At 62.5% G+C, this 57,671-nt stretch carries 48 protein-coding genes, 3 tRNA genes and 2 rRNA genes; 24 read left to right on the top strand and 29 right to left on the bottom strand.

The features are described from left to right. Positions 1-218 precede the first annotated feature (218 nt). Positions 219-293, bottom strand: a tRNA-Gln gene (locus tag ACQ5ID_RS05545). Positions 294-450: 157 nt separating this feature from the next. Between ACQ5ID_RS05545 and ACQ5ID_RS05540 the strand changes: the two genes are divergently transcribed. Together ACQ5ID_RS05540 and sppA are read left to right on the top strand one after the other, a co-directional pair. Then, positions 451-527 (top strand) — tRNA-Pro (locus tag ACQ5ID_RS05540). A gap of 139 nt (positions 528-666) precedes the next feature. Beyond that, positions 667-2,463: a signal peptide peptidase SppA gene (sppA, locus tag ACQ5ID_RS05535; RefSeq protein WP_429911468.1), complete on the top strand. Its 1,797-nt coding sequence runs from the start codon at positions 667-669 to the stop codon at positions 2,461-2,463. A gap of 75 nt (positions 2,464-2,538) precedes the next feature. Here sppA and ACQ5ID_RS05530 read toward each other — a convergent pair whose 3' ends face one another. Both ACQ5ID_RS05530 and ACQ5ID_RS05525 read right to left on the bottom strand, forming a co-directional pair. Further along, positions 2,539-3,624, bottom strand: a complete 1,086-nt coding sequence (locus tag ACQ5ID_RS05530; protein WP_429911467.1) for a DUF3667 domain-containing protein — start codon at positions 3,622-3,624, stop codon at positions 2,539-2,541. Positions 3,625-3,629: 5 nt separating this feature from the next. Continuing rightward, positions 3,630-5,261, bottom strand: a complete 1,632-nt coding sequence (locus ACQ5ID_RS05525; RefSeq protein ID WP_429911466.1) for a peptide ABC transporter substrate-binding protein — start codon at positions 5,259-5,261, stop codon at positions 3,630-3,632. Between the two features lie 257 nt (positions 5,262-5,518). On the opposite strand from ACQ5ID_RS05525, the gene ACQ5ID_RS05520 reads away from it, so the two are divergent. Continuing rightward, the gene (locus tag ACQ5ID_RS05520; protein WP_429911465.1) at positions 5,519-6,133 is read left to right on the top strand and encodes a hypothetical protein; all 615 of its coding nucleotides are present in this window, start codon (positions 5,519-5,521) and stop codon (positions 6,131-6,133) included. On the opposite strand, the gene ACQ5ID_RS05515 is transcribed toward ACQ5ID_RS05520, so the two are convergent. From ACQ5ID_RS05515 to ACQ5ID_RS05505, 3 genes are all read right to left on the bottom strand, one after another. Beyond that, a complete protein-coding gene (locus tag ACQ5ID_RS05515) occupies positions 6,130-7,035 on the bottom strand; it encodes an ABC transporter permease (RefSeq protein ID WP_429911464.1) in 906 nt (301 codons plus the stop codon). The genes ACQ5ID_RS05520 and ACQ5ID_RS05515 overlap by 4 nt on opposite strands. Further along, positions 7,035-7,967 carry an ABC transporter permease gene (locus ACQ5ID_RS05510; RefSeq protein WP_429911463.1) on the bottom strand — a complete coding sequence of 311 codons (933 nt, stop codon included), beginning with the start codon at positions 7,965-7,967 and terminating at the stop codon, positions 7,035-7,037. Before ACQ5ID_RS05510 ends, ACQ5ID_RS05515 begins: the two co-directional genes overlap by 1 nt. Before the next feature lie 92 nt (positions 7,968-8,059). Continuing rightward, positions 8,060-8,236: a hypothetical protein gene (locus ACQ5ID_RS05505; protein WP_429911462.1), complete on the bottom strand. Its 177-nt coding sequence runs from the start codon at positions 8,234-8,236 to the stop codon at positions 8,060-8,062. A 151-nt stretch (positions 8,237-8,387) separates the two neighbouring features. Between ACQ5ID_RS05505 and ACQ5ID_RS05500 the strand changes: the two genes are divergently transcribed. Then, positions 8,388-9,332 carry a hypothetical protein gene (locus tag ACQ5ID_RS05500; protein ID WP_429911461.1) on the top strand — a complete coding sequence of 315 codons (945 nt, stop codon included), beginning with the start codon at positions 8,388-8,390 and terminating at the stop codon, positions 9,330-9,332. Beyond that, positions 9,329-10,255: an MBL fold metallo-hydrolase gene (locus ACQ5ID_RS05495; RefSeq protein WP_429911460.1), complete on the top strand. Its 927-nt coding sequence runs from the start codon at positions 9,329-9,331 to the stop codon at positions 10,253-10,255. Before ACQ5ID_RS05500 ends, ACQ5ID_RS05495 begins: the two co-directional genes overlap by 4 nt. Here ACQ5ID_RS05495 and ACQ5ID_RS05490 read toward each other — a convergent pair. After that, a complete protein-coding gene (locus ACQ5ID_RS05490; protein ID WP_429911459.1) occupies positions 10,252-11,064 on the bottom strand; it encodes a DUF1499 domain-containing protein in 813 nt (270 codons plus the stop codon). The genes ACQ5ID_RS05495 and ACQ5ID_RS05490 overlap by 4 nt on opposite strands. 27 nt (positions 11,065-11,091) lie before the next feature. Further along, positions 11,092-11,760 (bottom strand): pyridoxamine 5'-phosphate oxidase, encoded by a 669-nt coding sequence (pdxH, locus tag ACQ5ID_RS05485; RefSeq protein ID WP_429911458.1) that lies wholly within the window; start codon positions 11,758-11,760, stop codon positions 11,092-11,094. A gap of 100 nt (positions 11,761-11,860) precedes the next feature. On the opposite strand from pdxH, the gene ACQ5ID_RS05480 reads away from it, so the two are divergent. From ACQ5ID_RS05480 to ACQ5ID_RS05465, 4 genes are all read left to right on the top strand, one after another. After that, positions 11,861-12,430 carry a J domain-containing protein gene (locus ACQ5ID_RS05480; protein ID WP_429911457.1) on the top strand — a complete coding sequence of 190 codons (570 nt, stop codon included), beginning with the start codon at positions 11,861-11,863 and terminating at the stop codon, positions 12,428-12,430. Positions 12,431-12,494: 64 nt separating this feature from the next. Continuing rightward, positions 12,495-13,589, top strand: coding sequence for a chorismate synthase (gene aroC, locus ACQ5ID_RS05475; RefSeq protein ID WP_429911456.1), 1,095 nt, complete (start codon positions 12,495-12,497; stop codon positions 13,587-13,589). A 5-nt stretch (positions 13,590-13,594) separates the two neighbouring features. Next, complete coding sequence (locus tag ACQ5ID_RS05470; RefSeq protein ID WP_429911455.1) at positions 13,595-13,993, top strand: NUDIX hydrolase; 399 nt, start codon at positions 13,595-13,597, stop codon at positions 13,991-13,993. A 32-nt stretch (positions 13,994-14,025) separates the two neighbouring features. Beyond that, positions 14,026-14,436, top strand: a complete 411-nt coding sequence (locus ACQ5ID_RS05465) for a TIGR02301 family protein (RefSeq protein WP_429911454.1) — start codon at positions 14,026-14,028, stop codon at positions 14,434-14,436. A 458-nt stretch (positions 14,437-14,894) separates the two neighbouring features. Here ACQ5ID_RS05465 and ACQ5ID_RS05460 read toward each other — a convergent pair whose 3' ends face one another. Both ACQ5ID_RS05460 and ACQ5ID_RS05455 read right to left on the bottom strand, forming a co-directional pair. Continuing rightward, positions 14,895-15,683, bottom strand: coding sequence for a DUF4145 domain-containing protein (locus ACQ5ID_RS05460; protein WP_429911453.1), 789 nt, complete (start codon positions 15,681-15,683; stop codon positions 14,895-14,897). 9 nt (positions 15,684-15,692) lie between these two features. Further along, complete coding sequence (locus ACQ5ID_RS05455) at positions 15,693-17,225, bottom strand: acyl-CoA carboxylase subunit beta (RefSeq protein WP_429911452.1); 1,533 nt, start codon at positions 17,223-17,225, stop codon at positions 15,693-15,695. Between the two features lie 146 nt (positions 17,226-17,371). On the opposite strand from ACQ5ID_RS05455, the gene ACQ5ID_RS05450 reads away from it, so the two are divergent. The 3 genes from ACQ5ID_RS05450 to ACQ5ID_RS05440 are packed head-to-tail and all read left to right on the top strand — an operon-like array spanning position 17,372 to position 21,050. Then, on the top strand, positions 17,372-18,301 hold the full coding sequence (locus tag ACQ5ID_RS05450; RefSeq protein ID WP_429911451.1) for an FkbM family methyltransferase: 930 nt from the start codon (positions 17,372-17,374) through the stop codon (positions 18,299-18,301). Between the two features lie 27 nt (positions 18,302-18,328). Then, positions 18,329-19,777 carry an MBOAT family O-acyltransferase gene (locus tag ACQ5ID_RS05445; protein WP_429911450.1) on the top strand — a complete coding sequence of 483 codons (1,449 nt, stop codon included), beginning with the start codon at positions 18,329-18,331 and terminating at the stop codon, positions 19,775-19,777. A 4-nt stretch (positions 19,778-19,781) separates the two neighbouring features. After that, complete coding sequence (locus ACQ5ID_RS05440; protein WP_429911449.1) at positions 19,782-21,050, top strand: hypothetical protein; 1,269 nt, start codon at positions 19,782-19,784, stop codon at positions 21,048-21,050. On the opposite strand, the gene ACQ5ID_RS05435 is transcribed toward ACQ5ID_RS05440, so the two are convergent. Beyond that, complete coding sequence (locus tag ACQ5ID_RS05435) at positions 21,047-21,685, bottom strand: 2OG-Fe(II) oxygenase (protein WP_429911448.1); 639 nt, start codon at positions 21,683-21,685, stop codon at positions 21,047-21,049. The genes ACQ5ID_RS05440 and ACQ5ID_RS05435 overlap by 4 nt on opposite strands. Before the next feature lie 111 nt (positions 21,686-21,796). Between ACQ5ID_RS05435 and ACQ5ID_RS05430 the strand changes: the two genes are divergently transcribed. Further along, positions 21,797-22,729, top strand: coding sequence for a pirin family protein (locus ACQ5ID_RS05430; protein WP_429911447.1), 933 nt, complete (start codon positions 21,797-21,799; stop codon positions 22,727-22,729). Between the two features lie 265 nt (positions 22,730-22,994). Here the strand turns inward: ACQ5ID_RS05430 and ACQ5ID_RS05425 are convergent, their stop codons facing one another. Beyond that, complete coding sequence (locus ACQ5ID_RS05425; RefSeq protein WP_429911446.1) at positions 22,995-24,122, bottom strand: DUF2891 domain-containing protein; 1,128 nt, start codon at positions 24,120-24,122, stop codon at positions 22,995-22,997. A gap of 156 nt (positions 24,123-24,278) precedes the next feature. Here ACQ5ID_RS05425 and ACQ5ID_RS05420 point away from each other — a divergent pair, with 156 nt between their 5' ends. Together ACQ5ID_RS05420 and ACQ5ID_RS05415 are read left to right on the top strand one after the other, a co-directional pair. Beyond that, positions 24,279-25,907, top strand: a complete 1,629-nt coding sequence (locus ACQ5ID_RS05420) for a phosphoenolpyruvate carboxykinase (protein WP_429911445.1) — start codon at positions 24,279-24,281, stop codon at positions 25,905-25,907. Between the two features lie 14 nt (positions 25,908-25,921). After that, the gene (locus ACQ5ID_RS05415; RefSeq protein ID WP_429911444.1) at positions 25,922-26,377 is read left to right on the top strand and encodes an AAC(3)-I family aminoglycoside N-acetyltransferase; all 456 of its coding nucleotides are present in this window, start codon (positions 25,922-25,924) and stop codon (positions 26,375-26,377) included. A gap of 298 nt (positions 26,378-26,675) precedes the next feature. Here the strand turns inward: ACQ5ID_RS05415 and ACQ5ID_RS05410 are convergent, their stop codons facing one another. From ACQ5ID_RS05410 to ACQ5ID_RS05400, 3 genes are all read right to left on the bottom strand, one after another. Beyond that, on the bottom strand, positions 26,676-27,989 hold the full coding sequence (locus tag ACQ5ID_RS05410; RefSeq protein ID WP_429911443.1) for a DEAD/DEAH box helicase: 1,314 nt from the start codon (positions 27,987-27,989) through the stop codon (positions 26,676-26,678). Positions 27,990-28,267: 278 nt separating this feature from the next. Further along, positions 28,268-28,879 carry a methyltransferase gene (locus tag ACQ5ID_RS05405; RefSeq protein ID WP_429911442.1) on the bottom strand — a complete coding sequence of 204 codons (612 nt, stop codon included), beginning with the start codon at positions 28,877-28,879 and terminating at the stop codon, positions 28,268-28,270. Further along, positions 28,876-29,517 carry a class I SAM-dependent methyltransferase gene (locus ACQ5ID_RS05400; RefSeq protein WP_429911441.1) on the bottom strand — a complete coding sequence of 214 codons (642 nt, stop codon included), beginning with the start codon at positions 29,515-29,517 and terminating at the stop codon, positions 28,876-28,878. The genes ACQ5ID_RS05405 and ACQ5ID_RS05400 overlap by 4 nt, the downstream gene beginning before the upstream one ends. Positions 29,518-29,755: 238 nt before the next feature. Here ACQ5ID_RS05400 and ACQ5ID_RS05395 point away from each other — a divergent pair, with 238 nt between their 5' ends. The 3 genes from ACQ5ID_RS05395 (at position 29,756) to cysN (ending at position 34,653) form a co-directional block, all read left to right on the top strand. Further along, a complete protein-coding gene (locus tag ACQ5ID_RS05395; RefSeq protein WP_429911440.1) occupies positions 29,756-31,681 on the top strand; it encodes a polysaccharide biosynthesis protein in 1,926 nt (641 codons plus the stop codon). Positions 31,682-31,898: 217 nt separating this feature from the next. Then, a complete protein-coding gene (gene cysD, locus ACQ5ID_RS05390; protein ID WP_429911675.1) occupies positions 31,899-32,750 on the top strand; it encodes a sulfate adenylyltransferase subunit CysD in 852 nt (283 codons plus the stop codon). Between the two features lies 1 nt (position 32,751). After that, entirely contained in the window at positions 32,752-34,653 is a 1,902-nt protein-coding gene (gene cysN, locus ACQ5ID_RS05385; RefSeq protein ID WP_429911439.1) for a sulfate adenylyltransferase subunit CysN, read from the top strand. A gap of 10 nt (positions 34,654-34,663) precedes the next feature. On the opposite strand, the gene ACQ5ID_RS05380 is transcribed toward cysN, so the two are convergent. The 5 genes from ACQ5ID_RS05380 to neuB all read right to left on the bottom strand — a co-directional run bounded on the left by ACQ5ID_RS05380 (position 34,664) and on the right by neuB (position 40,124). Next, positions 34,664-36,001, bottom strand: coding sequence for a nucleotide sugar dehydrogenase (locus tag ACQ5ID_RS05380; RefSeq protein WP_429911438.1), 1,338 nt, complete (start codon positions 35,999-36,001; stop codon positions 34,664-34,666). A 39-nt stretch (positions 36,002-36,040) separates the two neighbouring features. After that, the gene (gene wecB / locus ACQ5ID_RS05375; protein ID WP_429911437.1) at positions 36,041-37,144 is read right to left on the bottom strand and encodes a non-hydrolyzing UDP-N-acetylglucosamine 2-epimerase; all 1,104 of its coding nucleotides are present in this window, start codon (positions 37,142-37,144) and stop codon (positions 36,041-36,043) included. Positions 37,145-37,285: 141 nt separating this feature from the next. Next, positions 37,286-37,924 (bottom strand): NeuD/PglB/VioB family sugar acetyltransferase, encoded by a 639-nt coding sequence (locus tag ACQ5ID_RS05370; RefSeq protein WP_429911436.1) that lies wholly within the window; start codon positions 37,922-37,924, stop codon positions 37,286-37,288. Further along, positions 37,921-39,087 carry a UDP-N-acetylglucosamine 2-epimerase gene (gene neuC / locus ACQ5ID_RS05365; RefSeq protein ID WP_429911435.1) on the bottom strand — a complete coding sequence of 389 codons (1,167 nt, stop codon included), beginning with the start codon at positions 39,085-39,087 and terminating at the stop codon, positions 37,921-37,923. The genes ACQ5ID_RS05370 and neuC overlap by 4 nt, the downstream gene beginning before the upstream one ends. Next, positions 39,084-40,124 (bottom strand): N-acetylneuraminate synthase, encoded by a 1,041-nt coding sequence (neuB, locus tag ACQ5ID_RS05360; RefSeq protein ID WP_429911434.1) that lies wholly within the window; start codon positions 40,122-40,124, stop codon positions 39,084-39,086. The genes neuC and neuB overlap by 4 nt, the downstream gene beginning before the upstream one ends. Positions 40,125-40,210: 86 nt before the next feature. On the opposite strand from neuB, the gene ACQ5ID_RS05355 reads away from it, so the two are divergent. The 5 genes from ACQ5ID_RS05355 (at position 40,211) to ACQ5ID_RS05335 (ending at position 45,730) form a co-directional block, all read left to right on the top strand. Further along, positions 40,211-41,080, top strand: coding sequence for a glycosyltransferase (locus ACQ5ID_RS05355; protein ID WP_429911433.1), 870 nt, complete (start codon positions 40,211-40,213; stop codon positions 41,078-41,080). A gap of 130 nt (positions 41,081-41,210) precedes the next feature. Beyond that, complete coding sequence (locus ACQ5ID_RS05350; RefSeq protein ID WP_429911432.1) at positions 41,211-42,398, top strand: polysaccharide biosynthesis protein; 1,188 nt, start codon at positions 41,211-41,213, stop codon at positions 42,396-42,398. Between the two features lie 20 nt (positions 42,399-42,418). Then, on the top strand, positions 42,419-43,579 hold the full coding sequence (locus tag ACQ5ID_RS05345; RefSeq protein ID WP_429911431.1) for an aminotransferase class I/II-fold pyridoxal phosphate-dependent enzyme: 1,161 nt from the start codon (positions 42,419-42,421) through the stop codon (positions 43,577-43,579). Beyond that, the gene (locus ACQ5ID_RS05340) at positions 43,576-44,265 is read left to right on the top strand and encodes a cytidylyltransferase domain-containing protein (protein ID WP_429911430.1); all 690 of its coding nucleotides are present in this window, start codon (positions 43,576-43,578) and stop codon (positions 44,263-44,265) included. The genes ACQ5ID_RS05345 and ACQ5ID_RS05340 overlap by 4 nt, the downstream gene beginning before the upstream one ends. Before the next feature lie 10 nt (positions 44,266-44,275). Further along, the gene (locus ACQ5ID_RS05335; protein WP_429911429.1) at positions 44,276-45,730 is read left to right on the top strand and encodes a hypothetical protein; all 1,455 of its coding nucleotides are present in this window, start codon (positions 44,276-44,278) and stop codon (positions 45,728-45,730) included. Here ACQ5ID_RS05335 and ACQ5ID_RS05330 read toward each other — a convergent pair. The 7 genes from ACQ5ID_RS05330 to ACQ5ID_RS05300 all read right to left on the bottom strand — a co-directional run bounded on the left by ACQ5ID_RS05330 (position 45,723) and on the right by ACQ5ID_RS05300 (position 55,732). Next, positions 45,723-46,715 (bottom strand): class I SAM-dependent methyltransferase, encoded by a 993-nt coding sequence (locus ACQ5ID_RS05330; protein ID WP_429911428.1) that lies wholly within the window; start codon positions 46,713-46,715, stop codon positions 45,723-45,725. The two genes, ACQ5ID_RS05335 and ACQ5ID_RS05330, sit on opposite strands and share 8 nt — an antisense overlap. A 39-nt stretch (positions 46,716-46,754) precedes the next feature. Beyond that, complete coding sequence (locus ACQ5ID_RS05325) at positions 46,755-47,798, bottom strand: nucleotidyltransferase family protein (RefSeq protein ID WP_429911427.1); 1,044 nt, start codon at positions 47,796-47,798, stop codon at positions 46,755-46,757. A gap of 46 nt (positions 47,799-47,844) precedes the next feature. Beyond that, the gene (locus tag ACQ5ID_RS05320; RefSeq protein ID WP_429911426.1) at positions 47,845-49,311 is read right to left on the bottom strand and encodes a hypothetical protein; all 1,467 of its coding nucleotides are present in this window, start codon (positions 49,309-49,311) and stop codon (positions 47,845-47,847) included. Continuing rightward, positions 49,308-50,261 (bottom strand): Gfo/Idh/MocA family oxidoreductase, encoded by a 954-nt coding sequence (locus ACQ5ID_RS05315; RefSeq protein ID WP_429911425.1) that lies wholly within the window; start codon positions 50,259-50,261, stop codon positions 49,308-49,310. Before ACQ5ID_RS05315 ends, ACQ5ID_RS05320 begins: the two co-directional genes overlap by 4 nt. 173 nt (positions 50,262-50,434) lie before the next feature. Further along, positions 50,435-53,575, bottom strand: a complete 3,141-nt coding sequence (locus ACQ5ID_RS05310; protein WP_429911424.1) for a hypothetical protein — start codon at positions 53,573-53,575, stop codon at positions 50,435-50,437. Then, entirely contained in the window at positions 53,576-55,252 is a 1,677-nt protein-coding gene (locus ACQ5ID_RS05305) for a hypothetical protein (RefSeq protein ID WP_429911423.1), read from the bottom strand. A 403-nt stretch (positions 55,253-55,655) separates the two neighbouring features. Then, positions 55,656-55,732, bottom strand: a tRNA-Met gene (locus ACQ5ID_RS05300). A 192-nt stretch (positions 55,733-55,924) separates the two neighbouring features. Between ACQ5ID_RS05300 and ACQ5ID_RS05295 the strand changes: the two genes are divergently transcribed. After that, positions 55,925-57,127 carry a 2OG-Fe(II) oxygenase gene (locus ACQ5ID_RS05295; protein WP_429911422.1) on the top strand — a complete coding sequence of 401 codons (1,203 nt, stop codon included), beginning with the start codon at positions 55,925-55,927 and terminating at the stop codon, positions 57,125-57,127. A gap of 138 nt (positions 57,128-57,265) precedes the next feature. Here ACQ5ID_RS05295 and rrf read toward each other — a convergent pair. Next, positions 57,266-57,380: ribosomal RNA gene (gene rrf / locus ACQ5ID_RS05290) — 5S ribosomal RNA — on the bottom strand. 92 nt (positions 57,381-57,472) lie between these two features. Further along, positions 57,473-57,671 (bottom strand): 23S ribosomal RNA (locus tag ACQ5ID_RS05285); the annotation flags it as partial.

Raw genomic sequence — 57,671 nt, 5'->3', positions numbered from 1 at the left:
CATATTGCAGACGCTAGCGTCCAATCGGCCTTCGATCAACCGTGCAAGCGCTGCAAAAGCTGCGCCGCTCGCAGTTAACGTTTCCTAGTGCGAAACGGTTTCGAAATTGCGACAGATTATTTTTGCTGCGCCGCAACGCCGTCCTCGTTTGCCGGGGGCTGCAGGATGGCTGCAGGCTCAACATGCCCGGTGAAAATGGCATGGCCATGACGGAAAAATGGCTGGGGTGCCAGGATTCGAACCTGGGAATGGCGGTACCAAAAACCGCTGCCTTACCACTTGGCCACACCCCAGCAGAGCACCCGGAGGTGCTTGCGGACCGGCTAGATAGCCCGCACCGGAACGGGATGCAACGCCCTCCTGCAACTGTCTGACACAATCTTCTGCACAAAAGCCGGTCCAGCGCGATTGCCATGCTGGCAGGGACTGGATATACACCCCGCCTCGGTTCGGAGTATAGCTCAGCCTGGTAGAGCACCGTCTTCGGGAGGCGGGGGTCGCAAGTTCGAATCTTGCTACTCCGACCATTTCAATCCCGCCCCCCTCAACAGACATTGCAGATAATACATCCGCGACGGCCTCGACCCGGCGCAGACTGCTCTATATCGTCACCCTTTGAGGGGCCCAGTATTGCGGCCAGGCCTGCGGACAATCGGGAGGGCGGCGATGCGCCAGTTCTGGATAACTTTTTTCGGGTCGGTTGCCGGCGTGATCGTCGGCGCAGTGCTGACCATGCTGCTGATCGGCTTCATGCTGGCTGCGCTGATTGCCTCTGCCGCACAGCAAGCCAGTGATGGCCGCAGCGCGCGCGCATCAAGCGGCGACCTGGTACTCCAGCTTGATCTGCGCCGCGACCGGCTCGACCAGCCATCGCGTTCGCCCTTTGCCTTCGCCGAACCGCTGTCTGTCGTGGAGATCATCACGACGCTTCAGCGCGCCCAGGCCGACGAACGGGTGCGCGGTGTTTTTGTCCGCGCCAATGAGTACGGCATGTCCCCGGCCCAGGCCGAGGAGGTGCGCAGCGCCCTGGCCCGCTTCTCGCAGAGTGGCCGCTTCGTCATCGCCCACGCCCAGGGCTTCGAAGGCACGGGCATCACCAATTATTTTGCGGTCAGCGGTGCCGAAGAAATCTGGATGCAGGACACCTCGTCATTCTCTGCAGTCGGGCTTGCGGGCGAATCGCTCTTCCTCGGCGGCCTGTTTGACCAGTTCGGCGTTCAGGCCGAGTTCCTGCAGTTCCACGAGTACAAGAACGCGGCCAACACCTTCACCGAGGACGGCTTCACCGAAGCCCATCTGGAAGCGACCAGCTCCTATCTGAACGCCATTCTGGATTCGGCGCTTGCAGCCGCCGCTCAGGATCGCGGCATGGACGCGGCCAGCTTCCGCCAGCGCATCATATCGGGTCCCCACAGCGCCGAAGCCGCCCTGCAGGCCGGTCTGGTGGATCAGCTGGGCCATCCGTCAACGGCGCGCGAAGCGGCGCTGGGACGCGCTGGCACGAATGCGTCGATACAGGATATCGAAACCTATGCCCGCAATCTGGCGGCGGCGCCGGGGGCCACACGCGGCCCCGTCATCGCGCTCGTCAGCGGACAGGGCACCATCATGACAGGGTCCGGCGAAACGGGATTTGGCGGCGGCAGCGCGATTGGCGGCGACGCCATGGCCGACGCCATTGATGCGGCCGCAGATGCGGACGATGTGCGGGCGATCATCGTGCGCGTCGACAGCGGCGGCGGCTCGGCGATTGCTTCCGACCAGATATGGAATGCGGTGGTACGCGCGCGGCAGGCCGGCAAGCCGGTTATCGTCTCCATGGCCTCGCTTGCGGCATCGGGCGGCTATTATCTGGCGGCACCGGCCGACGTCATCATCGCCAACGCCACCACGCTGACAGGCTCTATCGGTGTGGTTTTCGGCAAGCTTGTCGTCGATGACGCGCTGGACCGGGTCGGCATCAATATCGAACCGGTGTCGGTCGGCGGCGAGTTCGCGACCGCCTATTCGGCCCAGACCCCGTTCAGCGAGAGCCAGCTGGCCGCTATCGAGGCGATGGCCTCCGGCATTTATGATGACTTCACCGGCCGGGTTGCCGAAGGGCGTGACCTGCCGATCACCCGGGTGCGAGAGATTGCCCGTGGACGGGTCTGGACAGGCGCACAGGCGCTGGAGCTGGGCCTGGTTGACCGTATTGGCGGCCTGCACGAGGCACTGGAAGCCGCACGCGAGCTGGCCGGCATTGATGCCAACGAGACGGTGCGTCTGCGCAGCTATCCGCGCCAACCGACACCGTTTGAAGCCCTGCAGCAGCTTTTCGGCCTGTCGGCCGAGGGCGCGCAATCGGTCTCGCGCCTGCAGGCCCTGATGGAGCTGCCAGAAGTGCGCGCGGCGCTGGAGGCGCGTGAACGGGCCGGGGTGCGCGGCGTGCAGATGCGCTCTGACGAGACGGTGCCGCGCTAGCAGGCTTTTTAGCCAACCCGGACAAAAAAGCCCGCCGGAATGTCTCCGGCGGGCTTTTTCCTGATGGGCTACGCTTCAATTGGCCAGCGACATGGCCCCGAAAATGACGGCCATCAGCAGGCCCGTCATCAGGAAGAAGAAATACAGCGTGTCCAGTACAAGGGTGCGCACCACCGAGCTGAACCGGCCCCTGCCATAGACCACCCGGTTGATCCGGTAGAGATAGGCGTTGGCATAAATCAGCAGGCCCAACGTCGCCCAGCCCCAGCCGATCACCATCGATGCCAGCACCGTCACGGTCATGGCCAGGAACAGCGCGGCATGGAAATGCAGCGACACGATCAGGTGATCGAAATAGAGAAAGCGCCGCCGCCACAGATACACCAGGGCCAGCAGGGCTGCATAAACCGGCAGCAGAACGAACATGATGCGCGGCACCCACCGGCGGGTCTCGGCCCAGAGGTTCGACGCATTGTCCCGCACGAACCCAAGTCCCGTCGCGTCCAGATTCCCTGTCCGGCCCGCCTGCCGCAAGGCTTCAACGGCCTCTGGTGGCATGCCCGTCGTCGCAGGCGCGCTGCCGTTACGGTCCGGCGCGTCCTGCGAAGGCGCTTGCGGCACACCTCCGCGCAATATGCTCTCCGCCAGTCCGAGACCTTCAACCGCGTCCTGATATTCCTCCTCGCTCATCTCGCCGCGGTCGCGCGCCTGCTCCAGCTGTTCACGGGCGGTATCGATGCCGCCCATGGACGGATCAAAACCGATCCCCTGCCCCAGCGTCAGGGGTAGCAGAACGAAGAAAATCAGGGATGCAAAAACATAAAGACGGAAGGGCGGAATGAACCGGGCGCGGCGGCCATCAAGATAGTCGCGTGATACTCGGCCCGGATACACCATCAACGCCGGCAGGGTTTGCGCCAGCCGGCCGTCCATGACGAACAGAGTCTCGACGCTTTCCTTTACCAGCGTCCAGAAGGGACGCCGCAGGCTGCGGGCGCTCTGCCCGCAGCTGTGGCAAAACTCGCCGGTCAGCTCGGCGCCGCAATTGCGGCAGATACCGTCGCTGCCGCCATCCCCGCGGTCGGCACCGAGCCCGCCCAGCGCGTCGGCCTGGGCGTGCTCGATTGCCGTATCTGCTGCCTCCCCCAGGGTTTCACTCAACGTGGTCAGCCTTCAGCTTGCCCGTCTGCGAGATCGGAGAAGCACATCCAGCGTGTGCGGTGAATGTGGACGATATTGTCCTCCCATCCCGTCACGCGCGGGTTCACCAGCGACTTGTTCACATAGTAAACAATCGGGATGTAGGGCATCTCATTGAGCATGATCTGCTCTGCCTCGGCCAGCAGGCTCCCGCGCTCGTCTGCATCAAGCGTGCGGTTGGCCTGCGCCACCAGCGTGTCATACGTCTCGTTCGACCAGCGTGAATAGTTCATTGGCACGGAATCGGTCTCGGCGAGGAACAGGAAGTTGTAGGCGTCGTTATAGTCACCGATCCAGCCGCCATCGCCGAGCTCGTAATCGGTCGAGCGCAGGTTGGAATAGTGAATCTGCGTCTCGACGACCTGGATATCGACCTGCACCCAGTCAGCAATCAGCTGCCAGTCCTGCTGCACGACAGGCGCGATACGCGGATTATCGCCCGTCGCGCGGAAGGTGTAGGTGAAGCGCAGCGGATTGTCCGGCCCGTAGCCAGCTTCCTCCAGAAGCTCGCGCGCCAGCCGGCGGCGTTCCTCGACCGGCGCATCGAACCAACCGATGCGCGCCGTTCCGGGATAGTTGTCAACGCCGGGTGGAATGAAGGAGTGTGCCGGAATCTGGCCGGCGCGCAGAATGTTCTCGGCAATGAATTCACGATCGATGGCCATGCCCAGCGCATTGCGCACGCGCGGATCGGAGAATTTCTCAAGGGTCGTGTTGAACGAGAAATAGACAAGGCCGAGATAGGGGTGAACGCGCACATAGTCCGGCACCTGCTGACGCAGGAAGGGCAGGCTCTGACCCGCAAAGTCGATGATCAGGTCCAGCTCGCCATTGCGCACACGGCGCTCGGCCGCCGCGTTATCGACCGTGGGATAGTAATATACCTCGTCGATGCAGACATTCTCATTGTCCCAGAAGCGCTCATTGCGAGTGAGGTGAATGTAGTTGTTCGCGCGCCAGGCCACGAGCCGGTAGGCGCCATTGGTCTGGATATTCTGCGGCTGCACCCACGCATCACCATACCGTTCGACGACATGACGGGGCACCGGGAAGGTCGTGTAATGCGTCAGCAGGCCACGCAGATACGGCGCAGGAAACTCCAGCTCGATAACCAGCGTCCGGTCATCTATCGCACGCACGCCAACCTCGGACGGGTCCAGCTCGCCGGTATTGACCCCGCGCGCATTGCGGATCGGGTAAAGGAGCGACGCATATTGAGCCAGCGTGGCCGGATCGAGAATGCGCTGGAAGGCAAACTCGAAATCGTGCGCAGTGACCGGCTCGCCGTCACTCCACTCCGTTTCGCGCAAGGTAAAGGTCCAGCTCAGCCCGTCCTCGGCAACTTCATAGCTTTCGGTCAGCCCGAAAATGGGTTCACCCGCAGCATTCTCGGTGAACAGGCCGATGAACATGTCACCGATAATGTTGTTCTCCCAGGTGCCGGACGACTTATGGGGATCAAGCGACAAGGGTTCGGCCATGTTGCCCCGGTGAAGCACTACCGAGTCGCCGTCCACATTGCTGCGGCCACACGCATTGAGCGCAAGAGCGGCGGCACCGGCCAGCGCCAAGGCGCCCGCCTGTCTGAAAATCCCCATGAATTATCTCCCTTGTTGCTGACAGCGCGGCGCGTTTCCCCTCGCAGCCACGCGAACATCCGGTTTCCCGGCTGAACCAGATCATATCCCTTGCTGATTGGCGAGACTATGGCAACCGCAATCGGTTCGCTGCCAACCGGCAGCAGAACGTCTTGATCCAGACCACCAATATCCCGTCTGAGATGTTACCGTTGCATTGACAGGCGCGGGTACAAGGCACTCATATCGCGGTTCGCTCTGTCTGGAGGAAACCCGCCATGTTCGACACTCGTGTGCGCAGCCTGCCACGCCTTGCCCTAGCTGTCAGCGCGTTGGCGCTCGCAGGCGCTGCTGGCGCATCTGCACAGGAGCAGCAAAGCTCTGCACTGGTAGACGAGCTTCTGGCCTGCCGCGCCATAGCCTCCGACACTGACCGTCTGGCTTGCATGGATCGCACGTCAGCAGCGCTCGACACTGCAATGGGTGCCGGGGAGCTGACCGTTCTTGAGCGCGCCCGTGCAGCAGCGGCAGAACGCAGCACGTTCGGAACCGCCGTGGCCGGTGCCGGCCGCATGTTCGGCTCGCTATTTGCCGGCAGCGGTGCCTTGCCGGCGGAGCAGGCATATGAAGACGGTGCGGTGGCGGTTCGTACCGAGTCCGGCGACATCCAAGCGTTGCTTGGCGTTCCGGTACGCGCGATTCGCGCTGACCACCAAGGCAGGGCCGTAGTTACACTCGCTGACGGACAGGTCTGGCGTCAGACCGATGCGCGCCGGATCCCCATTCCGCGCAATGTCGAAGGGCTGACCGTCGAGATTGAGCGCGGTGCCATGAGTTCGCACTTCATGCGGCTCAGCACGCACCCGGTGCGCTTCCGGGCTGCGCGCGACTAACGATCCTTCGGATCGATAGCGTCGCGCAGGCCATCCCCGATAAAGTTGAAGCAGAACAGCGTCAGCATCATCGTCAGAGCCGGCACGATCAGCGTCCACGGCGCGACTTCCATGTCGCGCGCACCGTTGGAGATCAGATTGCCCAGCGAGGTCAGCGGCTCCTGCACGCCCAGCCCCAGGAAGCTCAGGAAACTTTCGGCCAGGATCACCGCCGGGATGGTCAGCGTCACATAGACCACCACCGGTCCCAGCACGTTGGGCACGATATGGCGGCGGATAATGGCGAACTGGCTGACACCGGCCGCCCTGGCCGCCTCAACGAACTCCATGCTCTTCAGGGCTATCGTCTGGCCGCGTACGATGCGCGCCATTGTCAGCCATTCCACCGCACCAATAGCTACGAAGATCAGGATGATATTCCGCCCGAAGACGACCATCAGGATGATGACGAAGAAGATGAAGGGCAGCGAGTAGAGCACGTCGACAATGCGCATCATCAGCTGGTCCACACGTCCGCCGATAAAGCCGGCCGTCGCGCCCCAGAGGACGCCGATCACCAGCGACACGGCGGTTGCCACCACGCCCACCATGAGGGACATGCGAAGGCCGACAAGCGTGCGCGCCAGCAGGTCGCGCCCCTGCGCGTCGGTGCCAAACAGGTGAAAGTTTTCCCAGCCCGGCGGGATCTGCACGCGGTCACGATAGATGAAGCTGGAATCGTGAACCCACAAAAGCGGGCCAATGAAGGCCAGAAATGTGAGAATCCCCAGCAGCACCAGGCTCACCACTGCCGCCTTGTTGCGCAATAGCCGCGCGCGCGCATCGTCCCATAGGGACCGGCCGCGCACGGCGGCGCGTTCCATCATCTCGGTCTTTTCTGACGGTGTCGCGGTGAAACTCATCAGTCGTACTTCACTTTCGGGTTAAGCGCCGCATAGAGCAGATCCGCGATCAGGTTCAGCACGATAATCAGGCTGGCGTAGAGAATGACCACACCCATCACGACCGTGTAGTCGCGCTGCAGGGCGGCCTGAACGAACTGGCGGCCAATGCCGGGCAGCTGGAAGACCTGCTCGATGACAATTGAGCCGGTCAGCAGCGCGGCGGCAGCCGGGCCAAGATAGCTGACCAGCGGCAGGACCGCACTGCGCAGGGCGTGGCGCACGACCACGCTGGCAGCAGGCAGTCCCTTGGCCTTGGCGGTGCGGACATAGTTGGAGCGCAGAACCTCGATCATGGAAGCGCGCATCAGGCGCGAGATGATGGCGATCTGCGGCAGGGCGAGCGTCACCACCGGCAGCACCAGCCGGTCAAACGTCATGCCGTAGCGTGGATCGAGGCCGCCGGTTGGCAGCAATCCCCAGTGCAGGCCGACGAGGAGGGCCAGTATCGGCCCCATCACAAAGGGCGGGATAACAATACCGATCGTTGATATGCCAACCACGGTGTAATCAGCCGCGCTGTTCTGCCTCAGCGCGGCTATGGAGCCCATTATCGTGCCCACGAACACGGCAAGCGATATGGATAGCGCGCCGATGACGGCAGAGACTGGAAAGCCTTCGGCAATGATGTCGGCGACCGACTTGTCCCGGAATTTCAGGGACGGGCCGAGGTCAAACCGGGCGATCCCGGCCATATAGTCGACATACTGCTTCCAGACAGGCTGATCCATGCCATAGGCCGCCAACACGTTCTGGCGGATTTCCTCTGGCATAGGACGCTCAAGGTCGAACGGCCCGCCAGGCGCGGCGCGCATCATGAAGAATGCAACGGTGATAATCACCAGTATCGTCGGGATGGCGACGAGCAGGCGCCGGGCGAGGTAACTGAGCATGAAGCCTTGCGCTGTGACTAATCGGAGCCGCGAAGTCTTGGCCGGTTAGTGCCTGCCGATCAAGGCATGCCCGCAGTCATATCTGCGGTCGATTACAGGACAGACCGGTCCAGCGAAATACGGGCACCAGTGTCCGCGCCGGCAGCTGCGCCATCGCCGGACGACGCCAGATTACCCCCCAGCTTCATCGCCGCCACCGCCAGCATTGCCATCAAAACAACACGAATGCGCGCCGATATACCCAGCCAGAGCTTTTTTCCCGGACCCATCACCTGTACCAGCCTGTTCCAGTCTGCCAATCCGTTGCAGAGCGCAGCAAAAACCGCGCCGCACCGGCTATTGTGCAAAGCATACTGGGTGCGTTGCCAAGCCTCACCGACGCGCTAGAGTGCGCCGGAATCTGTCCAGGAGCCCTGCCTGATGGCCTCTTCTGCCTGGTGGAATGATTTCCGCTACGCCAAAGGCACAATGCATGTGAAGAAAACCGGCGCAGCGGTTCGCGTCGAACCGGGTACGGTGCGCGATTTTCTCAACTGGTGCGTGTTTCACGGCTGGGTGGAGTGTGCCCGCCATACCGTGAGCTGCGATGGTCCGCGCATCTGGTTCACGCCGGACCGGGTACGGCCCTGGTATCTGATCTGGCCGGTGATGGCGTTAAGCCATGCGCGGTTCGCGCGAAGCGCCGCTGACGCCGACATCATCTTTGTTTTTGACGATTGCACCTGGGTGGCGGAGCGGCCGCTCCCCGCCCATATTCCCGCTATCAATGCAGGCTGCGCCGATATCTCGAAAACGCATGTGGCAAGGGTGTTCGAGCAGGTTACCGGCCGCGCCCTGCTCTGTGATCCGGCCAATCCGTTCGGCGCCTATGTTGAGAAGCCCGAAGTGAACGCCGCGCATAATGGCCGGATACTGCGCGAGCCGCAGCCCCCGCGCGAGGGCCATACCTATCAGCGCCTCATCAACAATCTGGACGATGACGGCAATGTGCTGGACCTGCGCTGCTCGGTCATTGGCGGCGAAGTCATCCAGGTCTACCTCAAGCGCCGCCCGGTGGAGCGCCGCTTTGCCAATTTCAACACGCGGGCAACGCTGGCCAATCCGGCCGATGTCTTTACCGCCGCGGAACAGGCGATGATTTCCCGCTTCTGCGCCGCCATGGCCCTTGACTGGGGCGGCATTGACGTCTTGCGTGACCGCGATACGGGCGAATTATGGATTGTGGACGTGAACAAGACCGATATGGGGCCGACCGTTGCACTCGGCCTGAAGGACAAGATTACCGCCGTGCGCAAGCTCGCTGCGCAATTTGACATCTATCTGGACGCGCGCCTTCGCCGCGGGCAATCGGCGATAGCCGCATGACCCGGCAACCGGTCGCCCCTGCGCCCATTCCGTTCGTACGGGATATGGCGTTCGAACCGGGACGGGCCGATCAGGTCTCCCCTGCCATCCGGCGCGTGGTGGCGGGCAATTCGGGTGCCTTCACCTATACCGGCACAGGCACCTATCTGATCGGGCGGGGCAAGGTTGCCGTGATCGATCCCGGACCGGCAGAAGACGCGCATTTTGAGGCGCTGAACCGCGCCCTTGAAGGCGAAACGGTCAGCCATGTCATCGTGACCCACCACCATCTCGACCACTCGGCGCTGGCGCGCCGGTTTGCCGATCATCACGGCGCGAAAATCTATGGCCGGCCAGCCTCTGGCGGACGGCCCATGGACCCGGACGCGCCGGTAATGGAAGAAGGCGCCGATTTCAGCTTCGTGCCTGACCATACGCTTGAAGATGGCGATGCCATTGCCGGTCCGGGCTGGACGCTGGACGTGCTGCACACGCCCGGCCACACGGCCAACCATATCTGCCTTGGCCTGATGGAGGAGAACGCTCTTTTGTGCGGGGATCACATCATGGGCTGGGCGACCTCGGTCGTGCTGCCGCCTGATGGCGATATGGGCGATTATCTCCAGCAGCTGGAGCGCGTGCGCCAGCGCGGCTTTGCGACGCTCTGGCCGAGCCATGGCCCGCCGGTTACCGATCCTGAGCCCTTTATCAGCGCCTATATCGCCCACCGCCATTACCGCGAGGCGCAGATACTCCACGCGCTGGAGGCCGGACCGTCCACGATCACGGCCCTGCTGCCTGCCATGTATGCCGGGCTGGATGAGCGGCTCTACCCGGCGGCGGCCATGTCAGTCTGGTCGCACATGGTGGATCTGCACCGGCGCGGGCGCGTGACGGCAGGGGGCGAACCGGCGCTGGACAGCATTTACGCGCTCAGCCGCTAGTCCTCGCCCAGACGGTCACGCAAGCGGGCCGAGAAGGTGCGCAGACGCGCCGCATTGGCACCCAGATCAGACACGCCGACGCGCGATACGGACCGGGCATCAACCACGGCCCCGCCATCGGTGAGAGCCGTAACGCGCACCACAATATCGTCGCGGAAGCCGTACCAGAATGTCGTCGCGGTCGCCTCGAACATCAGGTCCCGCTCGGATTTTGTGGAGACCGTCCATCCCAGCTCGCGCGCCACCCGCAAGGCGGCCTGATAGGCGGCCAGAGGTTCGGCGGAAACGGCAATCGGCTGGATATCGGGATATGCCTCGGCCTGCACCTCGGGCAGAGGGCGGCCTGAACGCGGATCGGTCTTGGATTCATAATCCACCGAATTGGCGTCCGCCCCGCGCCGCGTGATCAGCGAGGCGGTGAATTGCGGCGGGCTGGCGGTGTCGGTCGTGATGTCGTGAATAGGCGGAATGTCGGCGGCGCGCGCGGCCACGGACGCCGCATACCAAAGCCCCGCCGCCCCGACGGCAATCGCCACCACAGACGCCACCCAGGCACCAACGCCCGCGCGCCTCTCCTTCACGACGATCGCCGTGACGATCAGCAGGACGAGCGCCAGAGCGCCCAGCCCCACAGCGGCAAACAGCAGGTTGGGCCCGATCTCGCGCGTCATTGTGCCAAGACCGAAACGCCAGTCCCATAGGCCGATGCGTGATCCCAGCCCTGCCGCCGCAAACCAGAGCGGCGCGATGATCGCGGCCAGCGCGGCCAGCCAGACGGCGAATGTCCTGATTGTCAGCAAAATGCCCATACTCGTCCCCACCCCTGTTTGAAGGGCCTAAGGATAGAGCCTTGTCTGCGTAAAGGGCGAGTCCAAATCGGCCCTTTTGAATACCAACCGGTCATGCAGGCGGAAGGGCCGGTCGCGCCAGAACTCGATGCGCAAGGGTTTCACCCGGTATCCGCTCCAGAATTCCGGGCGGGGAATTTCGCCAATGCCAAACTTCGCGGCGAATTTCGCGACGCTCTTTTCGAGCGCATGACGGCTTTCCAGCGGGCGCGACTGGGCCGAGGCCCAGGCCCCGATACGGCTGTCGCGCGCGCGGCTGGCGAAATAGGCGTCGGCTTCGGCCTCGCTGACCGGCTCCACCAGCCCCCTCACCCGCACCTGCCGGCGCAGTGATTTCCAGTGGAAGCACAGGGCGGCCTTCGGCGCGCCGGAAAGCTGGTTGCCCTTGGCGCTCTCCAGATTGGTATAGAAGACAAAGCCGCGCGGGTCGGCGTCTTTGAGAAGCACCATGCGCACATCGGGAAGCCCGGCCTCATCGACGGTTGCCAGCGCCACGGCATTGGGATCATTGGGTTCTTTCTCCCGCGCCAGCGTGAGCCATTCGGCAAACAGCACGAAGGGATCATTGCCGTGGGTCAGCGGCGTATCACCCGCCCCGCCCTCGCGCTTGTAGTCAGCCTCGCTGGGGCTGGGTGGAATAAAATCGCGCGACGCCATTGGGCGGCTCCTTAAAGAAAAGGCAGGTATACGCCCAGAAATGCCACGGCGCGCCAATTCGTCAACCTTTCGCCAACCTGCGAGCGGCTAGATTGGCGCGATGAGCAGTGCCAGCGAAGCCATAAATGCCGCATACCGCGTGTTGGGCCTGGAGCCCGGCAGCGATTATGCATCGGTGAAATCCGCCTTCCGGGCGAAGGTGAAGGTGGTCCATCCCGATCATGTGGAACCGACCGCCGATACGCTGTCGCGCCTGCAAATACTGCTGAAGGCGCATGAAATCCTGAAAATGTGCGCCCCGCGCCAGGTCGAGATTGTGATGACGCCGGAAGAAGCCCGCGTGGGCGGGCTGCGTACGGTCGATCTTGATGGCCGCAGCGCGATGATGCGCGTCCTGCCTTTCACCAAGACAGGCGCGGTGGTCGTACCCATCGGCGAACCGGCCTGGCAGGTGCGCATTCTGGTACGTGATCCGATGGCAGACTGCACGGCGGACGAAGGCCCTGCCGAACGCGCCGCCCGCGAGGAAAAGGCCAGAAGGCTCGCTGAAGCCGAGGCCCGCGCGAAGGCCAATGAAAATGCGGGCCTGTTGACCACCTTCTACGAACGCTTCGTCAAGTCCTCTCCCGCTGCCCGCTTTGCCCGCTGGGTGCGCAAGAACGCGGCATAGATGACGCGGGCGCGAACGCGCTCTAGGATACCGCCAAACTCCTGACCCTGCGGCGGCTTACCTTATGTCTCACAACAGTTTCGGCCATCTTTTCCGCTTCACCACATGGGGTGAGAGCCACGGGCCAGCCCTTGGCTGCGTGGTGGATGGCTGCCCGCCGGGCATCGCGCTCACCGAGGCGGACATCCAGCCCTTCATGGACAGGCGCAAGCCCGGCCAGTCGCGCCACGTCACCCAGCGCCGCGAGGATGACATCGTACGCATCCTCTCCGGTGTGTTTGAGGACGAGCGCACAGGCGGGCCGGTGACAACCGGCGCGCCGGTCAGCCTGATGATCGAGAACACCGACCAGCGCTCGAAGGATTATGGCGATATCCGTGATAGCTGGCGGCCCGGTCATGCCGACTATGCCTATGACGCCAAGTATGGCGTGCGCGACTATCGCGGCGGCGGCCGCTCCAGTGCGCGCGAGACCGCCGCGCGCGTCGCCGCCGGAGCGATTGCCCGTAAGGTGCTGGGAGACGCCATCACGATACGCGGCGCGCTGGTCCAGATCGGTCCGCGCGCCATTGACCGCTCCCGCTGGGACTGGAACGAGGTTCACCGCAACGATTTCTTCTGCCCGGATGCGCAGACAGCAAAGCTGTGGGAGGCGGACATGGACGCCATCCGCAAGGACGGCTCCTCGCTCGGCGCACTGGTGGAGGTGGTGGCTTCCGGTGTACCCGCAGGCTGGGGTGCGCCGGTCTATGGCAAGCTCGATGCTGATCTTGCCAGCGCGATGATGAGCATCAATGCCGCCAAATCGGTCGAGATAGGCGCAGGACTGGAAGCGGCTTCGCTTCGCGGTGAGGACGCTGCCGACGAGATGTATCTCGATGACAACGGCCAGCCAGCCTTTCGCGCCAACCATAATGGCGGCGTGCTGGGCGGCATCTCCACGGGGCAGGACATTGTTGTGCGCTTTGCCATCAAGCCCACCTCCTCCATCCGCATTGCGCGCCAGAGCCTCAATCGCGATCTGGAACCGGTAGAAGTGGTCACAAAAGGCCGCCACGATCCGTGTGTCGGCATCCGCGCCGTGCCTGTCGGCGAGGCGATGATGGCGCTGGTATTGGCCGATCACATGCTGCGCCACCGCGCGCAGACCGGCCGGTGAAGCCGGTGCAGACCCCCACCCTCGCCGTCGGCGGCGTGGTCTGGCGCGGCGGCGATGTCCTGCTGATCCGCCGCGGCAAGGAACCCTGGATGGGCCACTGGTCCATTCCCGGCGGCAAGGTGGATTTCGGTGAGACGCTGGAAACCGCCCTGGCACGTGAAATCCGCGAGGAGACGGGCGTCGAGGCTGCGCTGAAAGGCTTTGTCGGCGCGTTTGAATCCATCACCGCCCATGGGCATTATGTGATGATCGACTATGCTTGCCACTGGCTCGCGGGCGAGCCGAAGGCCGCCGACGATGCGCTGGACGCGGCCTTCTTCCCCTTCGCCGAGGCGATGGAGAAGGTGAGCTGGGACGAGACGCGCAATGTCATCTCGCTCTCAAAATCACTAATCACGCCTTGAACATGCCGCTTTTACAGACGAATAGACGCTCCATGATCGCGCGCCTCGCCCTTCTCGTCCTGCTCGTGCCGGCCCTGACGGCCTTCGCGCCCAAGCCCGGCTCGCTGGCCAGACAGGCCCCGGCCCATGGCGCGGCGCAGTCAGAATCCACCTATCCGCTGGAGCAGCTGGCCGGTGTGCTCGGCGAGCTGCACGCGCTCGCCTTCCTGTGCGAGGGCTCAGGGGCGCAGCAATGGCGCCGGCGCATGGAAAACCTGCTGGCGCTGGAAGCGCCTGAAGGTAATCCGCGCCGCCAGCGCATGATTACCCGCTTCAATGAAGGCTTCCGCCAGCACCAGCAGCGGCGTACGCGCTGCGGCGCGGAAAGCGAGATGGAGGCCCAGCGCCTCGCGCTTCAGGGCCAGGCGCTGTCGGAGACGCTGCGCCGCAATTACGCGGATTGAGGACCCGGCTCCTTCCTCGCTTTTCACCTGCATTGCCTTGCCCCCTTCGTCATTCCGGAAGGACCGTCAGGGCCTATCCGGAACCCAGAGCTGATTGGCAACTGACTGAGCCTTATGATCTCTGGATCCCGGCTCTGCGCTTCGCTTGGCCGGGAACCCGGTGGATAGTGCGGCGACAAGCTGGCAAGGCTTTCCAATAGCCGACCATACCGGGTCCCCGGCCTCCGCCTGTCCCCGTGAAAACGGGGAAGCCGGGGTCCATATTTTCAGCCACCACGCTTCTCTGTGCCCGCACCCTTCCTGCGTTTTCCCGGCGCAAGCCGGTGCCCAGTCTTGTTTTCTGGATCCCGGCATCCGCCGGGAAAACGCACTGAAGAAGCCTATCCCCTCGTCATGCCCGCGGAGGCGGGCATCCAGAGATTGTCGGGCGAAGGCAGACCGCCACTGATAGATGTAACCTACTTCTTACTGTCTCGTCGCTCAATCGCGGCCCTCTTCGTCTCAGGCATACCGTCGAACAGGGTGTCTATTTCCTTCGGGTCGGAAATAAGTTTCTCAACTATTAGATTAACCAACTTGAACAGCTTTACAGCGGTTTCTTTATCGTCACCCCTATCGATCGAATTGGGATGAACAGCGTCATTTCCTGTCACTCGCACGACATCAAGTGCCTTCTGGATCCGCACATCGAGACCCTTCTCAACCAGCTTTCCAATGCCAGTAAAGATGTCGTCATGAGAGCCATTGATGGCGTTACACAGTCTTTCGATTGCACTTCTCAAAAGAGCAGCCGCAGCTCTTGGCGAAGCGTCCAATACGGCCCTTGCCTCCTCAAAATCGGAGCGGACGTCTTCCGGCATATCATGGGAGGGAGCGATATCGAAAACGGGAGCCGGCCAAGTCTGCTTCTCTGCAAGCCAAACCGTAAATTTCTTACAGCTAAAACACTCTGACATATGAAGGTTCGCAACCGACTGCGAATAATTTCCCTCCGCTGACCCCCAAACAAAAACCTCGCCAGCAACTGATCTTCTTGCCATTTTAATAGAATTTCGGACGCCCTGATCTGCTTCACTCTCGGTGAGACCTTGTTCTATCTCATCCAATTTTTCTGGATCATAGAACCGGGGCAGCTTGTCATCATCACGATTTATTCGCGAAGCAAACGCTTCATACCAATCTTGATGCGCCATCGCACCGCAGTGAGGGCAAGTGAAAGCTTGCTTGTCGATAGCTGCCGTTACCATTCTCTTCCCTCACAACGGAATATTGTCGTGTTTCTTCCACGGGTTGGTGAGTTTCTTGTCGCGCAGGGTCCGCAGCGCCTTGATGAGGCGCACCCGCGTATTCCTCGGCTGGATGACGTCATCGAGATAGCCGCGTGAGGCCGCCACGAACGGGTTGGCAAAGCGCGTCTCATAGTCCTTCACGTGCCCGGCCATCTTTTCGGGATCATCCATATCCTTGCGGAAGATGATCTCGGCGGCGCCCTTCGGCCCCATCACGGCGATTTCCGCCGTCGGCCAGGCATAGTTCACATCGCCGCGAAGGTGTTTCGACGCCATCACGTCATACGCCCCGCCATAGGCCTTGCGGGTGATGACGGTGAGCTTCGGGACCGTGGCCTCGGCATAGGCAAAGAGCAGTTTCGCGCCATGCTTGATGAGCCCGCCATATTCCTGGCGCGTGCCGGGCAGGAAGCCTGGCACATCGACAAAGGTGATGATCGGGATTTCAAACGCATCGCAAAAACGCACAAAGCGCGCGGCCTTCTTGGAGGCATCGATATCGAGCACGCCCGCGAGGGAAAGCGGCTGGTTGGCGACAAAGCCCACCGTCTGGCCTTCGAGACGGCCAAAGCCGACCACGATATTCTTGGCGTAGTCCGGCGCGAGCTCGAAGAAATCGCCCTCGTCGGCGGTTTTCACGATCAGCTCGCGGATATCATAGGGCTTGTTGGGGTTGGGCGGGACGAGCGTATCGAGGCTCGGCTCAACGCGGGCGGGGTCGTCATAGACCTCGCGTACCGGCGGCTTGTTGCGATTGTTCAGCGGCAGAAAATCGACCAGGCGGCGCATCTGCGCCAGCGCTTCAAGATCGTTGGAGAAGGCCCCGTCGGCGACGCCGGACTTCTTGGCGTGCACGCTCGCCCCGCCCAGCTCCTCATGCGTGACGATCTCGTTGGTGACGGTTTTGACCACGTCCGGCCCCGTCACATACATGTAGCTGGTATCCTTCACCATGAAGATGAAGTCGGTCATGGCGGGCGAGTAGACATCGCCGCCCGCGCACGGACCCATGATGACGCTGATCTGCGGGATCACGCCGCTGGCCAGCACGTTGTTCTGGAAAATCTCGGCATAACCGCCCAGCGCATCGACGCCTTCCTGGATGCGCGCACCGCCCGCATCGAAAAGGCCAATGATGGGCGCGCCGTTTTTCAGCGCGGTCTCCTGCAGGCGGGTGATCTTGCGCGCATGGGCCAGCGAGAGCGAGCCGCCAAACACGGTGAAATCCTTGGCGAACACATAGACGAGACGGCCGTTCACCGTGCCAGAGCCCGTCACCACGCCATCACCGGGGATTTTCGATTCGCCCATGCCAAAGTCGGTGCACTGGTGCTCGACGAACATGCCGGTCTCTTCAAACGAGCCGGGGTCCAGCAGCACATCAATGCGCTCGCGCGCGGTCAGCTTGCCCTTGGCGTGCTGGGCCGCGATACGCTTTTCACCACCGCCAAGGCGCGCCGCTGCGCGCTTGTCATCAAGCTGTTCGAGAATGGGTTTCATCGGTTTGGCCGTCCGCCCTGAACTGGAGTTATTGCATCTGGCGTGCTGGTTAGCACGCAGAGGCCAAAGGGCAAATCCCGGCCAGCTCCGGCGCAGACGCAAACGCCCCGCGACAAGCAGGCCAAACCCTTGCTAGAACGCTGTCCATGACCAGTAACGACACCTCACGCCCCACCGACACGTTCGAGGACATGGACGAGGCGGCAGCCTCCGGCGCGGTAACGGCGACCGATCCCGGCGCGGCCCATGGCAGGTTCCGGCCCGGCATCGTCTCGCGCGTCGGCATGGCTATCGGGCGCGCTTTGCCGCCCGGCCGTCCGGGCTTGAAGCTCGCCGGACTTGCCCAGCCGCTTGCCATGAGCGCGCTGAAAGACGGCGTGGCCGATATCAAGGTGCTGGGCATGAAGCTGCGCCTGCACCCGCTGGACAATCTGTCGGAAAAGCGCGCCTTCCTGACCCCGCAATGCTTTGACGCGGTGGAGCTGGACGCGCTGCGCGCCGCGATGGGGCCGGGCAAGACCTTTATCGATATCGGGGCCAATGCCGGGCTGTACAGCCTTGTCGCGGCCAAGGCGGGCGGGCCGACCGCGCGCGTGATCGCGGTGGAACCGCAAGACGAGATGCGCCGCCGCCTGGCCTACAATGCCCGCACCAACAATCTGGAGAATATCGAGATTTCCGGCGTGGCGCTGGCCGATTATGAGGGCGAGAGCGTGATGCGCCTGATCGGTCATAATCGCGGCGGCACGCAGCTCGCCGTAACCGATGATGGTGCCAGCGGACGCACCACGGCCGTGCGCGTGGCCAAGCTCTCCACCCTGCTGGAGGAAATGCGTGTCAGCCGGCTGGACGTGATGAAGATTGATGTCGAGGGCGGGGAGCTGGCCATTCTGGCGCCCTTCTTTGCCAGCGCGCCGCGCGAAATGTGGCCGGACATGATCATCATGGAGCGTCCGGCCATCAACAAGGTCGAGGCCGCGCGCGATGCGCTCTCGCTTGCCTGCTCGCGCGGCTACCGGGTCGAGACCGAGACCCATGCCAACGCCATTTTGAAATTCGCCCGCACCGAGGGCTGACGGGAAGGCGCGGGGGGCAGACAGGGCATGGTCTTCAGCACGCCAATATTCCTGTTCGTCTTCCTGCCGCTGACTGTTCTGGCGTTCTACGTGGTGAACCGGCGGCTGGGCCATGAGGCGGGGCTGATCTTCCTGCTGCTTGCCTCGCTGGTCTTCTATGGCTGGTGGGATGTGCGCTTCATGCCGCTCATCCTTGGCTCGATAGTGGTCAATTATCTGCTGGCGCGCGTCATCAAGCCCGGCAATGGCGGCTGGCTGCTGGCTTTCGGCGTTGCGCTCAATCTCGGCGCGCTCGGCGTGTTCAAATATGCCGATTTCTTCGTGCGCAATGTGAACGCGCTGACGGGGCTGGAGCTCTCCGAACCCGGCCTGCCCTTGCCGCTGGCCATATCCTTCTTCACCTTCCAGCAGATCGCCTTTCTGGTCGATTGTTCACGCCGGATCACCAGTCCTGATGCGAAGCCCCACCGCTACGGCATGTTCGTCGCCTTCTTTCCCCAGCTGATCGCCGGCCCGATCGTCCATCACCGCCTGATGTCGCCCCAACTGGGCGAGAAAACCCGCCAGCGCGATATCAGCGCCAATCTGGGTATCGGGCTGTCCATCTTCGCGGTGGGCCTCGCCAAAAAGGTGCTGCTGGCCGACAATCTCGCCCCTTACGCCAATGCCGCCTTTGATACCGCCGCTGCCGGAGAGCCGGTCGGGCTGTGGCTCGCCTGGACGGGTGCGCTCGCCTACACGCTGCAGATATATTTCGACTTTTCAGGCTATTCGGACATGGCGATGGGCATTGCGCGCATGTTCGGCTTTCAGCTGCCGGTCAATTTCAATGCGCCCTACAAGGCCCGCAACATCACCGATTTCTGGCGGCGCTGGCACATCACCCTGTCGCAGTTCTTGCGTGACTATCTCTATGTGTCGCTGGGCGGCAACCGCAAGGGCTATGCCCGCATGCTGGCCAATCTGATGATCGTCATGCTGCTGGGCGGATTGTGGCACGGCGCTGCCTGGACCTTCGTGGTCTGGGGCGGGCTGCACGGCGCGGCCCTGATCTGGTGCCGGATGCTGGACCGCTGGTTGCCAAACGGCCTCTTCGGGCGCTTCTGGATAGCGTCCAGCGCCTGCACCTTCCTGTTTGTCATCATCACCTGGGTGTTCTTCCGCGCCACCAGTTTTGATGCGGCTGCCATCATGCTGCAGGGCATGGCCGGACTGAACGGGCTGGGCGTCAATCCGGGCGACGGGCCGTTCATCGCGGCGATTATCGGCCTGATCCTGATCTGGTCGCTGCCGGAAACCGCGCAGATATTCTACCGCCAGATCGAGGAGGGCGTGCTGGAGACCGCCAATGTCGCACCGCCGCGCAAGGAGCGCTGGAAGGCGAATATGCGCTGGGGCGTCGGCCTGTCGGTCCTGCTGTTTGCGTGCATGATCGCCAGCTGGTCCTATTCCGAATTCATCTATTACAACTTCTGATCTGATGCAGCGCTATACCCGCCTCTTCCTCATCATTCTCGGCAGCGCGCTCGCCCTTTTTGTGGCGTTCAACGCGTTCGTCGATCCGTATGATACCGGAACGGGTCCGCGCATTGCGGGCCTGACGGCGGAAAAGACCCGCGCCCATGAGGACGGGCGGCGCGTGCAGGTCGGCCACCAGATTGGCCAGGTGAACGCAGGCACGCTCATCACCGGGTCTTCGCGCACGGTGGACGGCTTTCCGATGGAGGTCGAAGACTGGCCGGGGGGCTTGTGGAATGCGGGCATCCGGGGCTCCAACGCGTTCGAGCTGGCGCATCTGGCCGCCATTGCAGGGCGCGAGGCTAACCTGCGCTGCTTCGTCATTGGTCTCGACATGGCCGAGTTTGCCAGCGGCGAGAAATACAAACCCGCCTTCCCGATCAGCCGTTTGGCCGACGGGCAGCGTTTGGTGGCCACGGCGCGCGTGACCCTCTCGCCCAACACGTTAGCCCGCGCCGTGCAGACCGTCCAGGAGAATATAACCGGCACCGCGCCCGAACCGCCCTTCCGCGAGGTGTACCAGCCCGGCGAGCAGTACCGGCGCTTCATGAACACGCCGCTTCCCACGCTTAGCTATTACCGCGCCATGCGCGTTTCGCCTGAACGCATGGATTTTCTCTTTTCCACGCTGGAGGCGCTGGCCCGCGAAGGCGTACAGGTGATCGGACATATCCACCCGGTCCATGCCTGGAACGAGGAGGCCATTTTTTCCGCCGGACGCACGCAAGCCTATTTCGATTTCCGCGCCGAGATGGCGGCGCGCTTTGCCGCGCTGGAACAGGCTGGCGAGCCGGTAAACGCCTGTGTTCCTGGCGGCGCGGCCGTGCTGTGGGATTTTTCGGGCTACCAGCCCCCGTCCACCACGCCCCTGCCAGCCTCCGACCAGACCATCAGCCATGATGTCTACCACGAGCCGGCGCACTATCTGCCCGCGCTGGGGCTGCAGATGCTGGCCGTCATGCAGGCCGGCGAACCGATTGACGGGTTTGGCATCAATCTCAGCCAGACCGATCCGCGGACCAGCGAGGCCGCCATCCTTCAGCGGCGCGAGGCGTATCGCAGCACGCCGGATGGTGAGAGGCTGCACGCCATGCTGGCCCCGGGCCTGACCGAGACCGGCTCGCGCGGCTGGCAGAGCGTAGGCATCAGCCACGCCGAATGGCGCAGCCTGATCGCGCTGAACGGGGCGATAGCCAGCCGCGAAGAGCGGCTGGCGGCCAGCGCAGACTAGTTGCGCTGACGCAGAAGCTTTTTGAGAAAGTATTGCAGCCCGCCGCGGTTTTCCTTGCGGTCCAGCTCGTCCTGACTGGTCAGGAAGGTGACCTGGATCACGTAGCGCTCGCCCTCGAACGGCAGATGGCCATGCCAGGAATTATCCGAGCGCAGGAAGGCGAAAACCTGCCCGGCGAGTGGCGGCACCTGGGCGGCATAATCGGCAAAGTCATCCGGCCCGTTGAGCACGCGGATACAGCCCGCATCGCTCTCATCCCAGTGCTCATTGAGATAGAGCAGCATGGTGAGGATTTTCGATTTTGAATCGTTGTGGATCGGCCCGTCAGACAGCTTGGAGATGCGGCGCACCGTGATCATGCGCGGCTTGCCGGTGAGGTCGATGCCCAGCTTCTCACCTAGAATTTCCGCAAGACGCGGACTCATCAGATCATCGGTAACGGCGGCGAACGCGCCTTTGCGCTCCAGCTTTGAAAGCGGCAGATAGCCCGGCTCGTTGATGGCGGGGTAGTCGGCGCGGATCTGGGCCGCCTGCTCGGGCGTTACCACACTTTCGGCCATAAGATAGGTATAGGGCTGGCGCGAGACCGGACCAGCGGCCAGAGCCTCGAAATTCATCAGTGTGGAGGAACTCATGGACGATCCTTTGAAACCGGCTGGCTTGCTATAAGCTCTATCTACTATTGCTGACTGTACCATTCAATCGGCCTGCGCCTACGCGCCGCAACCGCCATCGAGGAGACATCCATGGGCAAGCCCGACATCATCATTGACGGCCGCAAGAAGGATCTGGGCGGATTTCAGGTAGCCCGCGTCCTGCCCTTTGCCAAAAAGCGCATGGTTGGCCCTTTCGTGTTCTTCGACGAGATGGGTCCGGCAAAATTCGCGCCCGGCAATGGCATTGATGTGCGCCCGCACCCGCATATCGGGCTGGCCACCGTCACCTATCTGTTCGAGGGCGAGATGCACCATGCCGACAGTCTCGGGGTGTCGCAGGCAGTCCTGCCCGGCGCCGTCAATCTGATGATTGCCGGCAGCGGCATCACGCATTCAGAGCGCACCGACCCGGAAGTGCGCGCGCGCGGCTTTTCCCTGCACGGCATCCAGACCTGGATCGCCCTGCCCGAAGCGCGTGAGGAAGACATGCCCAGTTTCGAGCATCATGCCGCCGAAACGCTGCCGGTCTTCGTCGAAGGCGGTGCCACGATACGCCTGATTATCGGCAGCGCCTACGGCCACACCGCGCCCACGACCATGCTGTCGCCGACGATCTATTTCCATGCGGAGATGGAACCGGGCGCGTCCCTGACCCTGCCCGAAGGCCATGACGAGCTGGCGGTCTATCTGGTGTCCGGCGATGTAGAGATGGGCGGCGTGGCGCTGGAGCCCGGACAGATGGGCGCGATTGATGGTGCCACCACCACGCTCACGACCGGTAATGGCGCGCGGGTGATGGTGCTCGGCGGCGCGGTAGTGGGCCAGCGCTTCATTGAGTGGAACTTTGTCTCGTCCTCCAAGGCGCGCCTTGAGAAAGCCAAGGAAGACTGGCGCGCCAGCGCCGCTGGCGGCTGGGACCGCACGCCCTTCACCCTGCCGCCGGGCGAGAACGAATACATTCCCCTGCCCGGTGACGACCTGCCAGAGCCCCCTGCCCCGTCGAAGGACTGCCCGACGACCTGAACCGCCAGCATGTCTTTCGTCATTCCGGGGCGGGCCAGGATCACCAGTTTCAGCACCGTCCCCTCCACCGGGGTCCCCCGCCCCGACGGGGGACCCAGTAACTTCAGAACATCGTCAGACGGCTCCGAAGCTTCGAGGCGGGGTGTAGAGGTCTTCTGATACCGGTCGCCGTTCAGACATGCCGGAAGCCTCGTCTGGATCCCCGGTCAAGCCGGGGAACCCGGATTGTGGTGTTCATCCGGTTTAAGAAGGTCTGGCCCCGGGTCTACTCCGGCACCATCGCCTCCAGCGCCTTGCCGGTCACCAGATAGGTGGCAAAGCTCGCCAGCCAGTGGCTGCCCTCATAGTGTTCATCAGAGACCGATGCGACGCCCGCTTCGCGGTGCTCGGCCGCTGCGGCGAGCAGCGAGGCAATACGGGCATCGCCTTCGGGCAGGCGGGCGGCAATCGCGTCGAGATTCCAGGCACGTGACAGGTTGAACCCGTCCAGATGGACCAGCTTGCCGTCGGTGGGGTCCAGCACCACGCCGGGACTGATCCAGTCCGCGCTGCCATCCTCAGGAATTTGCGGCATGAAGGCGGCCAGCCAGTCAGAAAACTCTGCTCGGCTCATCACCCGGCGCATCAGGTCGGCCTGCATCAGGCAGGGCGACAGGAAATCCTCGCCCGATGGTTCATAGGCCAGCGGACAGTTCACATCGCCCAGATGGAACTCACGCGTCTTCTCCACCAGCAGCGCTTCCAGCTCGCCATGCCCGGTCTGGCGTGCCCAGTCGAGCGCCAGCGCAAAGCCGAACGCGGTCTGGTTATGCGTGCCGGACCGCACCGGGTAGACAAGATTGGGCAGCCATTCGAGATAGCGGCTGACGGCCACCTCCTCCAGCGGCCGCAGGGTTTCGGCCCAGCGCTGCGCGTCAGCATCGTCAAAGGCGCGCAGCTCTGCGGTCAGTTGAAGCAGCCAGGCAAGCCCGTAAGGGCGCTCAAACGATGCCCGGCCTTCGCCGGACATGTAAGCAGCCTCCACGGCGGCGGCTTCGCTGGTGAAGTTCTGCTCCAGCGCGGCGCGTGCCTCAGCCGCGATCGGCGCACCGGGGTTAAGGCGCATCAAGCGCACCAGCAGCCAGTGGCCATGCACGGCGGAATGCCAGTCATAACAGCCATAGAAGATCGGGGTGAGCTGGCTGGGTGGCAGCGCATCGGCGTCCGAATGCAGCACGTGCGCGATCTTGTTGGGGTATTCGCGGTGTACACAATCCAGCGCCAGCCGGGCGAAGCGTTCCACCTGCGCAACATCGAGATTCACACTGCCCTCCTGCGCGTTCGCTGCGTTGCCACTGGCCAGCAGGCTGGCGCTCAACGCCATTCCCGCCAGCATTTTTGTCAGCCCTGTCATCTGCCAATCTCCCCTGACTTTGCCTGCAAGCCACCCTATGCGCCGGCACGCCGGAGGGAAAGCGCCGCACTTTGCGTACTTGGCCTTGGCCGCCTTTCGGGGCTAGAAGGGTGGTCATGCACGACAAGGCCCCGGCAAGCGGGCCAGTCTGAGGGAGTGATCATGTCTGACGTAGCAACGCCGATCCGCGATCTGCGCGATCTGGGTATTACCCGTCCAGGCAAGCTGAACATCAACTGGCTTGAACCGGCTTTGTATGAGGAAGCCATCCGCCGCGGCGAAGGCCGTGTGGCAAAGGGTGGCGCGCTGCTGGTCGAGACCGGCCAGCACACCGGCCGCTCGGCGCGCGACAAGTTCACCGTGCGCGACGACAATACCGAATCGCGCATCTGGTGGGATTTCAATGCCTCGATGACACCGGCGCATTTCGATGCGCTCTGGAGTGATATGCGCGCGCATATGGAGGGCCGCGAGCTCTTCGTGCAGGAATTGTTTGCCGGAGCCGACAAGGCCCACAGGCTGAACGTGCGCGTGGTGTCGGAGCTGGCCTGGCATTCGCTTTTCATCCGCCATTTGCTGCGCCGTCCGGACGCGGCAGAGCTGGCGGACTTCGCAGCAGAATTCACCATCGTGAACCTGCCGAGCTTCCGCGCCGATGAAAGCCGTCACGGCACACGCCATGGCTCTGAAACCGTCATCGCCATCAATTTTGCCGAAAAGCTGGTCCTGATCGGCGGCACATCCTATGCCGGCGAGACCAAGAAGGCGGTCTTCACCATCCTGAACTATCTGCTGCCGGAAAAGCACGTCATGCCGATGCATTGCTCGGTCAATGTCGGCGAGAAGGGCGATAGCGCGGTCTTTTTCGGCCTCTCCGGCACGGGTAAGACCACGCTCTCGGCTGATCCAAAGCGCAAGCTGATCGGCGATGACGAGCATGGCTGGTCGGAGAACGGCCTGTTCAATTTCGAGGGGGGCTGCTACGCGAAAATGATCCGCCTGTCGAAAGAGGCAGAGCCGGACATTTACGCCACCACATCCATGTGGGGCACGGTGCTGGAAAACGTCGTCATGGACCCGGCGACGCGTGACCTCAACCTTGATAGCGCCGAGCTGGCCGAAAACTCGCGCGGGGCCTACCCGCTGCACTACATTCCCAATGCCTGCGACAAGAATACATGTGGCCACCCCTCCACGCTGGTCATGCTGACCTGCGACGCGTTTGGCGTGATGCCGCCGATTGCCCGGCTAACCCCGGCGCAGGCCATGTATCACTTCCTGTCGGGCTATACGGCCAAGGTTGCAGGCACCGAAAAGGGTGTGACCGAGCCGTCCGCCACCTTCTCTACCTGCTTTGGCGCGCCCTTCATGCCGCGCCATCCGGCAGAGTACGGCAATCTGCTGCGCGAATTGATCGCGCGCCACGGCGTGCAGTGCTGGCTCGTCAATACAGGCTGGACGGGCGGTGCCTATGGCGTGGGCCATCGCATGCCGATCCGCGCAACGCGCACCCTGCTGAACGCGGCCATCGACGGATCGCTGTCTGCGGCCCAGTTCCGGAAGGATCCGGTGTTCGGCTTTGATGTGCCGGTGTCGGTACCTGGCATCGACCCGGCCATTCTCGATCCGCGCCAGACCTGGAGCGATGCAGGGGCCTATGACACGCAGGCGCTGAAACTGGCGGACATGTTCGTGGCGAATTTTGAGAAGTTCGAGACCCATGTCGATCCGGCAGTGAGAGCGTCTGCCCCCAGCCCGGACGCCATCCGCGCGGCAGCGGAGTAGCGGGCAGGGCAAGAATGGAGATCGTCCGGCTAGCCCAAGACGATACAGCCCTGTTCGCCGAATGGCTGACGCTGTTTGGAAAGGCGTTTGAGGAACCGGATACCTATACCGGTGCCATGCCCTCTGCGGGTTATCGCGACCGGCTGCTGGCTAATCCTGATTTCATCGCGCTGGCGGCTGTCGATAGCGGCGAAGTTGTCGGCGCGCTCGCGGCCTATGTGCTGGTCAAGTTCGAGCAAGAACGCAGCGAAATCTACATTTACGACCTCGCCGTGGACGAGGCGCATCGCCGTAAAGGCGTCGCCACCGCGCTCGTGAACGAGACACGGCGCCTCGCGCACGATGTGGGCGCGTGGGTAGTCTATGTGCAGGCCGATCACGTCGATCCGCCTGCGGTAGCGCTCTACACCAAGCTTGGCGCGCGCGAGGACGTGCTGCATTTCGACATGACGCCGCTGGAGCGGGGGTAGTCCCGGTTCAACACCGATCTTTCTCTGATGCTCCGCACATCCGTGCGTCGCTTCGGGCAATCCCCGATCAAACCGGGCACAGGCAGTGCCCGGCGGCCGGTCGGCCTTGCAGGCCGCTTTGTGGCCTGAAAAGCGCGATCCCCGGTCAGGCCGGGGACGGGCCTTTGCGCCCAGCGACTGCCTGCCCCCGCGCAGGCGGGGGTTCGCGGAACATCGCAACGCGGATGCGTTGCGGAACCAAAGAAGCTTGGATCCCCCGGACCGCTACGCGGCCGGGGGATGACAAGGTGCAGATGTGTTACGCGCTCTGGCGCTGACCGCCCTGCCCGCCACCGGGCTTGCGGCGGCGATTATTGCGTGAGCGTTTCTGCCCGCCGCCGCCCTGCTGGCCGCGATGTGCGCCGCCGCCATTGCCGCCCTGGCCGCCGCCGCCACCACGGCGCTGACCGCGCTGAGGCTGTACGGGCCGGGTCGGGCCGGAAATCGGCGGAGCATCATTAAGCCCCTTGATCCGGAGCCCTGTCAGCTTCTCGATATCCTGCAGCAGGCCACGCTCGTCCGGTGCAACCAGAGCCACGGCCCGGCCTTGCGCGCCTGCGCGCGCCGTGCGGCCAATGCGGTGCACATAGGATTCCGGCACGTTGGGCAGTTCGAAATTCACCACCAGCTCCACGCCATCAATGTCCAGCCCGCGCGCGGCGATATCGGTCGCCACCAGCACGCGCATCTCGCCGGTCTTGAACGCTGCGAGCGCCTTCTCGCGCTGGCTCTGGCTCTTGTTGCCGTGAATGGCGGCGGCCTTGTGGCCGTACTCGGCCAGAAACTTCGCCACCTTGTCGGCCCCGCGCTTGGTGCGGGTGAAGATGATGGTGCGCTTCTTGGCTTCCGGTGCCATCAGATCGATGAGCGCCTGACGCTTTTCAGCCGTGCCGACATAGAGCACGGCCTGCTCGATACGCTCCACCGGGCGCGATTGCGGAGTTACCGCCACCGTCACCGGATCACGCAGGAAATCGTCTGCCAGCGCGCGTATGGGCGGCGGCATGGTGGCGGAGAACATCACCGTCTGGCGCGGCTTGCCCACCATGTGCAGGATTTTGCGAAGCGCCGGCATGAAGCCGAGATCCAGCATCTGGTCGGCTTCGTCCAGAACGACGAGCGAGGTGAGATCAAGGCGCGCCTTGCGGTCGGCCACATGGTCGAGCAGACGGCCGGGCGTGGCCACCAGAATATCCAGGCCACGCGCAAGCGCACGCACCTGCGGCCCGTGCTTCACACCGCCGAACACGACCGCATGGGTCAGTCCGGTATGGCGGCCATAAACGGCAATGGAATCGCCAATCTGGGCGGCTAGCTCACGCGTTGGTGCGAGAATCAGGCAGCGGCAGGACAGGCCCGGAGCCTGCTTCTTCTCCGCCAGAAGACGGGTGAGAATCGGCAGCACGAAGGCGGCCGTCTTACCGGTGCCGGTCTGGGCGATGCCGACAACATCCTTGCCCTGCAGAAGCGGCGGGATCGCGCGCACCTGAATCGGTGTCGGCGTTTCATAGCCTTCATCCACGACCGCACGCTCGACCGGGGCCGCGAGGCCCAGCTCAGTAAATTTAGTCATATCAATGCCTTTCATCGGGCGCGCGGTGTTCGCGGCAGCCCGTGGGGAGTTATTGTTCTTTTTTGACAACTGCGCAGATCAGCCGCCGGTTAGGGGATGGGCCTGCCACCTTGACAGATCATACATCCCACGCCCGGACTGAAAGATCGCGGACATGTCCGCTACCGGTCCGATCAGGCCGCGCTTGAAGCCTTCGAGAGGCCCTTCTACGTACGCGGCACTTATGCGCTGGGCGTGGATATGCGCATGCTTTGCGGCGAATGCAAGGCGTATTGCGCTCAGATCACAAGATCGGGATCAAGAAACACGGCCATCTGGCTGGCACCGCCCACGCCTTCGCGTACCCCGGCTATATCGCGCACCAGCCAGCGCCGGCGGTTACGCGCAGCAACGCCTTCAGCCCATTGCCGGAAACGGTCCCTGCCCCACTCGAACATGTGTTCAGGATGGCGCAAGCGGTGCGCGGGAACGCCGAGCAGCGCGTTGTATTGGGCATTGGGCGTCGTGATGATCGTCACTTTCGGGGCGATGACATCGAAAACCGCCCTTTCCAGCCGTGAAAGCTGGTCAGGGGGCAGGTGCTCGATCGTTTCGACCATGGTGACCGCGTCATATCCTGCCAGCTCTGGGCGCGGATCGAGCATGGAGCCTTCGATCAGCGTCACACGGCTGCCAGCATCGCCATCACGGCGCGCCAGGGCAGCACGCAGCGCAGCCAGCGCCGTCACCGATTGCTCGACACCGGCAACACGGACAAAGCCGGGATCATCCAGAAGGCGCAGAATAAGCGCACCGTCGCCGCAGCCCAGATCGGCGACCGAGCGCGCACCGGCCAGATGCAGCACGTCCAGCACCGCCTGAAGACGTTCCTCGTGCAGGACCGTGCTCACCGCTTTCTCATCAGGGCGATGTCCTTGGCGGGGATTTCACACTCCCAGCCGAACCGGTTTGCCAGCCAGTGCATCGTCTCTTCACGGTAGAACACGACATGGGTGGGGTCCTTGCGGTAATGCCAGCCCTCAAACCGCGCATCATCGGTATGAAAACACGTCATTATGCCCAGCCAGCCGCCCGGCTTGAGCAAGCCGTCCAGACGCTCGAACTCACCGGCGGGATCATGGAAATGCTCGGCCACTTCGGTACAGGTGATGAAGTCGTATTTTCGCTCCAGCACCGCCGTTGCTGGCGCGTAGAACGGATCGTACAACGCCATGGAATGGCCCGCCGCCTCCATCATGGCCGCCAGTGCGGGGCCGGGACCGCACCCATAGTCGAGACCTTGCGCGCCCGGTGCCAGCCTCTCCAGCAACGGCACTGACAAGCGCGACAGGAAGCGCCGGTAGCCAGGATCAGCCACATCATTCTCGTGCAGATCGTACTGGGCGCGCTCCGCATCGCCATCCAGCCGCGAACCCGGATCGAGATAGCGCGCGCCGCACTGCAGGCAGCGGCTATAGCTGCGCGAACCTTCTTCAAAAAAGGCTTCCACATGGCTCTCTTCGCATACCGGGCAGGAAATCCGGATCATGTGTCCCTCGCGCCCCTGGACGGCCCGGCGTCCAACCTGTCACACAAAGTTTGTCGCCGAAGCAATAGAGTATTACCCTGTCTGGCAAACTTGACGTGTTCAGATATGCCCGCGCCTTCCATTTAAGGCACATCAAGGCGGCGGGCGGGGGGAACCGGAGCGTTGGCAGCACAGATGGACAGCCCCATCTCATGGGGCCACGCGATGGGCCGCCAGCGCGCAGGAAAGGCGGATATCGGTGATTTCCGGCGGTCTTGACCAGATTTTCAACTGGCCGCGCCCGGTCAAGCGCGTGATCCTGACGGCTGTGGATGCCGTTTTCATTGCAGCGAGCTTTCTCGCCGCGATGGTCCTGCGTCTGGACAGCCTGCACTGGGTAAGCGCGCCGCAGATCTGGGTGGCGCTGGCCATTACCCTTCCTGTGACATTGCTGATCTTCGACAGGCTGGGCGTTTACCGCAGCGTGGTGCGCTTCATCGGCATCGATTCACTAAAAGCCATCGGCCTTGGCGTGGTGCTCTCTGCCCTGTTCGTGCTGTTGGCCAGCCAGTTTTTCCAGCTGCTGGTGCCGCGCGCCGTGCCGTTGATCTACGCCCTGCTACTGTTCGTGCTCGTTGGCGGCGTGCGTTTCGCGGTGCGCTCCCTCTTCCTGCAACGCAAATCACTGCAGAAATCACGGGTCATCATCTACGGGGCGGGCATGTGCGGCCGGCAAGTGCTGGTGTCGCTCCAGCAGGCGTCGGACTATCTGCCGGTGGCGTTCGTTGACGACTCGCCCGACCTGCACGGCGCCCATGTCGGCGGTCTGGAAGTATACCCGTCTGAAGCCATACCGCGCCTTGTGAGCTCAACAGGAGCGAAAATGGTGCTTCTGGCCATTCCCAGCGCCACGCTCGCCCAGCGCAAGCGCATCATCGCCCAGATGGAGGAGCTGCCCGTCCGGGTCCAGACCATTCCGGATATGACCGATATCGTGTCTGGCCGGGCGAGCGTCAGCGAGATCAGACAGGTCGCCCCTGACGACCTGCTGGGGCGTGACCCCGTGCCGCCGGATCCGGCCCTGATCGGTGCCAATATCACCGGCAAGGTGGTTCTGGTCACCGGGGCGGGCGGTTCCATCGGCTCAGAGCTTTGCAGGCAGATAATCAGGCAGAAGCCCAGCCAGCTCGCCCTGCTCGAACAGTCCGAAATCGCGCTTTACATGATCGAGCGCGAGCTGGAAGCGATGGCCGCCAAGGAAGGGTGCCCGGTCACGATCACCCCGCTGCTCGGTTCGGTCCAGCACGAAGGCCGGATGGGCGCGGTGCTGACCCGGCTGGGCGTGAACACCATATTCCATGCCGCCGCCTACAAGCATGTGCATCTGGTGGAAGAAAACGTCGTCGAGGGCCTGCGCAACAACACGTTTGGCACGCTGACCATGGCCCGCTCGGCCATAAAGGCCGGGGTGGACATGTTTGTGCTGGTGTCCACCGACAAGGCTGTCCGGCCCACCAATATCATGGGCGCCAGCAAGCGCCTGGCCGAGCTGATCTGCCAATCGCTGGCGGCAGAGCAGTCGCACACCCGCTTTTGCATGGTCCGGTTCGGCAATGTTCTGGAATCGTCCGGCTCCGTCGTGCCGCTGTTTCGCCGCCAGATAGCCGCTGGCGGCCCGATAACCGTGACCCACCGCGACGTTACCCGCTACTTCATGACCATCCCTGAAGCGTCACAGCTGGTCATCCAGGCCAGCGCGCTTGCCAGCGGCGGTGACGTGTTCGTTCTGGACATGGGCGAGCCGGTAAAGGTGTATGATCTGGCGCGGCGCATCGTGAGGCTGTCCGGACTGCGGCCCTATGTGGCCGGTGAACGCGGCGCAGAGACCGGGGATATCGAGATTGTCTTTGGCAAGCTGCGCCCCGGCGAGAAGCTGTATGAGGAATTGCTGGTCTCTGACCAGGCCCGTCCGACCCGCCATCCGCGCATCCTCACCGAGCCTGTGACCTCCATGGCGTGGAGTGAGCTGGAGCCCATGCTGCAGCGGCTGCGCGAGGCGTGTGAGATGTATGACATCACAAATATCCGCAATATTCTGGTGAACGCGCCAACCAATTACACGCCCGACCCGCGCATCGCCGATCTGGTCTGGCGGCTGGCCGCACGGGACGCCGCGGCGGAATAGCCCGTCCGGCGCGTGATGTTCACAATCTGGCGGCGTTGACTATACAGGCTGGATAGGCTGTACAGCCCTGATTGTTGATCGGCACCGCAGGCGGCCCATGTCCCAAATCCACGCAAGCATTCAAGACTATGCCGGGCGCTTCTCCGGTAGCAGCCATGCGCGCGTGCGGCCGCTATCGCCTCACCTCAAAGCGCTGGAAGCCGAATCCATCCACATCATGCGCGAGGTTGCCGCCGAGTTCGAGCGCCCGGTCATGCTGTATTCCATCGGCAAGGATTCGGCAGTCATGCTGCATCTGGCGCTGAAAGCCTTCTACCCTTCCCGCCCCCCTTTCCCGCTCCAGCATGTCGATACCGGCTGGAAATTCCGTGACATGATCACCTATCGCGACACGCTGGCGAGCGCGCTGGGGCTGGAACTGCGCGTAGAGATCAATGAGGACGGTGTAAAACGCGGCATCAACCCGTTCGATAGCGGATCGAACCTGCACACGCAGGTGATGAAGACCGAGGCGCTCAGAGGCGCGATGAACCGCCATCGCTATGACGCAGCCTTTGGCGGGGCGCGGCGCGACGAAGAAAAATCGCGCGCCAAGGAACGGATTTTCTCGTTCCGCGACGCCCATCATGCTTGGGATCCGCGCAATCAGCGCCCTGAGCTCTGGCGCACCTTCAACACCCGCATCAAGCAGGGCGAATCCATCCGGGTCTTCCCGCTATCCAACTGGACCGAACTGGATATCTGGCAATACATCCTGGAAGAGGACATTCCGATTGTCCCGCTCTACCTGTCTGCTGAACGGCCGGTTGTGGAACGCGGCGGCACCCTGCTCATGGTCGACGATGAGCGCTTCCCGCTTCAGCCTGGCGAAACACCGCAAATGCGCCGGATACGGTTCCGGACGCTGGGCTGCTATCCGCTTACCGGGGCTATCGAGTCCGATGCAGCGTCGCTGGAAGACATCGTGCTGGAAATGCTGACCGCGCGCACGTCAGAGCGTTCAGGGCGCCTGATAGATCACGACGAATCCGGGTCGATGGAAAAGAAAAAGCGTGAGGGATATTTCTGATATGGCCGAAGGGGACGCACGTAGCACAGTGCTGAGCCGGCTCACGCGGGCGGGTGACAAGGGGGTCTTGCGCTTCATCACCTGCGGCTCGGTGGATGATGGCAAGTCGACGCTGATCGGGCGGCTTCTCTACGATTCCAAGCTATTGTTCGAGGATCAGATTGCCACTCTGGAGCGCGACTCCAAAAAGCACGGCACCACCGGCGAAAACACGATGGATTTCGCGCTTCTGCTCGACGGGCTGGAAGCCGAGCGCGAGCAGGGCATCACCATCGATGTCGCCTATCGCTTCTTCAACACCGAAAAGCGCAAATTCGTCGTCGCCGACACGCCCGGCCATGAACAATATACCCGCAATATGGCCACCGGCGCGTCCACGGCCGATCTGGCCATCATTCTGGTCGATGCGCGCAAGGGCGTGCTCACCCAGACGCGCCGCCACACCTATATCGCCAACATGATGGGCATCCGCCACGCAGTTCTGGCGGTCAACAAGATGGACATGGCCGGGTATTCCCGCTCGCGCTTCCACGAGATCGTGTCGGACTATCTGCGTATCGCTGAAACGCTCGGCTTTGACACCATCACGCCGATACCGATCTCGGCCCTGCATGGCGACAACATCTTCGCGCCTTCAGAGGCCATGAGCTGGCATGACGGCCCTACCCTGCTGGCCCACCTTGAAAGCGTGGAAACCGCCACCGAGGAAGTAGCCGGGCGGCCCTTCCGCATGCCGGTCCAGTGGGTGAACCGGCCCAATCTGGATTTCAGGGGCTTTTCCGGCGCCGTCACTTCGGGGCGCATCGCCCCCGGTGACGAGATCGTCGCGGCCTTAAGTGGCAAAACCGCCAATATCGCGCGTATCGTCACCGCCGATGGCGACAGGGATGAGGCCGTGGCCGGGGAGGCCGTTACCATCGTGCTCGACCGGGATATTGACGTGTCGCGCGGCGATATTCTGGCTGACCCGAAGGCCCGCCCGGAAGTTGCCGGCCAGTTTGCCGCCGAGCTTTTGTGGATGGCCGAAGAGGAAATGCTGCCCGGGCGGTCCTACCTGCTTAAAGCCGGCGGACAGGTGACGCCCGCCTCCGTCACCACGCTGAAACACAAGCTGAATGTGAACACGTTCGAGAAAGAGCCCGGCACCAGCCTGAAGCTCAATGAGATCGGCGTGTGCACGCTGGCCACCTCCCGCGCCATAGCCTTCGACCCTTACGCCGACCAGCGCGATACCGGCTCCTTCATCCTGGTGGACAGGTTTACCAACCAGACCGTTGCCGCCGGCATGATCGAGTTCGGCCTGCGCCGGGCCAGCAATGTCCACACCCACGCGATGGATGTCGATCAGTCCCGCCGGGCGGCCATGAAAGGCCAGAAGCCGTGCGTGCTCTGGTTCACTGGTCTGTCGGGCGCGGGCAAGTCCACAATCGCCAATCTGGTCGAGCGCAAGCTGGCCGAAGGCGGGCGGCACACCTATTCGCTCGACGGCGACAATGTGCGCCACGGGCTGAACCGCGATCTGGGCTTCACCGATGCCGATCGGGTGGAAAACATCCGGCGCATTGGCGAGGTGGCGCGCCTGTTTGTCGATGCCGGCTTGATTGTCACCTGCTCCTTCATCTCGCCCTTCCGCGCGGAGCGCCAGATGGTCCGTGAGATGCTGGAAGAGGGCCGCTTCATCGAAGTGTTTGTCGATGCTCCGCTGGAGCTCTGCATCGAGCGCGACCCCAAAGGCCTCTACAAGAAAGCCCAAGCCGGCGAGATCAAGAATTTTACCGGCTTTGACAGCCCGTATGAAGCACCCGAAACCGCGGAACTGCACCTGCGCACCGGCGAAATGTCCGCCGAGGAGGCCGCTGAACAGGTGATCGGCCAGCTGATCCGGCAAGGGCTGATCGGGTAGGCTGATGCGCCTATCCGGGCGTTACCACCTTGCCGCTCTGCCCGGCCGCATGGGACGGCGCAGCTGAAGGGCGCAACAGGGGGGCGCCTACCGGGATCACGGTGAAGCCGGCAGCCGTCAACGCGCGCCGGTCAACAAGGTTGCGGCCATCCGCAACCAACTTGCCCGCCATGCCCGCGAAGGCTTCAGGCCCCAGCCCGCGATACTCGGAGTGATCCGTCATGATGATGGCGCAATCAACGCCCTCCAGCGTCTGCGCCAGATCGATACCAACCGGCACAATCCGCCCGTCATGCATCCGGAAACTTGAGACATACGGATCATGCACCACATAGCCCACGCCATCGGCTTCAAGTGCGTGGATAAGGTGCTCGGCTGGCGTGTCGCGGGCATCATCAAGATTGCCGCGATAGGCTGCACCCAGGATCGCAACTTTCGCGATTGGCGCGCCAGCGCTCTTCACGCGCGCCCACAAATGGTGGGGTTGCCCGTCATTGATGGCGCGGGCCTGACGCAGCAATCCGGTCTGCTCGGGGAAACCGTCAACCAGAAACCACGGGTCCACAGGGATACAGTGCCCGCCAACGCCCGGTCCCGGCTTGTGCACGTTCACGCGCGGGTGCCTGTTGGCCAGCGCGATAGCATCGTTCGCGTCTATCCCGGCAGTTTCGGCAATGTGGCCGAACACATTGGCCAGCGCGATATTCACATCCCGGTAGGTGTTCTCCATAAGCTTGGAGAACTCGGCAATCGCCGCTGTCGTCTCAAGCCGCCCGCCCGAGCAGAAGCGGGCGTAGAGCGCGCTGGCACGCGCTGCAGCACGCGGCGTCAGGCCGCCAATAATGCGGTCATTTTCGACAATTTCCGAAATGGTCGATCCGGGGAAAACGCGCTCCGGGCAGTAACAAAGGTCAAGGTCCTCGCGGATATCAAACCCTTGCGCAGCCAATTCTTCGCCTACCGTATGCTCGGTCGTGCCTACGGGGCTGGTGGACTCAAGGATGACCAGATCACCCTTCTTCACATATTTGGCCAGTGTCCGCGCTGCAGACCGGACGATCGACACATCAGCCCTTTTGTCGCCGGTAATGGGCGTGGGCACACAGATGATGAATACATCGCCGGTCACCGGCGCATCACTGGCCTTAAGGCGGCCCGATGCCCGCGCACGGGTCACAAGCCTGGTGACTTCCGGCTCGCCAATAGGACAGCCGCCAGCATTGAGCACCTGTAGTGTAGCCGGGTTTACATCAACCCCGTGCACGTCAAATCCGGCGTCTGCCATAATGGCTGCGGTGGGAAGGCCAACATATCCCATTCCGATTACAACAATCTTGTTGTCACGCATGGCCCGCCCCTTAAGTTCAACAATCTCCGGAAACTATAATCATTTTGTATGAAAGGGGGTATATTTTCGCCCGGTCAGCACATCGCAGATGCGCCTTGAAGCAAGCCCGTCACCGAACGGATTTGGCGTATTGCGCGCGGTAAACCGCTCCGGATGGGCCAGCAATTCGTGCGCCCGCTCAACCATGCGCTCCGGATTGCTGCCGACAAGCTCACACACGCCAGCGTCGACGGCCTCCTGGCGCTCTGTCGTCTGGCGCATGACCAGCACCGGCACACCAAAGCTGGGGGCCTCTTCCTGTATACCGCCGGAATCGGTGCAGATAACGGCAGCGCCCAGCATCAGGCGGACAATCTCAGGGTAGCTGACCGGCTCAATGAGCTGGATGTTCGGCTTGCCGCCCAGATGGGCGTGCGCCGCCTTCTGGACGTTCGGGTTCAAATGGACCGGATAGATGAAATCCACATCCGGGTTCATCTCTGCCAGGCGCGCCAGAGCGCCGAAGAGCGCATCAAAGGCCGCTCCGTGATTTTCCCGGCGATGGCCCGTAATCAGCACGTAGCGCCGCCCACGCACCGGCGCATCCATCTGCTTTACCCGTTCGGCGGTGCTCAGAAGGGCATCCACAACTGTATTGCCGACGACGTGCGTTTCGCCCTGCCCCTTCTCGTCACGTACAGCCGCTGCCGCACGCTCTGTCGGGCAGAAATGCCACCTGGTGATGCGGCTTACCAGCTGGCGGTAGCCTTCTTCGGGAAAGGGGTGTTCGAGGTCATAGGTCCGCAAGCCCGCTTCCACATGCCCAAAGGGTATCTGGCGGTGGAAGGCGGCCAGCGCAGCGGCGAAAACGGTCGCCGTATCTCCCTGTGCCACCACCGCATCGGGTGCGTGCTCAAGGATAAGCGCGTCCAGTCCGCTCATCGACTGGGTGACAACGCCAGTCAGTGTCTGGCCGGGCGTCATGATCGCAAGGTCATGGTCTGGCGTAAGACCGAACCATTCGAGCGCCGTTGCCGTCATCTCGCGATGCTGTCCGGTCGACACCAGTATGGGTTCAATGTCGGTGTCGGCGCGCATCGCTTCGATCATCGGGGCGAGCTTTATCGCCTCGGGCCGTGTACCCAAAACTACCAGAACCCGCATGCCTGTCTCTCTTACCCGGCGGCGCCGGGTCCCTGCCCCACTTGCCCAGACGTCTGGCGACCAAGCTTACCGATAGAGATCAGAGGCGGTGTCGGCTACCGAAATCTGGGATTTCGGCCCGAAATATCCGGGCTGGCCAGCCTAGCGCGCCGGGATGCCCTTGGCGGTTACACCGTCCGCGATATCGGACACGGCAACCGCGCCCGCGCCCAGCGTCGCGCCCGATCCTATGGATATCCCCTGCCGGACACACGCCCCGACGCCCACCAACACGTTGTTGCCGACATGAACGTTGCCAGACAGTACCGAGCGTGGCGCGAGATGCGCAAAATCGCCCACCACCGCATCGTGGTCGATGCAGGCCCCGGTGTTGACGATGACATGCCTGCCAATACGCGATCCGGCATTCACCGCTGCCAAGGCCATCACAACACTTCCCGGTAGAATGACAACATCCCGGCCGATAACCGCTGCCGGATGTATGGCCGATATTGGCAGGGCGCCCGCATCCGCAGCGATGGCTGCCAACCGCATACGAAGGGCCTGCCCTCCACAGGTCGAGCCGACCCCGACAATAAAATGACTGACGGCGCCAGACGCCACCAGCCCGGCCAGCGCGCTGTCATCGCCCAGGAGCGGAATATCCAGCCAGGCATCCCCTTCCGGGGCGATGAAGCCGGCAATGATCAGATCAGCGCCTTTCCCGGCCATCGACATGAGGATGTCCGCGACAACCCGCGCATGGCCGCCCGCACCTAGAATGGCCACCCTTGCGGTCACGCCCTGTCCTCCAGAACGAAACGTTTGCGGGCCGACCCGGCTTCTTTGAGGAAGCGGGCAATTTCCTGTGCCATGCGCTCGCCTGCATCCCCTTGCCCGTAGACATTCGTCGCGCTTCGGGCCTGCTCGCGAAACGTCTTGCTTCGCGCGGTCTGCAACGCGGCGCGGATCGCCGGCTCTGTTCCGGGCGTGTCGATAGTGTTGGCTGACCTCTCACGGCCTTTCTGCCTGTCACCGATATTGATCACGGGCAGACCAAAGGACGCCGCCTCGATAATGCCGGATGACGAATTTCCAATCATCAGCTCGGCGTGTGCCATGGCCGAGAAATAGCCCTCAGCGCCCATCGTGCCGACAAGGGTCATACGCTCGCTGGACGCGGCCATCTCTTCAAGACGGGCATTGACGGCCCGGCCGGCTGCATCCGCGTTCGCCTTAGTAAACACGACCGCTGAGCTATCCACTTCCAGAACCGCCCACAGCGCTTCCAGCTCGGCACGACTGGCCTCAGGGTCGAGGGTCACTGGATGGTAGGTAGCAAGAATGTAGGGGCCATCAGCAGGCAGCGCGAAACGGGCCGCCAGCTCTTCGCGCGAAAGCCGCTTGAAGCCGGCCAGCCCGTCGAGTGCTGGCGCGCCCGCAATTATCACGCGCTCGTCACGCTCGCCCATGGCCCGAATCCGGCGCGCCGACAGCGCTGTGGCGGGAAAGTGAAGACTGGCCAGCTTGGTCAGCGAATGGCGCAAGGCGTTGTCTATGGCACCCTCGGTCTCCTCTCCGCCGTGGATATGGGCAATCGGGATACCCATCGGCACTGCAGCCAGTGCCGCCGCGTGCATTTCGAAACGATCTCCCAGAACCAGCAGGAGATCAGGCCGCAGACGCCCCAGACTGTCAGCGAAGCCCAACGTGGTCAGGCCCATTGATTTGGCAGTGCCCACATCACTGTCCGACGACACCAGACCCTCAATACAGTCCCAGACCGGATGGCCGGACTCGCGCACCATCGAAAGGGTCATCCCGAATTCAGGCGACAGGTGCATGCCCGAGGCCAGCAGGCCGTAATCCAGCTCACCCGATCTGGACAGCGCCGCCAGCACCGACCGGTAGATGCCAAAGTCGGCCCGGCTGGTGGTTACGACTGCGATCCGGGGCCGTGTCATGGTGCCAGCATCTCCCAGGAAAGCAGCTCACCTTCCTTGATGTCGCGTGCAGCCTTGCGTCCCAGCACCTCGGATTTGCGCTTGGGCGCCAGGCCGGATCCCGGCCGCCGGGCCGCCACATCATCCGGGCCGAGACGGGTTCCTGCCCCTACATCTCTGGCGGCAACGAGCGAGCGGCGTGCCACTCGCGCAGTATCCTGTTCTTCCACCGTCGGGCGCTTGATGCCATCGCCAAGCGCGGACTCCACCGCGCGTACCGCCGCGATGAGTTCGATCAGTTCGTCCGGCTCCAGAGAGGCGGCGTGGTCAGGGCCGGGCATGGCCCTATCCAGCGTAAAATGCTTCTCGATGATCCGTGCGCCCGCTGCCACCGAGGCCAGCGTGATCACGCCCCCTTCTGTGTGGTCCGACCAGCCCACCGGACGGCCAAACGCCGCTGCCAGCGTGTTCATCGCACGCAGATTGGCCTGATCGGGGCGGGCGGGATAATTGGACACACAGTGCAAAATCGACAAAGGCGGATTGCCCGCCTCCTCAATGGCCCGCACCGCATCTTCAACCTCCGCCAGCGTGGCCATGCCGGTGGAGATGATGATGGGCTTGCCGAAGCGCGCCAGATGCTGAAGGAAATCGAGATGCGTGAGGTCGCCTGAAGACACCTTGAAACGGTCCACACCGAGCGCGTTCAGAAAGTCAGCGCTAACTTCATCAAACGGCGTGGAGATGAACTCGATGCCGATCTTCGCGCAGTGATCGCGTACGGCGCGGAACTCAGCCTCCGTCAGCTCCAGCTTTTTGAGCATGTCGCGCTGGCTCTCGCCTTCGGCAGGCGCATTGCGATCCTGATAGGAGGCTTTTTCCGCACTCGCTGTGGCCAGCAGGGCGGCATTGAATGTCTGGAATTTCACGGCATCGGCACCGGCCTGCCTTGCCACGTCACACAGGGCAATCGCGGTTTGCGCATCACCGTTGTGATTTACCCCGGCCTCGGCAATGAACAGGACGCCATCTTCGCGCCATACGCTGGATGATGTCATCAGGCGTGACGCCCCCCTGTTGCTAGCTCTATCGCTGGAGTCGGCCACTTGGCCTCGCTCTGGAGGAATGCCACACTTGGCACACGATGAACAATACCGTTTCAGTTATAACCCGCACGCGGCGGCGTCCCGACTTCCTCCGGCGCGCGCTTTCCAGTGTCGCGGCGCAGCGCCTTCCCGGCGACGGGCAGGTTGAATGGGTCATCGTCAATGACGACCTGCCCAGCACCGCTGTGGCCGATATCGCCAGCGCAGCCCGCGACCAGGGGCTGAGCTGCGTTCAGATCGATACCGGCGTGGAAGCGGGCGGAGGGCGCGCTGCTGCGGCGAATGCAGGCGTGCGCGCGGCATCAGGCTGGGCCTATCTGCTGCACGATGATGACGACACACTGGCGCCCGTTGCCTTGGCGGCGCTGTCCGAGGCGCTCGCGGCGCAGGCAGATTTCGCCGCTAGCGCTTGCGGCGTGGAGGAGGTCAGCGAAACCGGCGCCGAAGACCTCAACCCGTCCGTATCGGCCAGCCCGATGTTTCAGCGCGACTGCCCGCTGAGCCTCATAGAAGTTGCCTACCGCAACCCGCTGCCGCCCATCGGACTGCTGGTCCGGCGCTCGGCATTCGACAAGGCAGGCGGGTATGATGACGGTCTTCCGGTGCTGGAAGACTGGGAGTTTCTCCTCCGGCTGCTCATGCAAGGCGAGGTGGAGTGCATACCGCGCCTGCTGGCACGTCATCACCGGCGCACCGCCGAGGGCAATGCCGCCAACAGCGCTGATGAGCTGCACCGCAGGTGGGACATCATCATACGCAACAGGCTCTTGCGCGCGGACATAAACGCCGGGGCAGGCGGTATTGGCGCGTTGGCCAATGTCCATGACCGATTGACGGGTGAACGCTTGAACAAGCTACTGGGCAGCGTGTCAGGGTTTGCGCGCCGGTTCGGTCACAAGCCGCGCTGACGGCAATTCGCGCCCTTGCCCGGCGGTATAAGGCGCGCTATCGCTTCCATCGACCTCAGACCCCGCCATATAGGCCCCTTTCATGTCTGCATCTCCCCTTTCATCCGTCGCCACGGGGCGAGAGGCCTCCATGTTCGCCGCAGACATGCGCGAGCGGGCCGGAGATATCGCCGAACGCGTACGCGGGAAACGCATTCTCGCCATCGGCGCGGCGGGTTCGATTGGTTCAAATACCGTGCAGACCCTGCTGGGTTTCCGCCCCGCCGCTGTCCACATCGTTGACCAGAATGAAAACGCTCTGGCCGAGCTGGTCCGCCAGCTGCGCTCAGCGCCGGAACCCTTGCAGGTCGAGGATTTCCGCACACTGCCGCTCGACTATGGCGCAGCGGCTACCCGCCAGCTCATGCTGGCCGAAGGACCCTATGACCGGGTTCTGAATTTCGCCGCCATCAAGCATGTCCGCTCGGAGAAGGACGGCTTTTCGATCATGCAGATGTTCGACACGAACATCGTCAAGCAGGCGCGCTTCATGGGCTGGCTTGCTGAAAGCTCGCCGCAAGCCGACTATTTTTCCGTGTCCACCGACAAGGCGGCCAACCCCGTTTCCTTCATGGGCGCAACCAAGCGGATCATGGAACATGTCCTGTTCGATCCTGCATTTTCGCAAGGTCTTGCCGGCACCATCAACTCGGCCCGATTTGCCAATGTCGCATTTTCCAACGGATCCCTGCCCCAGGCCTGGCAATACCGGCTGGAGCGCGGCGAGCCGCTGGCCTGCCCCAAAGACATAAGGCGCTACTTCGTGAGCCTGGAAGAGTCCGGGCATATCTGCGCGCTGGCCAGCCTGTTCGCGCCTGACCGGACGATTGCGATCCCCGATCTTGATCCGGTGGAGCATCTGCGCCCGCTGCAGGAGATTGCAGAAGCCTTTCTGCAACATTCCGGCTACGAGCCTGCTCTCTATGACAGCGAAGACGAAGCCAAGGCCGCCATGGCCCGCGACCGGAGCAAGGGGCGCTGGCCGCTACTGCTTACGCCTGCCGATACTGGCGGCGAGAAGCCCTATGAGGAATTTGTCGGCGAGGGCGAAACGGCTATCGAGATCGGCCTGTCCGCGCTTCGCGCCGTAGGCTGGGCCGGATTGCGCCACGGCGGCTCCATCGCAAGGCTCATGGAGCAGATGGAGCCGATGATAACGGGCGCGCCCGGCGCGCCCCGGCCAGACAAGGAACAGCTCAAATCCCTTATCGGATCGATTGAGCCGGGCTTTCTGACCGCTCACCGCGATTCCGCCCTTAACCTTGATCAACGCGCCTGATCGCACCGCAGGAGACCAGTGTGTCCGGAAACCTCCCCGCAATACCTCTGGCGATACCCAATATCGGCGCAGGCGAAGCCAAAAACCTTCAGGCGTGTGTGGACACCAATTTCGTCTCGTCGGTCGGGCCGTTCGTCACCGAGTTTGAGGAGCGCGTGGCGGCCCTGTCGGGATCAGCGGCCGGTGTGGCCATGGGCGCAGGGACGCAAGCCCTGCACATCGCGCTGCGGGCAGCCGATATTGGGCCGGGCGATCTGGTGATACTGCCCAGCTTCACCTTCATCGCCAGCGCCAATGCCGTCAGCCATTCGGGCGCTACGCCCTGGCTTATGGATATAGACTCGGCCAGCTGGACGCTTGACCCGGAGACCGTACGCACAGCCCTGAAGGCGCATACCGAAATGCGCGGTGGCACGTTGCGGCACAAAGCCTCCGGCATGCGCGTCGCGGCGATGATGCCCGTCTATACGCTTGGCACGCCGGCCGACATGGACGCGCTCGGCTCGATTGCCAGCGAATATGGCCTGGTCATCATTGCGGATGCAGCGGCGGCCATCGGCGTGGACTATCGCGGCCAGCCCATCGGCCCGAAAGCCCACATGACCTGCTATTCCTTCAACGGCAACAAGACCATTACCTGTGGCGGCGGCGGCATGGTGGTGGGTGATGACCCCATGCTGATGAAGCGTGTGCGCCACCTCTCCACCACAGCCCGTGTGTCACCCAATTATGAGCACGACATGGTGGGCTATAACTACCGCATGACCAACGTGCAGGCGGCCATTGGCTGCGCGCAGCTGGACCGGCTGAACGATTTTCTGGCCGTCAAACGCCGCATACGCGCCCGTTACAATGATGCGTTTTCCGGACGAGCCGGGCTCAGCGTTTTCCCTCAGCCCGAAGACAGGGAGTCGGCGTGCTGGTTCTCCGGGCTGGTGCTCGAAGACGATGCCCTGCCGCCGGTGAATGATGTCTGCGCGCGGCTCAAGGAGCACAATATCGAGGCGCGGCCCTTCTGGATGCCGGTTCATATGCAGGCCCCTTATGCGCAGGCGATAAAGGAAGCCTGTCCGATCACTGAAGGCGTATGGCAGCGCATCCTGACCCTGCCCTGTTCGACCAGCCTCTCGCCGGCAGATCAGGAGCGGGTAATCACCGCCGTAGAGGCCGCGCTGTCGTGAGTTGTCACGCCTACATTCCCGCCCGCGCTGGCAGCAAGGGGCTGCCGGGCAAGAACATCCATCCCTTCGCCGGGCGGCCCTTGATCGCCTGGACGATAGAAGCCGCAAGGGCGGCAAAGGGCGTGGACCGCGTGATCGTGTCGACCGATGGCGAAGACGTCGCACGGGTGGCCGAGGCAGAAGGGGCGGAAATCGCTTGGCGCCCCGCACACCTGTCCGGCGACACAGCGCTGCCCAAGGATGCCCTGCGTTACCACTATCTCGAAATGGCTGAACCCGACCGGCCGGAGATAATGGTTCTGTTGCAGCCCACCTCACCGCTGCGCCGCTCCAGCGATATTGAAACCTGCGTGTCCGCCGTTGCGAGCGGCGAATGGGATTCCGCCTGCACGTTCAAGCGGGCCGATACTAACCCCTATCGCGCATGGAAAATCGAGCACGAGGCCGTCGTCACCTTCATTGACGGTATCGATCCCTGGCAGCCGCGTCAGGCCCTGCCCGACGCCATTGAACTCAATGGCGCGGTGTATGCCGTGCGCGCAAAGCCGTTCCTTGACGACCCCGGCCCCGGTTTTGTGATCGGGCGATCCAAAGCGGTAATGATGGACGAAGCGCGCTCGGCGGACATAGATACCGCCATGGATCTGCTTATCGCCGAACTGATTAGAGACAGTCTTGAACGTTGAGCGCCGCCCATTGTCAGCTGACACTGGCACCCCTTTGCGTCTGCTCTTTTTCGCTCTCGACTCCGCGAGCGGAGAGGCGGGAAAGCGTCTTGCGGCCGGTCTGTCGGCGCGCGGTCATCGCTGTTTTGCCAGTGTCTACAACCGTGACGAGGCCCTGGAAGCGCGCCTGAAGGCCGGCTTTTCGCAGGCCGGGGCAAATGTCGTGGAAACCCGGGCCATGCGAGGCGTTCCGCTGCGCCAGTTTCTGGTCGATCCCCGGCTGCGCAAGGAAGTACACTGGTACCATCTTCCCATTGCTCTGGTAGCGGCGGCAGTCTTCTGGTGCGCACGGGTGGCCCAGATAGACCGGGCGCCGGTGTTCTGGCGGATATTTGGCCGTGGCCCGCAGACGGTATTGCGAACCTGGGCAGGTCTGGCGTCGGACAAGGCCGAAGCGCGCCGGTTGCTTGAGGAGACCAGACCTGATGTCGTGGTTCTGCACCACGACTATGCCGGGCATTTCTCCACCACGCTTGCCATCGTCGCCCGGAGAGAAGGTGTGCGCGTGGCCATAATTCCGGCCCTCTACCCCGAGCCCGAACTGCTGGTTCGTGCTTTGGCTCGCCGCCCCCAGAACATGATACTGAATGCACGCTCCAGGGCGGTGGCAAAGCGCAGGCCGGACTGGCGCGCCCAAACCGACGGCGTCACCATTCTGCGATACGAATGGTGGCGGGTGGAACTGCTGGTTTCCTTCGGACTGGCACCCAGGCAGCCTTTTGTGCATCAAAGCTGCCCGGCTGATGCTGTGCTGTTACCCGATGCCGCCATGGCAGCGCGCTATAGCGAGCTGGGCTTCGATCCGGCTCTTCTCAAAGTCACCGGCTCGGTCGTCCAGGACGAGCTCGCGATGGAGTACAGCCCGGCGAGCGAAGGGCGGGTTGTGGTGGCCGTCCCGCCCGACCAGTCCGCAGCAAAAGAGAAAATCGACGGCGGCTATCAGGGCCTGATAGCCCGGCTGATCGAGATATGTACCGGCCTGCCGGGGTGCACACAGCTTGTCGCCTCCGTGCACCCCAAACAGGATGAAGCTGCGCTGGCGCCGCTCATCGCCGCCGGGTTCGACATTTCACGCCAGCCTCTGTCAGCCCTGCTGCCCGGCGCGGCCGCAATGCTGGGCTATGTTGGCTCGTCAACGCTGCGATGGGGCACGTGGGCAGCGACACCCGTTATCGCCTGGGACGCCTATGGCTATGAACCCGGACAGGGGGAACACACCCTCGATGCGATCAGCCCCATTCGCCCATGGGTCCAGATCACCGCGACACATCAGGTGCGCAGCGCGCTCGCGCAGGCCCTGACGGCCGATGGCGCAGCCGCCTGGCGTAGCGCCTACACCAGACTTGGCCTGACACCGCCTGATGGGGGGGCGCTGGATAGTATCGAGGCTGTGCTGCGGGAGCTGGCCGGGAGCCAGCTCAGGTAACAGGGCAGAGCCTGTCTTCTTGGCCAGGGCCAAAAAACACGCGGTTATATATGCTGATCAGTTCCAGATGCGGAACGATCATGGAGCCGTAATCGGGCAAGACACAGTCTCCCTCGGCCAGCAGGCTCTGGAATACCGGCGCCATCTGGCTGGCGTACAGCATCTCGAACGGTACCTCTTTCCAGTCCCAACCCGTTTCCTCACTCTGTTCGAGCATCCGGCTCTGCGCCTCAAAGATGATGAACCGGCCCGCAGCGCCCAGAATATCCACCGTCACCGCAGCCCGCCCTTCCTTGAAGCAGACCAGCGATGCGCTACTGCCACCGTCTCCGCTGGCTACGAGTGTTCCGGTCACTTCCCGGTATCCGTGGCGGCGGTTTTCGATCGGATCCTTGTCGAGCCCGGAACCGTCGAAACGGTCGAAACGCTCTCCGGCAACAGCCTCGAAAGCGGCCAGAAAATGAATCGCATTCGACGCCAGCGCCCAGCCGGCACCGGCCACTCGAATTGACAGCGGCCCTGTGCCACGCAAACGCGCCGCCAGCTTCATATAGCCCGGCCAGGCAGGGCGGGGACAGTTCACCCAGGCGCGCGTTCCAGCCGCATTCAGGCGCGCCGAAAGGTCGGCATAATGCTGGCGGTCGGTGAACAGGAATTTCTCCAGCACGAGACGGTCAATGCGGGCGTGATCCATCAGGGCTGTGACCGCTGCATGACGTACCGAGGAGGTGGTGGACACCACCGCAAGGTCAATCGTGCGCGGGAGTTCGGAAACATCAGAAACGAAACGCAGATCCAGCCCGTCGACGCCGCCCGCTCCGGTAATCTCTCCGGCCCGTGTCCGGGCGAGGTCCAGCGCCTCGGCGCTGGGATCCATGCACCATATCTGGAGGCCGCCAAGACTGCCGGCATCTACCGAAACAAGCGATTGCAGGGTGCGGCTACCAATGTTTCCGCAACCGATAAGCACAATGGTTTTTGTCATGAATTCCTGCCAGGCCAGCTTGGTCGTCAATATGAGGTTCTACTGTTCGCCGAATACGCGCTTTGCCCGCTCAAACTCTGTGCGCGTGCCAATGTCCAGCCACAGCCCGTCTATCCGGTGAACGCTGCAATGGTGCCCAGCCTTGACGAGGTCCGTAAAAAGGGTGGGCATATCATAAAACTGATCCTTCGGCGTGGAACGGTAAGCCTCCTCCGACAGGCAATAAATCCCTGCGTTGATGTCGTGACTTAGCGTCGGCTTCTCGTCGGTTGAAATGTAGCGTCCGTCCTCTGAACGAACCACACCGAACGGTATAGTGGTCCGGTGCTCTCGTGTGCACATCGTGGCAACTGATTTTGTTTCCTGATGCCGCTCCAAGAGGAATCTGAAATCGACCTCGGTTATGAGGTCCCCGTTCATTACGATAATCGGCCCCGAAACGTCTTCGGGAATCAAGGACAAAGCTCCCCCGGTGCCAAGGCGCTTCTTTTCCCTCAGATAGCCAATATTGACATCGAAAGCCTCGCCGGTTCCGAAATAGTCCTCGATAAGATGCCCGAGAAAATTCACCGACAGGAAAAAATTGCGGAAACCCTGTTCGTGGAAGCGCTCGATAGTCCGCTCCAGTATGGGCCGGTCTCCCAGCTTCAGCATCGGTTTGGGGCAATTTTCCGTGAGGGGACGCAGCCGCTTGCCAAGACCGCCAACGATCAGCACCACGGGAACATCCGTATCCGGATTCTTCCTCGGATCGGCCAACATCATCAGATCGACAATCTGCCGGTTGGCATCGACCACCGGCATCTGCCTGATCCTGTTCAACCGCATCCGGGCGAGGATGTTGGAGCTTGGCTCACCCGCCTGTGCAACCAGCGGCGAGCGGTTCATCGCCGTCGAAACCGGATCGTCCATTGATCCGTCGCTCAACAGCGCCCGGCGGATATCCCCGTCGGTGCAGGTACCTGCCAGCCTGTTGTGAGCATCGACAACGAGCACGATCTGCACGCTGGTCTGGTCGAGCAAGCGCATTGCATCGCGCAAACTTGCGTCAGACGGCAGCGTTACCTTCTCGATATCCTGCATTCCAATACCCTCGTGCGCGGAACCAATATTGTGTTTGGCTGTGAAACTACGGGCGGCCGTTCAGATCATCGCCCTCCGGCACGATCCCGGCATGGGCTTCAAGCGCGTCCAGTCTTGCAGACAGATTTTCGAACTGGCGCGCCTGCTGCACGCCAAGCTGGCGCTCAATACGGGCGGCAGCGCGCTCGACACGCGCGCGCAAGGTCAGCATTCCCAGCACAAGGACGGCCAAACCTGACGCCGCGAGAAAAGCCACAGCAAGTTCTATCATCAACGTGCTCACAAGCAGAAGGGACGGGAGAAGACAAGAGATGAAAATCACACTGGCAGCAAGCCAGGGGCGCAAATTCGCCTGATCCGCAACGAAAACAGCCCTTTTTACGATGCCCGCCATCACACCAGCGCGCCTGAAGCGTACCGGGGCGTCGGCCCTGTGTCCCAGACGAACCGGCGCGGGCCGGCCTACTGGCAGAACTGGCCTGCCAGCTGCGGCCATACGGGTCAGACAGTCAGACAGACACGCATAGTGATGCTCGAAATACTCTTCAGGAGCACTTGCACCAAAAGCGGGATGCGTGGCGAGAAGCGCTGTGGCTGCCCGGACATGCTCCATCTTGCGATCATGCGCCCACCAGCTGGACATGCTCTCAACCGGCCGCTGCAAGGTCACGCCGGCCACCCTGACAGGCCCGCCCAGCGCAGCCGCCAGCGGAAGCGCCGCCGACGTAAACACATTGCGGGTGGGCTGCACGCTGAGCGGACCGCCATCGTTAAAGCCGTCGGGCATTGCCAGCGAGTCCCCGGCGAAAGCCGACCTGAACGGCGCTGACAGGGCAGCGGGGTGCACAACACGCGCACCGCACAATTTCGAGAGCCGCCGCATATGATGGCGGACGGTTTGCGCGGCGCGGGACGGGCCAAGCTGCGCGGCTGCATCCCATGCGAGCACCGCGTCCACCTTTAATGACGTACCCAGCCTCTCATCACAGATACATCCTCCAATCGCGATCACGAAAGGGGGGACATCCGCGGCGGACTGAAACCTGATGGCGTCATCCACGCCGCCGGGCCCACTGCCAACGATGAGGGCGCGCCGGCCGGCATTGCGCGCACCGGCCAGCATCTCGCGCAGCGCCGGCGCGTCATCGGGTGCGCCGCCAGCGAGCGCGGTCACGCGCGTCATCACCGATGCCGGGTTCTCAGGATCGCTATGGGGATCATCAAGAATTGCCCGCCGCTGCAGCCATAGGGGTGCAGCCAGCAGCGCAGGGCGCGACCATGCGAGCACCAGACCGGCACCGCGCGCCAGGGCAAGCGCATCCTCCTTTGACGCCTCAACGGGAATAGTGACCGTATCGCGTGCAATGTGATCAGGCGCGGACGGTGCGTGACCGGAGCAGAGAAGTGTCAAATCTGGAATGGGCGCGAGCAACCAGCGCGCCCGCGCAAGCGCTGCAGCGGCTTCTGGACTGCCATCCAGCGCCGGGTAGAGCACGGCCCGCACCGGATTCACCCCCCAACAAACTTGCGAAAGCACCGCAACCGGTCTGCCTGGGCCTTCAGCGACAAAAATGCGGGCTGGTCAGGATCGCTTTGAAACGCTGCGAGCATGTTGAAAAGGCCGGGCTTCAAGCCGGACGGCTCGCCGTGGGACAAGGCAAGCTCGCTGAGCCGGAAACTGCCTGCCGGCATTTCGCTGAGCGTTTCCACCGGCTTGAGCACGAGCCGCCGGCGCGGCGTACAAAGCTCCATGCCCCAGCGGCCGGCAGAGCTCCAGTCAGCGTGGAAGGCGTAGACGACGCCGCCTATCCGGCCCACGCCGCCATAGGCTTGAGAAGGCGGCAAAGCGGCTGCGTCTCCATTGGCGAACGCCGCCATTTCGTGATCGGGTATCTGCGAGGGGTAGCCCGCCAGAAAGAAGGCGGTATCAACCACATGGGTGGAGTTGGCGAAAAACCAGTTGGCTTTGACTGCAGGCGCGTGCTGGGTCAGACCCGCCACCAGCGAGCGGTTCTCGTTGAACTCGAACATCATCGAGGTGAGCCCGCCATCGGACGCGATACAGTCGGCGGCCGTCAGCACGGACGGCAGGAAGCGCCTGTTATACGCGAGCCGCACCCGGTCATCCCCATCGTCGCTCGCCAGCGCCTCGACATCCTCCAGCGTGGCACCGCCTGGTTTTTCCAGAAGCACCCGCTGGCATCCAGCCGCAAGCACAGCGCGCGTCGCATCGCCCAGCTGGGCCACGTTAACGGCCACCAGTGCCCGGGCCGGAACGGCCTTCAATGCCTCCAGTTGAGACTGGAGTGATCCGGTTCCGGGGCGGACCCCTGTTTCCGACTCGAAAGCATTAGCAGATGTTTCGCCGCGGCCACACACCACCGCCGTCAGGCCCAGCGCCCGGACTGCCTTGTAGTGCTGGACCGCCATCGGGCCAGCTCCGACCAAAAGAATGTCTGCCATGTCCTGCTCCGGTCCGCGCACGCGGGCTGCTTATCGCATCACGGCTGCCATGCCTAGGCCGTGACGGACCGGCATGCATTGCGAAGGGCGGTATCAAGGGCGAAATTCAGGGTGGCGCACACAGAGCCACGCTCGAAAAGGCAACAAGGGTTGCCTAAGAGCCAAAGCGCAAACTACATAGAATTTACACTGGCGTATCCGGCACCCGACTTGCGTGATTTGTCCGCTGGAACTCTGTCGCCAAAAATCAGCGCAGATATCTTTTTCGCACCATCTCCGCGCTTCACTTCCGGGTTGCGTTCGAAAAAGGCCGCGCGCCGGTCAATTGCCTCTGCAATGGCACGTTCATCGTGCAACAGGCTCAAGACTTTGGTTCGCAGCTCCTGCGCGCTGAGCGCCCGTTCGGAAATGCCCATTTCATGCAGGTCGATGGGATAGCCCGCCCCGGTCAGATTGACCGATAGCGTCTGCCGGTCGAGAACAGCGGCTTCCAGGCCCACATTGCTGAACTGGGTGACGACCAGATCAGACGCCACGATGAGTTCGTATATGTCGGGCGTGCGGACGACGCGCAGCCGCTCTGCTGGCAGCAAGCCAGCTGTCAGGCGCTCGACGGCGTGTTTATATGCCTCGGGCGAACGAGGGTGCAACTTGATCAGGAACATCGCGTCGGGGCTATCGCGCAGAGCATCAGCAAGCTCGCGGATGATTTCCATGTCAGCCTCAGCCGCCCCGTGCTGGGCTGCGAACATCACCAGCTTCACCTCTTGAGGCAGTTCATGGCGGGCTCTGGCTTCTGATACCGAAAGGCCAGCTACACTGCGCGTCTTATAGGCAATCGGCATGGATCCGATGCGCAGAACTTTCTGCGTGGCGGGCGGATCCATATTGTCCCGGTATAGGGAAATCTGCTCCTCAATGGTGCCGCAATAGACTTGCGCCAGACTGCGCCGGTAGCGCGGATGCGCGGAAATGAAGAATGCCTGAACATCAACAGTTAAAAGACCTTCGCGATTGCCCCATAAAATAACACTCCGAGCTGCGATATGGCGGCCTGGCGCTATGATCACCTTGTGTTTACCCTTTCGAACAAACCGGTGAATCAGGGTTACTTCCTTCGTAATTTGAGGAAGGCGCACAGTTAGAAATTTCTCAATCTGCGCCAGCGAAATCCGCGCCAATGTGTGGAAGCCAGCTTCGATGTCAGCGCGAACAATTTCGCGCACAAGAGCCACATCACGGTGGCTATATCTTATTCCCCCTTTTTTTGCCTGAACATGAGACTCCAAGCACACCATGCGAACTTTTCCATCTGTATATTTTTCGGCCCCCTCATCACCTCTCAGGCTAATCGCGTCCACCTTGCCGTGATGCTGGAACTCGGCCAGTAGCTCTTCGGCACATAGCCTGTAGCTTGGATCTGACAGCACAGCCAAAAGTAGGACATCGGAAGTACGCCCGTCGTGAGGTATGTTTTGCTCGACATCGTCGAGCACGACTGCACCTTTGCTGTCATCACCGACAATTGCACCCAGGAGATCTTGGGCACTTAGATCGATGAGCTGGGTTTCGTTTGCGTGTTGAGCATCCTGCTCGCCTGCAAGCATGCGCTGGAAATTTGCCATGCCATCGCGACTGCCACCGTAAATAACCCAGACTGAAAGACCGAGACCACTTTCGAGCCATTCAGCGAAAGCCAACGACTGATGATAGCGCGGCCCGGTCACGGCAACGACGACCTGATCGATACCCCATCTATCGACTATACTTTTCAGGGCGCTGCGAGTCCGCGCACTTGTGACAAGCGCGTCCTCCAGCGCTAGCTCGAACACTTCAGAACGAGCTTGCTCCATATATTCGCTGACATCATTAGGGATGATCGCCGAGCTAATGCGCCGCGCTTCCTTCGCAGCCTCATGAACCGCGCTCAGGTCGCCCTCGCTGGCAATGACAGGGAAATGGTCGGCCACTCTGTGAACGGCACTCTGGTCGGCCACCCATGGCTCCAATCCGAGTGTGAATATCCGCAGACCAAATTTTGCCCTGAAGGCGCTATCGAATTCGGCACTAATACTAGTTTGGGATAGAATAATACAACGCTCCGGGTCCAGATCGGTCAGCATCACCGGATCAGCTGTTCCCTTCATGCCACCGAGAAACTCGCTAGCCCGGAAGGCGCCCCACTTCACCAGTTCGCGCGCAAGATGCTGGTTCGCGTGTGGCATTTCACGGTATTCGGCAACTGCCGTCACGGACTCCGGCGAATGCAAATCGCCCTGCGCCGTCAGAGCATCGATCAGACGGATTTCCGCTTCGCCGAGAAAGGCTTTGGCAAGCTCGGATGTATCCGCTTCCTTGTCGTCCCAGACAACGAGGCCGGCGCCGAGCCGTCCCACAAGTTCGGCGCATCTAGCGTCGCCGCCGAGCGCCTGAATAAAGTCGTTGGGTTCGATACGGCCTGCTGAGGCGGCGATTACGCGAGCCGCTGGCTGAAAAGCCCTGCGCCGGGCCAGCTCAGCAGCAAGTGCCACCACGAACCCGCCTTCGGACGGGAGTTGCATGATTGAGTGGGCTTCTGCGTTCGTCAAATGCTCCCAGCCACCGGAACCGGCAAACAGGACATTTGCGGCCTCCACCGCGCGCCCGGCCCGGAGATGTGCTAAAGCCAGCCTGAAACGGATACGGCGCGAGGCGGGAAACATCTCAAGCGCCCGGCCAAGCGCAGCGATGGCCTGGTCATCGTGGCCCAGGCCCTGCAGGTGATGGGCGAGCGCCAGGAGCAGCGCCGTCTGCTTTGCCTCCGGGAGCCTTGCGAATGCCGGCATGCCGGAGAACGGGTCGGGGTTAGCCAAGTGCGCATATCGTGCCAGCGCTGCGGATGCCGCTCTTGTAGCGGCCCCACCGCGGCCATGGCCAAGCGCGACAGCGATGTGGGGCAGTATGGCGGGCGACAACAGGTTTAGCGGCCGTGGCCGGCATAATGCCACCAGTCCCTTTATGGCCGGCGGCTCGGTCTGGCCGCGCGCCTGCTCACACTCTGCCAACGCCATCCGCGCCAACGCGTTCACGTCCACACGACTGCCAAGGGCGGCGCTGGCATCGGCGATATTGCCCAGCACGTCCCACCGGCCTTCCCGGGCCAGCCTGACAATGAGTGGCTTACTGATGTGAGCCCTCGCCGGCAAAAGCCGCAACACAGATGCGATGACTGATCCTGGAAGCCGCCGAAGCGCCCGGCCAAATTTGATCAGCCAGATCCGGGCCCCCTTGGGCAGGAGCTTGCGAACGGCAGCGCGTAGGGGAGAGACAGCCATCTAGCCCTCCATTTCGATGTCTGCTTGTTCCGCAGGCGGAGCCTTGTCTTGCGCGACCAGTGTTTTCAACCTGTTTGCAAGTGATGCGCGCTCAGACCATATACCCAGCCGTTCGCCGCTCCCCTGACGGCTGATGAACCACAATTCAGCGTCTGCGGGGGCAGTAGTCTTTATTGCATTTGGCTTGTATTGCAGCATCAAATCAGAGCGTAAAAAAGTCTTATAAATCCAAGCACGCTCACGTGGAGTGAGCGCATCGAATGCGTAGCCATCCACAAAGAGATGACGCCTACGCCCTTTTAAGGCATGAAACTGGACCAGAATGTCGAGCTCCCGGTCCAGCTGTATTTGGCGGCGTTCAGCGAATGCAGCATTTGCAGACAGGTACGCCTCCCAGCGATCCATAGATGCGGGGAAATATGCGCGAAAATCACTGAAGGTGAGGTTCGATAAACTCGAGACACCCCGCTCTTCCCAGCTACCAATATCCCGGCGGCGCGGGACCACAATGGCCGATACCGCCAGATGCCGTGAAGATTCGCAGGGACCATAGGCCGCGATCAGATACCGGCTTACGAGACTCCATCCCAATGTTTGGGCGCTTAGACACACCGCAACGCGCCTTTTGATTGGCGGCGCTTCGTCGACCGCCGCAGAGTGTGACTTGTTCTCAGCCTCGCGGACGACCCGGTTGATATTCAGCAAACTCTCGTAGAACGGAAGCTGGGCCACCGTAATAATGGTTTCCGATGCAATCCGGGTGATGGAGCCGAGAAATATCCGGCCCAGCAGGATGAAGACAATCGCCGTAGCAACCACTTCCGGCGTAATTTCGTACAAGGTAATGCCCAGGGCCGCCAACAGCACGAGAACGACGGTGGCCAGATCGCCGATCAGGCCCGTGCGGGCACCCAGCATACGCCGGTGACCATAAGTGACGGGAAAGTCAGGTCCAATTTTCAGCGATACATAGTCAGGTTGAGAGCGCCAGAATTCTGCCGGGTCACTGCACAGCTCCACGTCCCCGACCGCCGCTGCCGCCGCCTTGCGATGAGACCCTGCACTTGCCCGCAGCCTTTCATTAAGCGCCACGCCGCTCATCACCATCAACATCTGGCCAACAAAAAAGGGTAAGGTGACACCGACGACAATCGCGGCCCAGACCGGCTGTATCACAAACAGTGCAACACCAATGGCGATACTCGTCACCAAAGGCAGAACGACGCTCAGCAGGCCAGAATACGCAAGGCTCGCATACCGCGCATCTGAACTTATTGCAGCGACGATCGACTGGCTGGAGTAATTGGCCAGCAGCAGGTGGTGGCGCGATACCGGGTTTACTGCTGCGCGGCCAAGATGCCTGACGCCCATTTTGAAATAGGCCACCGTGCGGCTGATAATATAGCGCTCAACGAGAAACGGCAGCAGCGCACTTGCGATAGCGAACACGATGAGGATGCCGAATATCCAGTCGCCGGTGATGCCCAGCTGCTGCAGCCTGCCTCCGCCGCCTTGCACGGCCGCGATGAGGGCCGCAGCCAGCCCGATCTGCGACGCTGATGACAGCACGCTGAGCACCAGGAGAACGGCAACCACACCCTTGCTGCGCGAAAGCTCGCGCTGCACGAAGTCGGCCAGCAGGCTGATCCTGGCACCAGAGAGAAGGGCGAGCTTCATTATTCCGCCATCTCCGGGATATCGACGCTCATGGTGCTCAAGCTGGGCTCCTGACAGTGGCTTTCCAGTTCCTTAGTCCCATTGTGCCGTTGTGTCGACGCCGCATTGCCAACCAGGTCATAGCTCGAATATCGCCCTGGCTGCAGGGTGGTCTGACGCGCGGGAACGACCAAAAAGCGCTCTGGCGTGACGGGTGCAGGCTCACGAATGCGTAGATATCCATATCGGCAGCAAACCTTGTTTGACCAACTGCCGCGGAGAGCAATGACGAGCTTGCACGCGGCCAAACAACTGCGCAGGAGGCAGAGCTTTCCGGCCTTACCCGAAAATGAGGCGTGAACGAAAAACGCCCCGGACAAGGGTCCGGGGCGTTTGCGCAAGCCGTTGGCGCGGCTTGGAAACTTGGGTGCGGGGGTAGGATTTGAACCTACGACCTTCAGGTTATGAGCCTGACGAGCTACCGGGCTGCTCCACCCCGCGTCAGTGCCGGTTTGACCCCCGGCGATGGGGAGCGGTGTAACTAACCAACACAGCCGGAGCAGTCAACCGGATGTAACCGGTCTTGAACAGCACTGGAATTCACAGCCCAGCCAGCTAGTCTGCGGCCTTTGATACCTTACGCAAACATCCTCCATGCCTTCGCTCTCCGGCAAGGCTATAGAAGCTGGCAAAATGGACGACACTCCCGCATCACGTCAGCTTCTGCAGGCCGCCCTACGCTCTGGCGACGAACGGGCACGCCTGCCACTGGCTGGCATGCTGCTTGATGGCCGTGGCGGCCCTATCGACCCTGACAAGGCCATAGAAGCGCTTGAACCGGCAGAGCCTGGCAATGGCGTTGCCCGGCGCATGCTGACAACGGCGATGGCGCTGCGTCCGGGCGGATTTGCCGATGCCGTCCGCAGACGGCTGGAACATGCGCGAGCAGGCGATCGCGACGCGGCGGTGCAGATGGGCGTGCTGCTAATGGAAAGCCACCCGGCACAATCTCTTGAGCTGCTGCAGGGTGCCGCCCGGCAGGGGGCCGGCCTCGCGGCAGCAGCGCTGCTTCATCACGCCAAAAATCACGAAGGGCTCTGGCCAGAGCTGGAGCACTGGCTAAGCGCGCTGATGAGCACGGGCTATCCGCTGGCGGGGCCGTTGAAGACCGCGATGGCGAACATGGCGCGCACGTCACATGCGCCGGTCCTGCCTGCGGATACAGACGGGCTGGAAAGCCTCGATCCCGCTTTGCGGGCGGCAAAGGCTTCACCGGTACAGCTCAGCGAGACGCCCCGTATACAGTCCCACAGCGCCGCGGCCGGTCACGCATTGTGCGACTACCTTCTGGCGGCCGCCTGGCCCACCCTCAGACGGGCGGAGGTTTTCGATCCCGTCACCGGGCGCACCAGTCAGGATGCACACAGAAAAGCCTACTCAGCCAGTATTCCGCGTTCCTTCCAGGATCTCGTTGTCGCCCGCATTGTGGCCGACATGGCAGCTTGCGCCGGCACCACCACCGCTTTTGCAGAGAACCTTGCAATTCTGCTGTATTATCCAGGAGATGAGTACAAGCCGCACCTCGACTGCTTCACGTCAGACGAAGGCTGGGCAGGCGCCGAACTGACGGCGCAGGGCCAGCGCCGGGCCACCACATTGTCGGCGCTCAATAGCGGTTATGAGGGCGGTGAAACGAGGTTTCCGCGGCTCGATTTGAGCTGGCGCGGCGAAAAGGGCGATATGCTGAGCTTCGAGAATGTAACCCGCGACGGGACCCCTGATCCGTTGAGCCTTCACCAGGGATTGCCCGTGATATCAGGCTGGAAGGCGCTGGCCAGTCTGTGGGTGCGCGAACGCCCCCCCGGCACGGCCGGCATAGCCGAGCGCACTGGCTGACGCGCGATGCGCTGATGGCTCCGGGCGAAGGACAGTTCTGGGCGAGGAGCATTCCAGACAAACAAAAAACCCCCGCCGAAGCGGGGGTTTCATTGTTTTGATTGATCAGAAAAAGGACAACTGGCGTCAAACGGGCAGACCGGGCGGCGACCTACTCTCCCATGCCTTAAGACATAGTACCATCGGCGCTGAGGGTCTTAACGGTCGTGTTCGGGATGGGAACGGGTGGGGTCCCCTCGCTATAACCACCCGGTCGGCGCGTTTGACGCGGTTTCACAGAGACATTTTATCCTGACATATGACGGGCATCATGATGGACGAGGCGATCGCCATTCATGAGCCACGCAAATCAAGCCTATCGAGCAATTAGTACTGGTCCGCTCCACGCATCACTGCGCTTCCACTTCCAGCCTATCAACGTGGTGGTCTTCCACGGCTCTCAAGGGATACCTGGTTTTGAGGGGGGCTTCCCGCTTAGATGCTTTCAGCGGTTATCCCGTCCGCACTTAGCTACCCTGCTATGCTGCTGGCGCAACAACAGGTC

This window comes from Glycocaulis sp., from assembly GCF_050485565.1.
Classification (GTDB): Bacteria; Pseudomonadota; Alphaproteobacteria; order Caulobacterales; family Maricaulaceae; genus Glycocaulis.
Note: the sequence above shows the minus strand (reverse complement) of the source record. Positions and strands in the feature narration are given on the sequence as shown.

Coding starts and splice junctions, on each gene's coding strand:
- sppA (WP_429911468.1), top strand. CDS start 667: ATGCGCCAGTTCTGGATAACTTTTTTCGGGTCGGTTGCCGGCGTGATC.
- ACQ5ID_RS05525 (WP_429911466.1), bottom strand. CDS start 5,261: ATGGGGATTTTCAGACAGGCGGGCGCCTTGGCGCTGGCCGGTGCCGCC.
- ACQ5ID_RS05520 (WP_429911465.1), top strand. CDS start 5,519: ATGTTCGACACTCGTGTGCGCAGCCTGCCACGCCTTGCCCTAGCTGTC.
- ACQ5ID_RS05515 (WP_429911464.1), bottom strand. CDS start 7,035: ATGAGTTTCACCGCGACACCGTCAGAAAAGACCGAGATGATGGAACGC.
- ACQ5ID_RS05510 (WP_429911463.1), bottom strand. CDS start 7,967: ATGCTCAGTTACCTCGCCCGGCGCCTGCTCGTCGCCATCCCGACGATA.
- ACQ5ID_RS05505 (WP_429911462.1), bottom strand. CDS start 8,236: ATGGGTCCGGGAAAAAAGCTCTGGCTGGGTATATCGGCGCGCATTCGT.
- ACQ5ID_RS05500 (WP_429911461.1), top strand. CDS start 8,388: ATGGCCTCTTCTGCCTGGTGGAATGATTTCCGCTACGCCAAAGGCACA.
- ACQ5ID_RS05495 (WP_429911460.1), top strand. CDS start 9,329: ATGACCCGGCAACCGGTCGCCCCTGCGCCCATTCCGTTCGTACGGGAT.
- ACQ5ID_RS05490 (WP_429911459.1), bottom strand. CDS start 11,064: ATGGGCATTTTGCTGACAATCAGGACATTCGCCGTCTGGCTGGCCGCG.
- pdxH (WP_429911458.1), bottom strand. CDS start 11,760: ATGGCGTCGCGCGATTTTATTCCACCCAGCCCCAGCGAGGCTGACTAC.
- ACQ5ID_RS05480 (WP_429911457.1), top strand. CDS start 11,861: ATGAGCAGTGCCAGCGAAGCCATAAATGCCGCATACCGCGTGTTGGGC.
- aroC (WP_429911456.1), top strand. CDS start 12,495: ATGTCTCACAACAGTTTCGGCCATCTTTTCCGCTTCACCACATGGGGT.
- ACQ5ID_RS05465 (WP_429911454.1), top strand. CDS start 14,026: ATGATCGCGCGCCTCGCCCTTCTCGTCCTGCTCGTGCCGGCCCTGACG.
- ACQ5ID_RS05460 (WP_429911453.1), bottom strand. CDS start 15,683: ATGGTAACGGCAGCTATCGACAAGCAAGCTTTCACTTGCCCTCACTGC.
- ACQ5ID_RS05455 (WP_429911452.1), bottom strand. CDS start 17,225: ATGAAACCCATTCTCGAACAGCTTGATGACAAGCGCGCAGCGGCGCGC.
- ACQ5ID_RS05450 (WP_429911451.1), top strand. CDS start 17,372: ATGACCAGTAACGACACCTCACGCCCCACCGACACGTTCGAGGACATG.
- ACQ5ID_RS05445 (WP_429911450.1), top strand. CDS start 18,329: ATGGTCTTCAGCACGCCAATATTCCTGTTCGTCTTCCTGCCGCTGACT.
- ACQ5ID_RS05440 (WP_429911449.1), top strand. CDS start 19,782: ATGCAGCGCTATACCCGCCTCTTCCTCATCATTCTCGGCAGCGCGCTC.
- ACQ5ID_RS05435 (WP_429911448.1), bottom strand. CDS start 21,685: ATGAGTTCCTCCACACTGATGAATTTCGAGGCTCTGGCCGCTGGTCCG.
- ACQ5ID_RS05430 (WP_429911447.1), top strand. CDS start 21,797: ATGGGCAAGCCCGACATCATCATTGACGGCCGCAAGAAGGATCTGGGC.
- ACQ5ID_RS05425 (WP_429911446.1), bottom strand. CDS start 24,122: ATGACAGGGCTGACAAAAATGCTGGCGGGAATGGCGTTGAGCGCCAGC.
- ACQ5ID_RS05415 (WP_429911444.1), top strand. CDS start 25,922: ATGGAGATCGTCCGGCTAGCCCAAGACGATACAGCCCTGTTCGCCGAA.
- ACQ5ID_RS05410 (WP_429911443.1), bottom strand. CDS start 27,989: ATGACTAAATTTACTGAGCTGGGCCTCGCGGCCCCGGTCGAGCGTGCG.
- ACQ5ID_RS05400 (WP_429911441.1), bottom strand. CDS start 29,517: ATGATCCGGATTTCCTGCCCGGTATGCGAAGAGAGCCATGTGGAAGCC.
- cysD (WP_429911675.1), top strand. CDS start 31,899: ATGCGCGAGGTTGCCGCCGAGTTCGAGCGCCCGGTCATGCTGTATTCC.
- cysN (WP_429911439.1), top strand. CDS start 32,752: ATGGCCGAAGGGGACGCACGTAGCACAGTGCTGAGCCGGCTCACGCGG.
- ACQ5ID_RS05380 (WP_429911438.1), bottom strand. CDS start 36,001: ATGCGTGACAACAAGATTGTTGTAATCGGAATGGGATATGTTGGCCTT.
- wecB (WP_429911437.1), bottom strand. CDS start 37,144: ATGCGGGTTCTGGTAGTTTTGGGTACACGGCCCGAGGCGATAAAGCTC.
- neuC (WP_429911435.1), bottom strand. CDS start 39,087: ATGACACGGCCCCGGATCGCAGTCGTAACCACCAGCCGGGCCGACTTT.
- neuB (WP_429911434.1), bottom strand. CDS start 40,124: ATGACATCATCCAGCGTATGGCGCGAAGATGGCGTCCTGTTCATTGCC.
- ACQ5ID_RS05355 (WP_429911433.1), top strand. CDS start 40,211: ATGAACAATACCGTTTCAGTTATAACCCGCACGCGGCGGCGTCCCGAC.
- ACQ5ID_RS05350 (WP_429911432.1), top strand. CDS start 41,211: ATGTTCGCCGCAGACATGCGCGAGCGGGCCGGAGATATCGCCGAACGC.
- ACQ5ID_RS05330 (WP_429911428.1), bottom strand. CDS start 46,715: ATGACAAAAACCATTGTGCTTATCGGTTGCGGAAACATTGGTAGCCGC.
- ACQ5ID_RS05325 (WP_429911427.1), bottom strand. CDS start 47,798: ATGCAGGATATCGAGAAGGTAACGCTGCCGTCTGACGCAAGTTTGCGC.
- ACQ5ID_RS05315 (WP_429911425.1), bottom strand. CDS start 50,261: ATGGCAGACATTCTTTTGGTCGGAGCTGGCCCGATGGCGGTCCAGCAC.
- ACQ5ID_RS05310 (WP_429911424.1), bottom strand. CDS start 53,575: ATGGCTGTCTCTCCCCTACGCGCTGCCGTTCGCAAGCTCCTGCCCAAG.
- ACQ5ID_RS05305 (WP_429911423.1), bottom strand. CDS start 55,252: ATGAAGCTCGCCCTTCTCTCTGGTGCCAGGATCAGCCTGCTGGCCGAC.
- ACQ5ID_RS05295 (WP_429911422.1), top strand. CDS start 55,925: ATGGACGACACTCCCGCATCACGTCAGCTTCTGCAGGCCGCCCTACGC.